This window comes from Acinetobacter sp. AG3 (genome assembly GCF_022343575.1).
Taxonomy (GTDB): Bacteria; Pseudomonadota; Gammaproteobacteria; order Pseudomonadales; family Moraxellaceae; genus Acinetobacter; species Acinetobacter guillouiae.
This window is the reverse complement of sequence record NZ_JAKQZD010000001.1, coordinates 2363408-2421078: the sequence shown is the minus strand read 5'-3', so window position 1 is coordinate 2421078 and position 57671 is coordinate 2363408. Positions and strand designations below refer to the sequence as shown.

The 57671-nt window shown below is 37.6% G+C and carries 60 protein-coding genes (2 of these 60 running past the window's edge); 36 read left to right on the top strand and 24 right to left on the bottom strand.

Features of this window, described 5'->3' with window-relative positions; translation table 11 throughout:
- The 15 genes from L3V46_RS11320 to L3V46_RS11250 all read left to right on the top strand — a co-directional run.
- Positions 1–668: the 3' portion of a TatD family hydrolase gene (locus L3V46_RS11320; protein WP_239045728.1), read on the top strand. Its footprint begins 106 nt before the window's first position; only the last 668 of its 774 coding nucleotides appear in the window; the start codon falls outside the window, past its left edge; the stop codon is at positions 666–668.
- 87 nt (positions 669–755) lie between these two features.
- The gene (locus L3V46_RS11315; RefSeq protein ID WP_004821232.1) at positions 756–1370 is read left to right on the top strand and encodes a TetR/AcrR family transcriptional regulator; all 615 of its coding nucleotides are present in this window, start codon (positions 756–758) and stop codon (positions 1368–1370) included.
- 5 nt (positions 1371–1375) lie between these two features.
- Complete coding sequence (locus tag L3V46_RS11310; RefSeq protein ID WP_004720822.1) at positions 1376–1942, top strand: prepilin-type N-terminal cleavage/methylation domain-containing protein; 567 nt, start codon at positions 1376–1378, stop codon at positions 1940–1942.
- Positions 1929–2312 (top strand): type II secretion system minor pseudopilin GspI, encoded by a 384-nt coding sequence (gene gspI, locus L3V46_RS11305; protein WP_004821236.1) that lies wholly within the window; start codon positions 1929–1931, stop codon positions 2310–2312. Before L3V46_RS11310 ends, gspI begins: the two co-directional genes overlap by 14 nt.
- Complete coding sequence (gene gspJ, locus L3V46_RS11300; RefSeq protein ID WP_239045727.1) at positions 2312–2968, top strand: type II secretion system minor pseudopilin GspJ; 657 nt, start codon at positions 2312–2314, stop codon at positions 2966–2968. Before gspI ends, gspJ begins: the two co-directional genes overlap by 1 nt.
- A gap of 47 nt (positions 2969–3015) precedes the next feature.
- The gene (gene gspK, locus L3V46_RS11295; RefSeq protein ID WP_004821240.1) at positions 3016–3972 is read left to right on the top strand and encodes a type II secretion system minor pseudopilin GspK; all 957 of its coding nucleotides are present in this window, start codon (positions 3016–3018) and stop codon (positions 3970–3972) included.
- Positions 3973–4193: 221 nt separating this feature from the next.
- Positions 4194–4790 (top strand): 6-carboxytetrahydropterin synthase, encoded by a 597-nt coding sequence (locus L3V46_RS11290; protein ID WP_004821241.1) that lies wholly within the window; start codon positions 4194–4196, stop codon positions 4788–4790.
- Between the two features lie 74 nt (positions 4791–4864).
- Positions 4865–5578: a uracil-DNA glycosylase gene (gene ung, locus L3V46_RS11285; protein WP_004821244.1), complete on the top strand. Its 714-nt coding sequence runs from the start codon at positions 4865–4867 to the stop codon at positions 5576–5578.
- Positions 5575–6696, top strand: coding sequence for an enoyl-CoA hydratase/isomerase family protein (locus tag L3V46_RS11280; RefSeq protein WP_034610216.1), 1122 nt, complete (start codon positions 5575–5577; stop codon positions 6694–6696). Before ung ends, L3V46_RS11280 begins: the two co-directional genes overlap by 4 nt.
- A 6-nt stretch (positions 6697–6702) precedes the next feature.
- Positions 6703–7227: a tRNA adenosine(34) deaminase TadA gene (gene tadA, locus L3V46_RS11275; RefSeq protein WP_239045726.1), complete on the top strand. Its 525-nt coding sequence runs from the start codon at positions 6703–6705 to the stop codon at positions 7225–7227.
- 85 nt (positions 7228–7312) lie between these two features.
- Complete coding sequence (locus tag L3V46_RS11270; protein ID WP_004821248.1) at positions 7313–7747, top strand: SRPBCC family protein; 435 nt, start codon at positions 7313–7315, stop codon at positions 7745–7747.
- A gap of 11 nt (positions 7748–7758) precedes the next feature.
- Positions 7759–8448 (top strand): (d)CMP kinase, encoded by a 690-nt coding sequence (gene cmk, locus L3V46_RS11265; RefSeq protein ID WP_004821249.1) that lies wholly within the window; start codon positions 7759–7761, stop codon positions 8446–8448.
- Between the two features lie 118 nt (positions 8449–8566).
- The gene (rpsA, locus tag L3V46_RS11260) at positions 8567–10249 is read left to right on the top strand and encodes a 30S ribosomal protein S1 (protein WP_239045725.1); all 1683 of its coding nucleotides are present in this window, start codon (positions 8567–8569) and stop codon (positions 10247–10249) included.
- A 159-nt stretch (positions 10250–10408) separates the two neighbouring features.
- Positions 10409–10711: an integration host factor subunit beta gene (locus L3V46_RS11255; protein ID WP_004720793.1), complete on the top strand. Its 303-nt coding sequence runs from the start codon at positions 10409–10411 to the stop codon at positions 10709–10711.
- A 21-nt stretch (positions 10712–10732) separates the two neighbouring features.
- Positions 10733–11098 (top strand): lipopolysaccharide assembly protein LapA domain-containing protein, encoded by a 366-nt coding sequence (locus tag L3V46_RS11250; RefSeq protein ID WP_004821255.1) that lies wholly within the window; start codon positions 10733–10735, stop codon positions 11096–11098.
- Positions 11099–11223: 125 nt separating this feature from the next.
- On the opposite strand, the gene L3V46_RS11245 is transcribed toward L3V46_RS11250, so the two are convergent.
- The 6 genes from L3V46_RS11245 to L3V46_RS11220 all read right to left on the bottom strand — a co-directional run bounded on the left by L3V46_RS11245 (position 11224) and on the right by L3V46_RS11220 (position 18246).
- The gene (locus L3V46_RS11245; protein WP_239045724.1) at positions 11224–12291 is read right to left on the bottom strand and encodes a fimbrial protein; all 1068 of its coding nucleotides are present in this window, start codon (positions 12289–12291) and stop codon (positions 11224–11226) included.
- Positions 12292–12306: 15 nt separating this feature from the next.
- Positions 12307–14811, bottom strand: coding sequence for a fimbria/pilus outer membrane usher protein (locus L3V46_RS11240; RefSeq protein ID WP_239045723.1), 2505 nt, complete (start codon positions 14809–14811; stop codon positions 12307–12309).
- A gap of 24 nt (positions 14812–14835) precedes the next feature.
- Positions 14836–15540, bottom strand: coding sequence for a molecular chaperone (locus tag L3V46_RS11235; protein ID WP_239045722.1), 705 nt, complete (start codon positions 15538–15540; stop codon positions 14836–14838).
- Positions 15541–15627: 87 nt separating this feature from the next.
- Positions 15628–16164 carry a fimbrial protein gene (locus L3V46_RS11230; RefSeq protein ID WP_004821263.1) on the bottom strand — a complete coding sequence of 179 codons (537 nt, stop codon included), beginning with the start codon at positions 16162–16164 and terminating at the stop codon, positions 15628–15630.
- 1082 nt (positions 16165–17246) lie between these two features.
- Positions 17247–17582 carry an AzlD domain-containing protein gene (locus L3V46_RS11225; RefSeq protein ID WP_034610229.1) on the bottom strand — a complete coding sequence of 112 codons (336 nt, stop codon included), beginning with the start codon at positions 17580–17582 and terminating at the stop codon, positions 17247–17249.
- A gap of 1 nt (position 17583) precedes the next feature.
- Positions 17584–18246 (bottom strand): AzlC family ABC transporter permease, encoded by a 663-nt coding sequence (locus L3V46_RS11220; RefSeq protein WP_239045721.1) that lies wholly within the window; start codon positions 18244–18246, stop codon positions 17584–17586.
- A 114-nt stretch (positions 18247–18360) separates the two neighbouring features.
- On the opposite strand from L3V46_RS11220, the gene L3V46_RS11215 reads away from it, so the two are divergent.
- Together L3V46_RS11215 and pyrF are read left to right on the top strand one after the other, a co-directional pair.
- On the top strand, positions 18361–18909 hold the full coding sequence (locus L3V46_RS11215; RefSeq protein ID WP_034610234.1) for an XRE family transcriptional regulator: 549 nt from the start codon (positions 18361–18363) through the stop codon (positions 18907–18909).
- A gap of 103 nt (positions 18910–19012) precedes the next feature.
- Entirely contained in the window at positions 19013–19708 is a 696-nt protein-coding gene (gene pyrF / locus L3V46_RS11210; protein WP_004821273.1) for an orotidine-5'-phosphate decarboxylase, read from the top strand.
- 194 nt (positions 19709–19902) lie between these two features.
- Here the strand turns inward: pyrF and L3V46_RS11205 are convergent, their stop codons facing one another.
- Together L3V46_RS11205 and L3V46_RS11200 are read right to left on the bottom strand one after the other, a co-directional pair.
- A complete protein-coding gene (locus tag L3V46_RS11205; RefSeq protein ID WP_239045720.1) occupies positions 19903–20811 on the bottom strand; it encodes a lysine exporter LysO family protein in 909 nt (302 codons plus the stop codon).
- Positions 20812–20898: 87 nt separating this feature from the next.
- A complete protein-coding gene (locus L3V46_RS11200; protein WP_239045719.1) occupies positions 20899–22422 on the bottom strand; it encodes an NAD(P)/FAD-dependent oxidoreductase in 1524 nt (507 codons plus the stop codon).
- A 154-nt stretch (positions 22423–22576) separates the two neighbouring features.
- Here L3V46_RS11200 and L3V46_RS11195 point away from each other — a divergent pair, with 154 nt between their 5' ends.
- Positions 22577–23587, top strand: coding sequence for an AraC family transcriptional regulator (locus L3V46_RS11195; protein ID WP_004720772.1), 1011 nt, complete (start codon positions 22577–22579; stop codon positions 23585–23587).
- 108 nt (positions 23588–23695) lie between these two features.
- The gene (gene zapE / locus L3V46_RS11190) at positions 23696–24844 is read left to right on the top strand and encodes a cell division protein ZapE (protein WP_004720770.1); all 1149 of its coding nucleotides are present in this window, start codon (positions 23696–23698) and stop codon (positions 24842–24844) included.
- A gap of 204 nt (positions 24845–25048) precedes the next feature.
- Here the strand turns inward: zapE and L3V46_RS11185 are convergent, their stop codons facing one another.
- Both L3V46_RS11185 and L3V46_RS11180 read right to left on the bottom strand, forming a co-directional pair.
- Positions 25049–26401 (bottom strand): potassium transporter TrkG, encoded by a 1353-nt coding sequence (locus L3V46_RS11185; RefSeq protein ID WP_004720769.1) that lies wholly within the window; start codon positions 26399–26401, stop codon positions 25049–25051.
- A gap of 8 nt (positions 26402–26409) precedes the next feature.
- Complete coding sequence (locus L3V46_RS11180) at positions 26410–27060, bottom strand: TrkA family potassium uptake protein (protein WP_004821282.1); 651 nt, start codon at positions 27058–27060, stop codon at positions 26410–26412.
- 245 nt (positions 27061–27305) lie between these two features.
- On the opposite strand from L3V46_RS11180, the gene L3V46_RS11175 reads away from it, so the two are divergent.
- Positions 27306–27851, top strand: coding sequence for a hypothetical protein (locus tag L3V46_RS11175; protein WP_004821284.1), 546 nt, complete (start codon positions 27306–27308; stop codon positions 27849–27851).
- 48 nt (positions 27852–27899) lie between these two features.
- Positions 27900–28397, top strand: a complete 498-nt coding sequence (locus tag L3V46_RS11170; protein WP_239045718.1) for a hypothetical protein — start codon at positions 27900–27902, stop codon at positions 28395–28397.
- Positions 28398–28479: 82 nt separating this feature from the next.
- On the opposite strand, the gene ilvA is transcribed toward L3V46_RS11170, so the two are convergent.
- Complete coding sequence (gene ilvA / locus L3V46_RS11165; protein WP_239045717.1) at positions 28480–30018, bottom strand: threonine ammonia-lyase, biosynthetic; 1539 nt, start codon at positions 30016–30018, stop codon at positions 28480–28482.
- Between the two features lie 115 nt (positions 30019–30133).
- Between ilvA and rpiA the strand changes: the two genes are divergently transcribed.
- The 5 genes from rpiA to L3V46_RS11140 all read left to right on the top strand — a co-directional run bounded on the left by rpiA (position 30134) and on the right by L3V46_RS11140 (position 32923).
- On the top strand, positions 30134–30805 hold the full coding sequence (gene rpiA, locus L3V46_RS11160) for a ribose-5-phosphate isomerase RpiA (protein WP_239045716.1): 672 nt from the start codon (positions 30134–30136) through the stop codon (positions 30803–30805).
- Between the two features lie 100 nt (positions 30806–30905).
- A complete protein-coding gene (locus L3V46_RS11155) occupies positions 30906–31577 on the top strand; it encodes a YgjP-like metallopeptidase domain-containing protein (protein ID WP_239045715.1) in 672 nt (223 codons plus the stop codon).
- A 52-nt stretch (positions 31578–31629) separates the two neighbouring features.
- Positions 31630–31986: a VOC family protein gene (locus tag L3V46_RS11150; protein ID WP_004821295.1), complete on the top strand. Its 357-nt coding sequence runs from the start codon at positions 31630–31632 to the stop codon at positions 31984–31986.
- Positions 31987–32014: 28 nt separating this feature from the next.
- Entirely contained in the window at positions 32015–32437 is a 423-nt protein-coding gene (locus L3V46_RS11145; protein ID WP_239045714.1) for a VOC family protein, read from the top strand.
- Positions 32438–32491: 54 nt separating this feature from the next.
- Positions 32492–32923, top strand: a complete 432-nt coding sequence (locus tag L3V46_RS11140; protein ID WP_239045713.1) for a GNAT family N-acetyltransferase — start codon at positions 32492–32494, stop codon at positions 32921–32923.
- On the opposite strand, the gene L3V46_RS11135 is transcribed toward L3V46_RS11140, so the two are convergent.
- The gene (locus L3V46_RS11135; protein WP_239045712.1) at positions 32913–33734 is read right to left on the bottom strand and encodes an alpha/beta fold hydrolase; all 822 of its coding nucleotides are present in this window, start codon (positions 33732–33734) and stop codon (positions 32913–32915) included. The two genes, L3V46_RS11140 and L3V46_RS11135, sit on opposite strands and share 11 nt — an antisense overlap.
- A gap of 3 nt (positions 33735–33737) precedes the next feature.
- The gene (locus tag L3V46_RS11130) at positions 33738–34490 is read right to left on the bottom strand and encodes an HD domain-containing protein (protein ID WP_239045711.1); all 753 of its coding nucleotides are present in this window, start codon (positions 34488–34490) and stop codon (positions 33738–33740) included.
- Between the two features lie 692 nt (positions 34491–35182).
- Between L3V46_RS11130 and L3V46_RS11125 the strand changes: the two genes are divergently transcribed.
- The 5 genes from L3V46_RS11125 to clpA all read left to right on the top strand — a co-directional run bounded on the left by L3V46_RS11125 (position 35183) and on the right by clpA (position 41012).
- The gene (locus L3V46_RS11125; RefSeq protein ID WP_034610270.1) at positions 35183–36283 is read left to right on the top strand and encodes a GGDEF domain-containing protein; all 1101 of its coding nucleotides are present in this window, start codon (positions 35183–35185) and stop codon (positions 36281–36283) included.
- A gap of 120 nt (positions 36284–36403) precedes the next feature.
- The gene (gene argC, locus L3V46_RS11120; RefSeq protein WP_034610273.1) at positions 36404–37453 is read left to right on the top strand and encodes an N-acetyl-gamma-glutamyl-phosphate reductase; all 1050 of its coding nucleotides are present in this window, start codon (positions 36404–36406) and stop codon (positions 37451–37453) included.
- 82 nt (positions 37454–37535) lie between these two features.
- Positions 37536–38279: a DUF6776 family protein gene (locus L3V46_RS11115; protein WP_239045710.1), complete on the top strand. Its 744-nt coding sequence runs from the start codon at positions 37536–37538 to the stop codon at positions 38277–38279.
- 21 nt (positions 38280–38300) lie between these two features.
- The gene (gene clpS / locus L3V46_RS11110; RefSeq protein ID WP_004720737.1) at positions 38301–38726 is read left to right on the top strand and encodes an ATP-dependent Clp protease adapter ClpS; all 426 of its coding nucleotides are present in this window, start codon (positions 38301–38303) and stop codon (positions 38724–38726) included.
- Positions 38727–38735: 9 nt separating this feature from the next.
- A complete protein-coding gene (gene clpA, locus L3V46_RS11105) occupies positions 38736–41012 on the top strand; it encodes an ATP-dependent Clp protease ATP-binding subunit ClpA (protein WP_239045709.1) in 2277 nt (758 codons plus the stop codon).
- Positions 41013–41071: 59 nt separating this feature from the next.
- Here clpA and L3V46_RS11100 read toward each other — a convergent pair whose 3' ends face one another.
- A complete protein-coding gene (locus L3V46_RS11100) occupies positions 41072–41980 on the bottom strand; it encodes an alpha/beta hydrolase (RefSeq protein ID WP_239045708.1) in 909 nt (302 codons plus the stop codon).
- Positions 41981–42200: 220 nt separating this feature from the next.
- Here L3V46_RS11100 and L3V46_RS11095 point away from each other — a divergent pair, with 220 nt between their 5' ends.
- Entirely contained in the window at positions 42201–42554 is a 354-nt protein-coding gene (locus L3V46_RS11095) for a YnfA family protein (protein WP_004720731.1), read from the top strand.
- Between the two features lie 13 nt (positions 42555–42567).
- On the opposite strand, the gene L3V46_RS11090 is transcribed toward L3V46_RS11095, so the two are convergent.
- From L3V46_RS11090 to L3V46_RS11070, 5 genes are all read right to left on the bottom strand, one after another.
- The gene (locus tag L3V46_RS11090) at positions 42568–43635 is read right to left on the bottom strand and encodes a hypothetical protein (protein WP_239045707.1); all 1068 of its coding nucleotides are present in this window, start codon (positions 43633–43635) and stop codon (positions 42568–42570) included.
- A 134-nt stretch (positions 43636–43769) separates the two neighbouring features.
- Positions 43770–44000, bottom strand: coding sequence for a hypothetical protein (locus tag L3V46_RS11085; RefSeq protein WP_004720727.1), 231 nt, complete (start codon positions 43998–44000; stop codon positions 43770–43772).
- 242 nt (positions 44001–44242) lie between these two features.
- On the bottom strand, positions 44243–45325 hold the full coding sequence (gene trmA, locus L3V46_RS11080) for a tRNA (uridine(54)-C5)-methyltransferase TrmA (protein ID WP_034610293.1): 1083 nt from the start codon (positions 45323–45325) through the stop codon (positions 44243–44245).
- Positions 45326–45487: 162 nt separating this feature from the next.
- Positions 45488–46387: a LysR family transcriptional regulator gene (locus L3V46_RS11075; RefSeq protein ID WP_004821316.1), complete on the bottom strand. Its 900-nt coding sequence runs from the start codon at positions 46385–46387 to the stop codon at positions 45488–45490.
- A gap of 88 nt (positions 46388–46475) precedes the next feature.
- A complete protein-coding gene (locus tag L3V46_RS11070; RefSeq protein WP_004720720.1) occupies positions 46476–46904 on the bottom strand; it encodes an HD domain-containing protein in 429 nt (142 codons plus the stop codon).
- 121 nt (positions 46905–47025) lie between these two features.
- Between L3V46_RS11070 and L3V46_RS11065 the strand changes: the two genes are divergently transcribed.
- Positions 47026–47361 carry a hypothetical protein gene (locus L3V46_RS11065; RefSeq protein WP_004720717.1) on the top strand — a complete coding sequence of 112 codons (336 nt, stop codon included), beginning with the start codon at positions 47026–47028 and terminating at the stop codon, positions 47359–47361.
- A gap of 211 nt (positions 47362–47572) precedes the next feature.
- Here L3V46_RS11065 and L3V46_RS11060 read toward each other — a convergent pair whose 3' ends face one another.
- Positions 47573–48526 carry a LysR substrate-binding domain-containing protein gene (locus tag L3V46_RS11060; RefSeq protein ID WP_239045706.1) on the bottom strand — a complete coding sequence of 318 codons (954 nt, stop codon included), beginning with the start codon at positions 48524–48526 and terminating at the stop codon, positions 47573–47575.
- Positions 48527–48871: 345 nt separating this feature from the next.
- Between L3V46_RS11060 and L3V46_RS11055 the strand changes: the two genes are divergently transcribed.
- The 3 genes from L3V46_RS11055 (at position 48872) to L3V46_RS11045 (ending at position 52970) form a co-directional block, all read left to right on the top strand.
- Positions 48872–50095 (top strand): acyl-CoA dehydrogenase, encoded by a 1224-nt coding sequence (locus L3V46_RS11055; RefSeq protein ID WP_004821319.1) that lies wholly within the window; start codon positions 48872–48874, stop codon positions 50093–50095.
- Between the two features lie 251 nt (positions 50096–50346).
- A complete protein-coding gene (locus tag L3V46_RS11050) occupies positions 50347–51663 on the top strand; it encodes an MFS transporter (RefSeq protein WP_034610301.1) in 1317 nt (438 codons plus the stop codon).
- A 77-nt stretch (positions 51664–51740) separates the two neighbouring features.
- Complete coding sequence (locus L3V46_RS11045; RefSeq protein ID WP_239045705.1) at positions 51741–52970, top strand: CaiB/BaiF CoA-transferase family protein; 1230 nt, start codon at positions 51741–51743, stop codon at positions 52968–52970.
- Positions 52971–53119: 149 nt separating this feature from the next.
- Here the strand turns inward: L3V46_RS11045 and ppk1 are convergent, their stop codons facing one another.
- From ppk1 to L3V46_RS11025, 4 genes are all read right to left on the bottom strand, one after another.
- The gene (gene ppk1 / locus L3V46_RS11040) at positions 53120–55225 is read right to left on the bottom strand and encodes a polyphosphate kinase 1 (protein WP_004821325.1); all 2106 of its coding nucleotides are present in this window, start codon (positions 55223–55225) and stop codon (positions 53120–53122) included.
- A gap of 207 nt (positions 55226–55432) precedes the next feature.
- The gene (locus L3V46_RS11035; protein ID WP_343212651.1) at positions 55433–55903 is read right to left on the bottom strand and encodes a hypothetical protein; all 471 of its coding nucleotides are present in this window, start codon (positions 55901–55903) and stop codon (positions 55433–55435) included.
- Between the two features lie 95 nt (positions 55904–55998).
- On the bottom strand, positions 55999–56919 hold the full coding sequence (gene argF / locus L3V46_RS11030) for an ornithine carbamoyltransferase (protein ID WP_004720705.1): 921 nt from the start codon (positions 56917–56919) through the stop codon (positions 55999–56001).
- Positions 56920–57047: 128 nt separating this feature from the next.
- Positions 57048–57671: the 3' portion of a TetR/AcrR family transcriptional regulator gene (locus L3V46_RS11025; protein ID WP_004720703.1), read on the bottom strand. It continues 30 nt past the right edge of the window; the window shows 624 of its 654 coding nt (coding positions 31–654); its start codon lies beyond the right edge, outside the window — the gene reads right to left on this strand; it ends in the stop codon at positions 57048–57050.

Genomic DNA, 57671 nt, shown 5'->3' with positions numbered 1-57671 from the left:
TTATGGGGATTTCTGTAGATTTGGATGACCATATCGCACTTGCAGAAATTGCCGCAAGACATTCAGATGTGGGCTATAGTGTCGGTGTACACCCATGTGAAGATCCAGCTGTGATGCAACGTGCAAGTGTTGAAAAACTGGTTGAACTGGCGCAAGCTGAAAAAGTTTGGGCCTTGGGTGAAACAGGCTTGGATTATTTTCATAGTACTGAATTTATTGCTGAACAAAAAGCCTGTTTTGCACGACATATTTACGCATCGCAACAGCTTAAAAAACCTGTAGTTGTGCATACCCGTTCAGCAAAGCATGAAACCGTAGATATTATTCGGGCTGAAAAATCAACACATGGTATTTTGCATTGTTTTACAGAAGATTGGGAGACTGCAAAGGCCGTTTTAGATTGTGGCTACTATATTTCCTTCTCTGGAATTGTTTCATTTAAAAATGCGCAAGATTTAAGAGATGTTGCTAAGCAAGTGCCTTTAGATCGCTTGTTGATTGAAACGGATAGTCCTTATTTGGCACCGATGCCTTATCGTGGAAAACCGAATGAACCAAAATACGTTCCTTATGTAGCCAAAGCGCTGAGTGATGTATATGATAAAACGCTTGAAGAGATTGCTTTCATTACCACACAAAATTTTGAAAATCTGCTTCAACAAAAGTGATTGAAAAGCACTGATTTAAAAAGCAATCAATAGAAGTGCGTCAATTTATTAACGGATAGAATTAACAAGAGAGTTTATCGGGTGAAGATGGATCGACAGGCTCAGTTTAGAGCAAGAGAAGCATTGATTTTTCAGGTTGCTGAACAACTGCTTTTAGAAAATGGTGAAGCAGGGATGACATTGGATGCCCTAGCTGCAGAATTAGATCTAGCCAAGGGAACACTTTATAAGCATTTTCAGAGTAAGGATGAGTTGTATATACTGCTCATCATTCGTAATGAACGTATGCTACTTGAAATGGTACGTGATACTGAAAAAGCTTTCCCTGAGCATTTGGCTTTTTTTATGTTGCACCATTTACATCATCCTGAACGTGCAGTGTTATTCCATCAGATCGAAGAGCGATTATCCACCACTGGACAAGGCATCCATCATTTATTTAGTGAACTCTATCAAGTACGTAAACAACGTTTACGTATCATTATTCGCATGACAGAAAGCTATCTAGAATCGATTCAAAGTTTGATGTCGGTACGTGATTATTTGGCTTCGATTTGGTCAATTACGCATGGTGGAGCAGCGATACTGAATTCCAGCTTCTATCAGCGTTATTTAGGTTGTCGAGATACCTTACGTGTCGCATTGATTGATCAGGCATTGGCTGTGCCAAAACATCCACAAGCCTCAGAACAGGTGGCTTAGCTGCAATGAAAAATCTACGATCATCTCAAAAAATGCGAGGTTTTACCTTAATTGAGGTGATGGTGGTGATCGTCATCATCAGTATTATTGCCTCATTGATCATTTTAAATATTGATGGCGTAGATCAGCGTAAAGCTATGCAAGCACGTGAGATGTTATTGCTCGATTTAAAGCAGATTAATCGTGAAGCCAATGATCAAGCGCGTATTTATGCACTCGATTTACACAATGCTACGGATGTTGCAGCTGCACAGTATGGTGTTATTGAATATATTCCAGTCAAAGAAGACGCTGAGCAACGTATCCGAGTGGTTGACAATAAACCATGGAAAGAAGTGACAGACTTTCCTAAAAGAGCGTTGCCAGAATACGTTTCATTTTCTATTGAAACGGAAGATCATCAATTCCAAAATGCAAATAACTCAGAACTCTTGGGGAATAATGCACCTAAATTGATTTGGTTTGGAAATGGTGAGGTCAAACCTGTCACAATTCAAATGTATTATCAGCAAAAGCCAGTGGGTGGGGTAATTCGAGTTGATTATTTGGGTAAAGTAGATGAAGAAAAATAAAGGCTTTACTTTAATTGAGGTGGTTGTGGCTTTGGCGATTTTTGCAGTCGCAGCAATGGCTTTGACCAAAGTCGCGATGCAATATACGCAGTCGACAGCCAATGCGATTTTACGAACTAAGGCTCAGTTTGTTGCACAGAATGAAATCTCAATGATGATGATTAATCGTGAATGGCTGTCAGGAACGTCATCCAAACAGGTCACCACACAAGGTGAAACTTGGCAGGTAGATAAAAAAGCAGAATCTACACTGAGCCCAAATGTACAAAAAATAGATGTGCAAGTGAGCCTTTTTAATCCTGATACGGGTAAAGTAGAAGCAGGGATTACCAATATGGTGTTCTTTAATTATCCGATCAAAGAAAAATAATGATGAATCTAATCAAGCATAAAAACAATCAAACTGTGTATGCACAGAAAAGCACAGGCTTTACCTTAATTGAACTTTTGGTGGCCATAGCAATCTTTGCTGTTTTGTCAGCATTGGGCTGGAAAATATTTGACTACCTGATTAAAGTTAAAGATCGTAATGTCATACATGAGGAAAATTTAGGTCAATTACAAGGTGCGTATCAACAGATTCAGCGTGATACCTTACAGATTGTTCCTATTTCTGCAAGAAGTGGTGAGGAAATGGAACCTGCTTTGGGTTTAGATAATCAAAAACTTTCTTTCAGTAAAACAGGTGTAACCGACCCGCTTAAACAGGGGTTGTCACCCTATGAACGAATTGAATATGTTTACAATGCGCAAGAGAAAAAACTTTATCGGTTAAAATATTCAAATTTAAATCGAAATAATTCAGAACAGCCCTTGTCGAGTGTGTTATTGGCAGATGTGGATCAGTATCGTATTGATGTTTTAAATCCAACAGAATTAGATCGTTGGCCAAATGATATGATTAAAAATGATAGGCAATTGCCGCGTGGGATTAAAATTAAAGTCACGATTCGTGATATAGAATATGAATGGATTTTTAGTTTGCTCGATTCTGACTATCTGATCAATAACGGCGCAGATAATTAAATCAGTATTGTGGTAGATGCGGATCAATAAATTTAGGTAAATCATTCATGCAATTAAAGCAGCAAAAAGGTATCGCATTAATTACGATTTTAGTGATGGTCGCTTTGGCAACCATCATTGCTGCGACGATTGCTAAACGTCAAAATTACACCAATGAAAGTACAGGGTTTTTAAAACGGCAAAGCCAAGCACTTTTTTATGCAAAGAGTGCGGAAGCATTTTATTCTGAGATATTGGTACAAGACAGCGAAAACAGCAAAGAGGCAGATTACTTACAAGAAACTTGGGCAAAACCGATGCCAGCATTTCCGGTTGAAGATGGATATGTCACAGGTGTGTTGGAAGATGAGTCAGGTAAATTCAATTTAAACAGTTTATTAACCAATGAAGGTAAGCCCAACGACGCGGCACAGAAATATTTTTCTAAGCTTTTGGTTCGTGTCGGTTTACCTGCTGATGCTGTTCAAGCAGTGATTGATTGGCAAGATCCAGACAATGAAACCATAGGTTCATACGGCGCTGAAACAAGTTATTATCAGGGTTTGCCTAAACCATATTTGGCTGCAAATCGGAAATTTTCCAGTGTTGAAGAACTTAAACAAGTACGTGGTTTTGAAGAAAAGAAGTATGATTTAATTGCACCCTATATATCGGCACTGCCTGATATTGCCACAAAAATTAATGTCAATACTGCACCTGCAATGGTTTTGGCAGCCATGGATGAGAAACTAGACGTAAATAGCGTACAAACAGCTTTAAAAGCGCGACAAGAAAAACTTGAGCATTTTGCCAATGTGGGCGAGCTAATGAAAATCGCACCATTTGACAGCTTGGAAGCTGCAAGCAAAACCGAGGCAGACAAGATTTTTGGAGTAACATCCAGTTATTTTAAAGCCAAGATCGAAGTATCTTTAAGCAATCGCAAGCGTCAATTTACTACACGCTTTATGCGTAATGATAAATCACAAGTTTATGTTTATTCGCGTAGCCTTGCACCATTTTGAAAATTTCAGTGAATTTTTTTTTAACTATATGATTTTAAATAACTATAAAAGGTAGTTAAAAGGTTGGTTGATTGAGTAAACATGATTCGATAAGCTAAATAGGCCTAAAAAAGCAGATCATCCTTTTGGCTAATTGCAATCAACGTGAAAATTAATGCTCAGGGTTCGAGTTTTGCTTTATAATCGAGATTCTTTACCGATTTGTTTATAAAATTTGGCTCATGTTAATTCGTAAGTTATTTAAGTTTGAAAATGCACATATTGTGCGGAATTGCACGTCAGATCGTTGCAAACGGTCTATACACGGGCACAGCTATAAAGTTGAATTACTACTTAAAGCTTCAAAACTTGATCATGGTCAAATGGTATATGACTTTGGCTTGCTTAAAGGTGTAATCAAAGAAATTTTCGACAGTTTTGACCATGCGATCTGTTTTTGGCAAGAAGACAACCCTGAATATATTCAGGCGTGTAAAACTTTTAGTGCTCGTTGGGTGGCTTTGCCAGTTTCTCCATCGGCTGAACAGTTTTCACGGATATTCTTTTTTCTCGCGCAACAGATTTTAAAATCAACCATTACCCAAAATGGGGAAGGGGATGTTGAAGTCTATTCTGTGATTGTGCATGAAACCGATACAGGTTATGCGCAAAGTTTTCAAGAAGATATTGAAAATGCTCAGATGGGGCTGTTGAGTCTGGATAAAATTATTTTTTCTGAGCAGGTCACATCTGAATGGTCTGACCCAGAAATGTATGAAAAATTGAAACAGGGTATTCCGTTTCAAAACCCTGAAGTGGATTTACAGGTTAAAATTTAAATGATGATTTTTGAGTGAAATCCATCTTTAGGACAAATAAATTTTTAGGAAAATGAAATTTAGGATGAAAGTTGATGCAATTATCTGAACTCGAACAAACAAAATTAAATCAAGTTCGGTTAGATCAAAGTTGGAAAGAAGGTTTAGCTGAGTTTCTTTTGAGTCAGCAAATGGATGATTTGCGTTCTTTTTTAGTTGCTGAAAAAAATGCAAATAAAACCATTTACCCACCGAGCTCACTTATTTTCAATGCATTAGACACAACGCCATTGAATCATGTAAAGGTGGTGATTTTAGGACAAGATCCTTATCACGGTCCTGATCAAGCGCATGGGTTGAGTTTTTCCGTACAAAAAGGCGTTGCATTGCCTCCGTCTTTACGTAATATCTTTCATGAATTAAATACAGATTTAGCTGTACCTGTATCCCGACATGGTGATCTCACCAAATGGGCTCAACAGGGTGTATTGCTTTTAAATAGTGTGTTGACAGTGGAAGCTGGGCAACCAACATCACATCAAAAACGCGGTTGGGAAAATTTTACAGATCATGTAATTGATGTGTTGAATGAGCATAGAGAGCACATTGTATTTATACTTTGGGGCGCATATGCTCAGAAAAAAGGACAACGTATAGACCAAACGAAGCATCTGGTATTAAAAGCTGCGCACCCATCTCCATTGGCAGCAAATCGTGGTGGCTTTTTTGGTTGTAAGGTTTTTTCAAAAACAAATAATTATCTGAAACAATATGGCATTGAGCCAATCGACTGGCAGCTGGACGCATGACAAACTCTCCCGAAATAAATAATTATCACCCAGATCTGATTATCGAAGAAGCGAAAAAGGGATGGCGAATTATTCGCTTAAATCGTCCTAAGTCGCTTCATGCACTTGATGAATCTATCGTTGCGGCATTATTGAAGCTGTTTGAGGATTTTCATCATGATGACTCAGTTAAAGCAATTTGGTTAGATTCAACCACGCCTAAAGCTTTTTGTGCAGGCGGTGACGTTCGTAAACTGCGTCAATTGGTGATCAACAATGAAGTTGAAACAGCCAATAAGTTTTTTGAAACCGAATATGCTTTAGATTTACTGTTGCATAATTATGCTAAACCTGTAGTGGTTTGGGGTGAAGGTTATGTCATGGGTGGTGGCTTAGGCTTATTCATGGCAGCGCCTTTCCGTTTAGTTACACCGTATTCGCGTCTTGCTATGCCTGAAGTGAATATCGGTCTATACCCAGATGTAGGTGCTACACGTTTCTTAGCAGATCGTGGTCCGATTGGTTTATTTACGGGTTTAACTGGATCGATCATGACTGCAGCAGGTGGTTATGGGATTGGTTGGGCAACCCATATTTGTGATGCCCAACGTGATGTGGTTTTACAGAAACTGATTGATATCGATTGGGATCATTATCCTGCTGGCGATTTCCGTGCTTTAGATGACACCTTAAATAGTTTACATCGTCCTGTTTCACCTGGACCATTGCAAAACTCTTTGGATGTGATTCATAGTGTTTGTCGTGGTGTAAACTTTGAACATGATTATGAAGCGATTATTGGTCTAAGTGATGCGCGTAGTGATTGGTTGCGTCAAGCCAGTGAGAATCTACAAAAAGGTTCACCAAGTACTGCTGCGATTACTTGGTTGTTATGGCAGTGGGGACGTCAAGTTCATCCGTGGTCTGAGGTTTTTGAGTTAGAAAAACAAATTTCTGATTGGAAAATTCGTCATCCTGATTTTGTTGAAGGTGTACGCGCACGTTTGGTGGATAAAGATTTATCACCAGAGTGGGAACAGGTTGAGTCGCGAACATTGCGTGGAATCCTTGCGAAAAACCCACCTGTAACAACAATTGACAGTTGGAATACGCTGCTAAGTCAGTACGGTATTATTTAAGGTCGTATGACTGAAGAAACTCAACACTACATAGATCAACAATGGATGCAGCTGGCTTTAGAGCAAGCTGCATTTGCTGCATCTATCGGTGAAATTCCAGTAGGAGCTGTGATTGTAAGTCAGGGGCAAGTCATCGGTGAAGGTTATAATCAACCGATTGCTCAGCATGATCCAACAGCCCATGCGGAAATTCAGGCACTGCGCAATGCGTGTCAAAAGATTGAAAATTATCGCCTACCAGAAGACGCCACTTTATATGTCACACTTGAACCTTGCACCATGTGTGTCGGTGCATTAATCCATGCAAGAATCAAACGTGTAGTTTTTGGCGCGACCGAACCTAAAGCGGGTTCACTCATCAGTAGTCGTCAACTGTTAGAGATTGGCTATTACAATCATATATTTCAGTATGAAGGTGGTTGTTTACAAACGCAGTGCTCAAGCCAACTGTCTGATTTTTTTAAAATGCGCCGTGAGCAAAAAAAACAATTAAAGTTACAACAAAAGACCTTAAATGACTCATTAAAATGATCTAGAATACACAAGATTTTAGTGACAATGAAAATTGTCAAAATAAGGGTTTAAAAATATAGTTAAAGTTTAAAAGGGTATAACAATGAATTCTATTCAAGTAAAACAAGAGTTTAATGCACCAATCGATCAGGTCTTTGACTTGTTATCAAAACATTCAACCTATAATGTGGCTTTTGCTCCCATTCAAGTTGTACGGGTAAAAGATGCTGCTGATCCTGAACGCCCAGATGGATTGGGTTCTATCCGTCGTATGGGGTTTGGTCCGATCAAGCCGATTCAAGAGCAAATTACGCATCTGGATGTCAATAAACGTATTGAATATAAGTTAATTAACAATCCATTGATTAAACATCATATTGGAATTATTGAGTTTACAGCGCTTGCTGCAAATAAAACCCGTGTTGACTATACGATCGAATTACAAGCACGTGCACCATTTGTGAGTAAATTAATACTTGCACAGCTTAAACTAGCGATTACACTTGGATTTAAGAAACTTGCTAAGTCTGTAGCTTAATTGGAAATTCAATGACAATTCAAATTATCACAATCGATGGGCCAAGTGGTTCTGGTAAAGGAACACTTGCAGCAAAGCTTGCGCATCACTATCAATTCCATTTATTAGACTCTGGTGCGCTGTATCGTTTGCTTGGATTGTCATTGCATCAAAAAGAATTGTTGGACGCATTAGACACTGAATCTGTATTGCAACAAAGTGTGACGATTGCAACAAATTTAGATATCGTATTTAAGAGTGCTGACAACGGAATCATGATTTTGTTGGATGGTGAAGATGTCTCACAAACGATTCGTACTGAACGCGTTGGTGAATTTGCTTCAAAAGTCGCAGCAATTCCTGCGCTTAGAGCGGCATTGGTAGATCGACAACATGCTTTTGCCCAGTTGCCTGGCTTGGTTGCCGATGGGCGTGATATGGGTACTTCTATTTTTCCACAAGCACAAGCGAAGATTTATCTCACTGCCTCAGCTGAGTCCCGTGCAGAGCGTCGTGTAAAACAGTTGCAGGGAATGGGGCTGGATGTTAAAATAAGCGACATTTTAGCAAATATACAAGCTCGAGATAAAAGAGATATGGAACGCACAGTCGCTCCACTCAAGCCAGCAGAAGACGCTTATATCATTGATAGCTCAGAAATGAACATCGATGAAGTGTTTAAACTGATGACTGATTATGTCGAGTTACATTTAGCTAAATAAAGAATATTTAACCAAATATTAGCCAAAGCATAGCTTGATCAGTTTATACGGACTATGTGGATGGCTTAACTAAACCGGCCTTGTCTGATCCAAGACCGTTGACTTTACTAGGTATATCATGACCGAATCTTTTGCAGCCCTCTTTGAAGAAAGCGAATCAACTCTCAATATCGACAAAGGTGCCGTTATTAAAGGTATCGTTGTTAGCATCGACTCTGACTGGGTTACTGTTGACACTGGCCTTAAATCTGAAGGTGTTGTTGCACGTTCAGAATTCTTAAACGAACAACGCGAACTTGAAGTTCAAGTTGGCGATGAAGTTGATGTTGTTGTTGAAGCGCTTGACAACGGTATGGGTCAAACAGTTTTATCACGTGAAAAAGCGAAACGTGCTGAAACTTGGACTAAACTTGAAAAAATCTTTGAAGACGGCGAAATCGTTACTGGTGTTATTTCTGGTAAGGTTAAAGGCGGTTTCACTGTTGACATCGGTCCAGTTCGTGCATTCTTACCAGGTTCATTGGTAGATACTCGCCCTATTCGTGATACAACTCACCTTGAAGGCAAAGAGTTAGAATTCAAAGTAATCAAACTTGATGCTAAACGTAACAACGTTGTTGTATCTCGTCGTGCTGTAATGGAAGCTGAATCTTCAGCTGACCGTGAAGCGCTTCTTTCTCAATTGGAAGAAGGCCAAACAGTTACTGGTACGATCAAAAATCTTACTGATTACGGTGCATTCGTTGACCTTGGCGGTATTGATGGTCTTCTACATATCACAGATATGGCTTGGAAACGCATCAAACACCCTTCAGAAGTTGTTGAAGTGGGTCAAGAAGTTACTGTTAAAGTACTTAAGTTTGACAAAGAACGTAATCGTGTATCTTTAGGTCTTAAGCAATTAGGCGAAGATCCATGGTTAGCGATCATGAACCGTTATCCTAAAGGTTCTATCGTTAAAGCACGTGTTACAAACTTAACTGACTACGGTTGTTTCGCTGAAATCGCTGAAGGCGTTGAAGGCTTAGTACACGTTTCAGAAATGGATCACACTAACAAAAACATCCACCCATCTAAAGTTGTTCAGATTGGTGATGAAGTTGATGTTATGGTTCTTGAAGTTGATGAAGAACGTCGTCGTATTTCATTGGGTATCAAGCAAACTCGTGCGAACCCATGGGAAGAGTTCTCTAAGTCACACGACAAAGGTGAAAAAGTTTCTGGTACGATCAAGTCTATCACTGACTTCGGTATCTTCATCGGTTTACCTGGCGGTATCGATGGTCTAGTTCACTTGTCTGATATTTCTTGGAACGAACAAGGCGAAGATGCTATTCGTCGTTACAAGAAAGGTGATACAGTTGAAGCAGTTATCTTGTCTGTAGATGCTGAAGGCAACCGTATCAGTCTTGGTATCAAGCAAATGAACAGCGACCCGTTCAATGACTTCTTAGCTGCTAACGAACGCGGTGCGTTGGTTAAAGGTACAGTAACTGCTGTTGACGCTAAAGGCGCAACAATTAAGTTAGCTGACGAAATTGAAGCTTCTTTGAAAGCATCTGAAATCAACCGCGATCGCGTTGAAGATGCAACTAAATTCTTAGAAGTTGGTCAAGAAGTTGAAGCTAAAATCATCAATGTAGATCGTAAATCACGTTCTATCAACTTGTCGATTAAAGCGAAAGACGAAGCTGAAGAGAAAGAAGCTGTAGCAAACTTGAAAACTACAACTGCGCCTACTGGTCAAGACAATGGTCCTAAGACAATTGGTGATTTGATCAAAGCACAGATGAACCACTAAGTGATTGTTAAGAAGTATTATTTAATGTAATTAATTAATATTTTTTATTCAAATAGTGTAAAAGGTAGCGTAGTATATGATTACTGCGCTACCTTTTTGTATTTAAAAAGGATATTATCTGGTGTATATCAATTAGCATTAAAATTAATGAGGTCTTAAATGACAACTGAAGCACTTAATAAGTCTGACTTAATAGAAAGAATTGCTCTTAAAAATCCGCATTTAGCAGAGCCATTAGTCGAAGAAGCAGTTAAGATTATGATCGATCAAATGATTGCATCATTATCTTCAGATGACCGTATTGAAATTCGTGGGTTTGGTAGTTTCGCTTTACATCACCGTGAGCCACGTGTGGGTCGTAATCCTAAAACAGGTAAATCAGTAGAAGTTGCAGCAAAAGCTGTACCTCACTTTAAACCTGGTAAAGCACTCCGTGATGCAGTAAACGAATCTGCTAATTAATAAAATTCGAATGAGGTGAGTATGCGCTATTTCTTAGTTGCATTACTACTGGTAGTCTTTGGTTATGCTTTAGCATTAGTCTTGCAGAATCCAGCTGAACTACCTGTAGATTTATTGTTTACTCAAGTACCAGCAATGCGTTTAGGGTTATTGCTACTATTAACTTTAGTGCTTGGGATTGTTCTTGGATTGTTGCTTGGTGTACAGGTTTTCCGTGTATTCCAAAACGCATGGGAAGTTAAGCGTCTTCGTAAAGATATTGATCATCTCCGAAAAGAACAAATACAGACAGCACAATTGGCCGCTGCTGAAGCTGCCGCAAGTGCTCGTCATGAAAAGACAGTATTAGATATTCAACCAGAAAATAAGAATATCAATACGCTTTAATCATTATGATAAAAAAGCGCTTTACCATCAGTGTAAAGCGCTTTTTTGTTGGGTGTCGACTATTCAACATCAAAAACTTTGGTCAATATCATCAAACAAATAAAAGAATATAAATTCGCTATTTTTTAATCATATACGATATTTAAATAAGCTTGAGATCTGACCAGACCAGGTGTCACCGTATTTGCTGTTCTTACGTAATTGGCTTTAATCACATGTTGAATCAGCTGAGCAGTGCTTAAATTACCAAAGGTCCATTTGTTGGTGCTCTTTGATTGGTTTGGATCTAGACTAATTATCGCATTATTTTTATCACGTAAACGAATACCTACACCGGTCGCATAACCTGCACCGACTTGATTCTCTAATATATTTGTTGCATTGGATTGATTTAAGGCATCAGTGGTATAAGCCTTTATTTCACGACCTGCGCCATCATTTAAATTTGCACAATTTATACTGAGGGTTGCTGTATTGCTTGAGCTTAATGCGGTCTCATTTCCGACTAAACCCAAGTTTCGTACACTAACATCAGGCAGTGCAATGGTGTAGCTACTTTGACTCAGTGAGCATGTGGATTCAGAGATATTGACTGTTGCATTTAAATATACGGGAATTTGTGTATTTGCAGGAATAAGAACATTATCACTAACACGTCTTAAACTGATGGTTGCTATTCGTAGATTCGAAACATTGATCGTTGTGGGGTATGAGGTCATTGCTGATGTTCTAGGTAAAACATATAATGTCACCCTCATTTTTACACCATGCGTATCACCACTATAACTATAAATTGCTAATTCAGTGGTATTTAGTGTTTTTAATGTACCACTCGCCGGTGCATCGCCCATTTCAACTTTAATCCCTAAAGCTGGGTAAGCATTTAAACGCGAAATATTGGCATCATAGGTCGTCACATTGGTGGCAAAAACATTCCCAAAAATGGTTCTATTTGTGCCAACAGTACATCCGGTGTAGACACGGAAAATATCAAAATTTGCTGAAGCAACTTCACGGGAATATACATTGGACTGTACTGATGACCCTTCATATTTATTGATATTCATGGTACTGGCATTCATCGTCGGCATGCTATAGCCGCTGGTGAAATTGCTGCCTACACTGCAATCTGCAAATACTGCAAAACTTGCAGGGAGTGTAGATAACATAAATAACAATTTATATTTCAGCATAAAATTACTCCGTGCTTATTTGCAATTTAGGCTAAAGCTTGCAAAAGGGATTTGAGTTTTACTTTGTTGCAATATTTCTTTTGAAATATCGAATTGACAAGAATCAGTATTACTCCAAGAGACGCTATAGCGTCCAGGATTTATATTTTGCATAAAAATTTGCTGACCTTGTCCTACTGTAGTCACTGCATTACCCAAAGCATCTTTCACTTGAGCACCCATTGGAATGAGCACTTCATTTGCGTGTTTAAGTTCAATTAAGGCTTTTGTGGTCTTTAACGCTTTAAAATCCACTAAAATACTTGCGTTCGATTTAGGTACAACTTGTAATTGGGTTGCATCAACATCGGTATTTAATGGAATTGTATTTGGGTTTAAGTTGATACTATTGTATTGGTAAGGATTTAGATAGGGAATAATCGCATTACCCCAGCGATCAATTTTAATATTATTTCCATTGGAGAGGCTGGTTCCCTCTAAACCTTTGGCATGAATAATTGCAAAAGTATCATTTAAATCATTGGCTAAGGTAATGCCGTGTTGATGTGCAACAATTGCACCTTGTGCTTGTAAAGAGTATTGACGTTGTTGGTCAAAGTCGGTTGCATAAGTCGATGCTAAGTAAACCGGATTGGTTCGATAACTCAAAGAACTGCTGAAGATATCTTTATCTTTACTATTTGAATAATTGAAGTTATAGCCGAACTGCTGATTTTCACCTAAATTTCCAAATATGCCGACTTGATTGGTATTGAGTGCATTATTATCTGGATAGACTTCACTACTTAGGCGTAAATTACTATTTTTCTTTTTAAACGATAGAGGAATATTCACATTCACAAAGTATTGAGTGTCTTTATCTAATTTGTATTGATCATTTTGAGTATGTTGCATACCCACATAGTAACTGATGCCTTTATAACTATTGCTATAGCTAATTTGATAAAATTTTTGTGTATTGATTTGATGCCAGAATTCATACTGTGAAAAACTGGCTGAAACAGCACCAAACTGATGACCTAGGTTCTGGCTGAGTTGAATATAGTTTGATGACTTGGGCCGACCATTAAGTACTAATGCAGAACTGTTGTTTTGAATATAACGATTCTGCATGGCTTCATCGAAGGAATAATATTGATCATTTCCATAAACAGTACTGTTTAAACTGATATTTGTTTTTGCACCGTTTAGAGCAAGGTTATAGCGCAGCGTAAGCAAAGAACTGTCTAAATTTTGGTTGGATTGGTTAATATCTGCTTTAACAAAATTACTTTCTAAAGCGATACCACCGAGTTTGGTATTTAACGCGGTTCCTAGAATATAGGATTGATAATGATCACTGACCAGCGCTGAACTGCTCACTGAGATAAAATCATTTAATCCATAATCAAAAGATGCATTGATTAACTTCTCATCATAGGATTTGCTATTTTGACGAAAAGTACCTGCTGCAATTTGATAACGATACTGCTTTGCGCGGATAGATTGAATAAAATTATTATAAGGCAAATCAAAACTGCGGATTTCACCATTTGCTTCAATAATATCTACATTTAATGTACCACCCGTCCCAGGTGTTTGGAGATCTGTAATATTAAATGCGCCGGCAGGAACAGTGCGTTCCATAATAATTTGTTGATTTTGGCGAACGCGTATTAAAGCATTACTTTTTGCATAACCTGAAATTGTGGGTGCGTAACTTTGCAATGAAACCGGAAGCATTCTGTCATCGCTGGCAAGTTGTACCCCACGAATGGCGATACTCGAATTACTATTGATGGTTTTGGTATTGGTATAGAAATCACCAAGAGTAAGCTGAGTTTTTAAACTAGGCAATACTCGCATAAGCTTGTTTTCATAACTGGTATATTGGCCTGAATGATTGCTGTCTCCCATACTAGTACTACCAGAATGACGGAATTGCCAATCATCAATATTGATACCAGAATTAATATTCAGAAAGCTAGAATCTTGTTTGTTGTCCTGACCATAATCTGAATTATAGTAATTGTAGTAATATTTGAGAAAAGCACTATTTCCACCAGTTTCCCAAAGTGATGGATCTATATAGCCAAATGGTCGTTCATTTAACATCGATTGAGGGCTTGAAACATCCACGCGTTGTTCCGCTATATTCAGCTTCCAGAACACGACATGATTCATTAAGCGTGTATCGATACAGTCACCAGTGACTTTATCTAAATCGATAAGTTTATGATTGAAATCAAGCTGCTTAACAGTACTGCGTGGAATACAATAACGTTGCTTTTCAGGTGATTCAGGATCATCTGAAATATGCACAATAGAGCGGGTGATATAACGATCATTTAGGTAAATATCGAGGATGTAATCATTTGGCGCGACTTTATCGCTTGAAACAAACTTTTCAAGATCAATTGTTTTAGAATTTTGGCCGTATAAAAAACTATTATCGAATTGTGGTGCTTGCGCTATAACATTTTGATTGCATAGATATAGACTTAGCGCCAAAACACTATACCTAAGTGTGAAATGTTTCAAGCACAATTCTCCCAATAATTTAGATTAAAACTGTTTCTCTATTGTCGATAAACTGCCGTAGTCATTGATTAAATAAAGCTGTACGGACTTAGCGTCTGATAAATTTTCGACCTCAATTTGTTGTTTTGAAAACGGTTCTATAAAACTTAGATTTTTAATTTCGCTTGGCGTACCATTTTTTAAAACCAGATTCGATTTACCAAAATTTAAGTAATAAGGTGTTGGATTATTGATTTGTAGTTGGCTGTTTACACGCTGTACTTCAACTTTTTGAAACGCTTGTTGCTGTTCCATTTTGATGCCAGTTGGTCGGTAAAACAGTTTTAAGCGATTACGTATCGCAAATTGTAAATAATTTGCTTCAGCTGTTGGCTTGGCAGGGATATCAAGCACGTTAAGCCAAAATAATGTTTCTCGATCAGTAGCAAGCTTTTGTTTTTGATTGAAAATGACACGTAAAGATTGTCCTTTCGCTGCTTCAATCGTCGTTATCGGAGGGGTAACAATAAATGGGGCTTGGGTTGTGGTTGGATCTGCAATAATGTCTTTACTGTCCACCCATGATTGTACTAATGCAATTTGATCACCTACATTGGTTAATTGCACAGATACAAATTCTTTATCACTTGGGTAAATTACACGGGTACCTGTAATCACAATACCAGCATGCGCGGATGTGATCAAAGTACTGAGCATTAACAAGCTAGAAATAAAAAATGGTTTTTTCATTGAAAGACCCTTGGGGAGATGCAAGTCTGGCTAAGATGTGACAATTAACCAGACCTGTTTAAAAAACTTACAGACCCAAATGTTTAATTATTGATATACAACATAGTAAGTTGCAGTCGTGCTTACATCACCAGCAGTTGTTGCACCTGTTGCATAGTAACGTGCATAAAAATCAAGGTTTGCAGAACCGTTTGCAGTTGCAACATTTGAAGTCACAATGTTTTGACCTGTACGATCTTTAGTTAGGTCAATCACTGCTTTTGCAGAGTTTAATAATTGAATATTTACGTTTGTTGCACCGCCAGTGGTTACGGTGTTGTTTAGACGACCTGCAGTATTAATATTTGCATTGGTGTTGTCATAATAAACACCCACATTACCTACAGGGCATGCTGTTAAATTAATCGTAAATTTAGTGTCGCCATTTGTTGTCGCCGCTGTCGCTAAAGTTGATTTACCTACAGTCGGTAAAACAACAGTGTAGTTACCAGCAGTACCACCAACTGTACAGGTTTGATCAACGATTTTACCTGTAACTGTTACTGTACCATCAGCAGCCGCAAAAACTGTTGAAGATGCTAAACCTAAGCCAATGATCGCTAAACCCAATTGAATATTTTTCATAGAATTTCTCTCAATACTGCGTTGATTTGCCCTTTACTGGTACTTTCCTAATAAAGGGGAAGTGTTTAGGAGCTAAACAATAAGGGCTACTATAAATTTTTCCTAAATAAAAACAATGAAAAAAAGAGACAAATATCACATTATTTTTATCTTATAAGCACAATATAATGTTATTTGTTTTAGATTTGTTTTTTATTATTTAAATACAAGAGTATATTTATAATTAACATGTTTATTTAATTAAAGGAAAATTTGGTTCTGTTTACCAAAAAGTGACAAAAAATGTCACTTTTTGTGAATAACGTCATATTATAGCAAATTATTTTGATCTGCTTATATTAAGCGTGAGTATGTTTTTAAGATTTTCTAAAATAATTTATTATCATGGTTAATTAAATATTGGGTTTTATTTTAATACGCTGCACTGTAATTGATCATTTTCATCAAAAAATTTTATAATATTGAATTTAAAGGATTTTCTTTAATATTTATTTAGCTTATTTGTAAATTATTTTTAAATGCTTAAATCAACATAAAATCGCGTTCATCCTAGATTGCTTTTAAAAACAGAAGGTTTTTTTAATGCGACTTTGCTTCACTTAATATGATTACTTTTTTGATTTATCAAAGAGATTGATTGTTTAGTTATAATGTAATGTTTGTTTAGTTATAAAGAATATATTGAGAAATAGCGCAGATAGATTTATTAAAATATAAATTCTAGAGCAAACATGGATGCAATGAATGAGAAAAATATAATTTTAATTTAATATTGTTTTAAGTTTTTATAGGTTTTTAAATATATGAAAAAGAATTTATCTGTTGTAAGCATAAAGAACGATAAATAGAAGACTGTGTTTTGATTTTTTTATTTGTTGGAGTGAATGACGTGCTTCACATTGATCAAATATAAAATGAATTTTAAGCGCTTTAAGATTGATTGATTAAGTATCCATAAAAATAAGCATAGAGATTAAAACAGTATATTCAATCAATAATTAAGCATGCGTAGTCACTTGCATTATGCTGTTAAAAAAAGCGCTTTGATTGTTGTAAAACGCTTTTTGTAAGCTTTAACAATTCTATTGGGCTAACCAGAAAAATTCAGCAAAGCGGAATATTGTGGTGACCAGCATTGCTATTACAATCGTCGTGATAAGTGAGTGGTTTTTCCAAATCAGAAATAAGCCTACCAATACCCCCATGATTTTGCCTAAGTCTGCCCAATCCGCACCTTCAAAAAAAGTGCTGAGAATCGCAATAGAAAACAGTAAAGTTGTTGCGGCATCATTAAAAAGTTGCTCACGTTGTTGAGTGATCGTAAAATATTGGCCGAGTGAAAGTCCCGCATATCGGATCAGATAAGTCCCCATCGCCAGCAGCATGATCCCGATCAAAATGATAAATTGCTGATGCATGTTATTTTCTTCCTACAAGCAAGCCAAATAATGACATAAGTATCGGAATCCCTAAGGGTAGAAATGGAAAAGTAGCGAGGCTGATGACTGCACCAGTCATTGCCGATTTTCGAGCAGATTTTCTTTTTAATGCTTTAAAGGTAAGTGCAAACAGTACGACAGGAAAAATCGTATCGATACCCAGTAATTTTGCATAAGCTAAATGACTTCCCAATATATAACCGCTTAAAACGCCTATGGGCCAAGCAAATAAAATTCCGACACCGCACAGCCAATAAGCACTCAGTTTTAGTTCATTTGAAGATTGGCCTAAACCAAATAAAACACTTTCATCATTCATAATATGTGTAGCAAAATATTTTAATTTATTTTTTTCTATAAAATGGGTAATCGCTAAACCAAAAGGCAGATGTCGTAAATTAATCAGTAATCCGACAATCGCAGCTGTAATCGGACTGCTTCCAGCAGCAATCATGCCAATGAAAGTAAACTCGGCAGCACCAGCCAAGACACAGATTGAAAGTAGTAAAGGTATCCAGATCGGCAGTTGATAATTGACTGCAAGCGTACCTAATGAAATCCCGATCAGTGCGGTTGCGATGCAGAGAATCACGATTGATTTTATCAGGGGCTTGGGTAAATTTTTTATTTCTTTATACTTCATTGAGATGAGCCTTGCTTAGGGTAATAAGATCGTTCGATAAAATGAACGATCATTTTTTATAATAGTTTTATTATTATTGTTCGTCAAATCGAACGATCGTATTTTGGAAGGATAATGTCTATACCAATTGAAATCATTGCAAATAATCTGCAAAAAGAAAGAAAAAGTGCTGCATTATCTTTGGGAGAAGTTGCTCGACGTGCAGGCATTGCGAAATCCACACTTTCACAACTTGAATCTGGACAGGGCAATCCGAGTCTAGAAACTTTATGGGCACTTTGTGTGGCTTTAAATATTCCTTTTGCCAAACTTATGGAAGCACAAGCTCAAGCCACACAAGTAATTCGTTATGGCGAAGGTGCTTCAGTTGTTTCTGAAATATCAAATTATCAGGCTGTTTTGTTGGCGACATGCCCACCCAATGCACGACGAGACGTGTATATCCTTACAACTCAACCGGGTGAGCCGCGTTGCAGTAAACCGCATCCTATTGGCAGTGTGGAGCATATTATTATTATGCAGGGCTCTGCCAAAGTCGGTTTATTAGACAGTGCTGAGTTACTTCAAGCAGGGGACTATATTTCCTATCCAGCAGATCAAGCGCATATTTTTGAAGCACTGGAGCAAGACACACGTGCAATTTTGATCTCAGAGCAGAGATAAATCATAAGCAAGATCTAAGAATAGTTGATTGTTTTGTGCTGAAGTCGATTTTCTGGCTTTGTACATGGCGTGAATCACTTTATAATGAGCGCAAATTTATGTGATGGAACTGAGATTCGTGAGTATTATTGTTGCCTTAGATGCAAAAAGCCAATATGACGCCCTAGCAATTGCTGATCAGCTTGACCCATCACTATGTCGTTTAAAAGTCGGTAAAGAATTATTTACCCATGAAGGCCCTCTGGTTGTGAAAGCACTACATGATAAGGGCTTTGAAGTATTCCTCGATTTAAAATTTCATGATATTCCGAACACAACTGCGCAGGCAGTTTGTGCTGCGGCTGATTTGGGCGTATGGATGGTCAATGTCCATGCTTCAGGTGGGCGTAGAATGATGGAAACTTGCGTAGAACGCTTAAAAGCAGGTAACTATAAAACTCAATTGATTGCGGTTACTGTACTTACTTCAATGGAACGTGAAGACTTGCGTGATATTGGTTTAGACATAGAGCCATTTGAACAAGTGAAACGTCTGGCTAAATTGACGCAACAGAGTGGTTTGGATGGCGTGGTATGCTCGGCTCAGGAAGCCAAAATGTTACGTCAGGATTTGGGTGCTGAATTTGCTTTGGTAACACCAGGGATTCGTCCAGCTGGTGCAAATGCAGATGATCAAAAGCGTATTGTAACGCCTAAGCAGGCCATGCTTGACGGTTCTACTCATTTAGTGATTGGTCGTCCAATTACTCAGTCTGAACATCCAAGTAAAACCCTGCAAGATATTTTAGCGACTCTATAAAAATAAACCCTCTTTTTCAGTTGATCAAGAGGGTGATTTCTTTGATTTATATAATAAAAATTGCTGTGTATACACTGTAGTGTATCTGCGTTACTAGGTCTTTTTTCAGAAGTTTAAAAAACTTTTTATTCCAGTGATTCTATTGATCAGTATTACTATCTCGTCAGATAAAGTACGATATTCTGCGCTTAATTTTAAAGTGCAGCCAGAACACTTACCGCAATTGGCGCCAATACCGACAGAACAAAACCACTGACCATTGCATGTGGAATATAATCATTGCCGCAAGCTTGTTTCACCATAGGTAAGATGACATCCATTGCGGTTGCACCAGCAGAAGAAATTGCTGAACGTGGATAACGCCATCCAATCATATACATAAATAAAATGGCAAAAATCTCCCTAAATAAATCGTTCATTAACGCAATACTTCCCAGATGGGCATTCTTTAATTCAGTCACCACAATCCCTGTCATCGAATAGAAGCCGTAACCTTGCGATAGCATGATTAAATCTTTCATACTGATGTCTTGAATCAAGAAAAATGCCGCAACAGCACCCAATAGTGAGCCAATCACGCAGGCAATCGGTACCAGCATAATTTTCCAGTTTAACCAAGAACGATCCAGTGGCGAGTAAGCCAGATCCAAGCCGATCAGTAACATGTAAACTAAAAGTAAATTCCATGTGCTGACATGCAGTGCAACATGGAAAAGGTGGGCCAACTCTGCTAAGCCATAACCTACAGCCAGTGCAATAAATGCATAGCTGATGTTGAGTAATGAACCCATCAATAATTCAGCAGAAACTTTACCTTGTGATGGTTTGTAGCCAATCGCTGTAAATACCAGATAACAACAAAAAAATGCACCCATTGATGTGGTGAATGCAATTGTGATTGAACTGGTGAGAATCTGTGCAGGGCTGGCAATATTATGAATTGTTTGAGAAAACTCCATTGCAATCGCAATTAAAAGAATATAGGTAAAATAAGGCAGTATTTTAAAAGCTATTTTTTCAATGGATTGTGGAATTCTGCGGGCTAAAATAAACCCTAAACATAAACAAAATAAAAGTTGGAAAATAAGCCAAAGTGATTGCATGAAAAATAGATAGGCAATGGATACCTATCTATTATAGTCGAAGCGCAGAAAAGCGGTTGAAAATTTATAGAAGAATATCAAGCAAGTTTATGCAGCTTTTGACTTTTGCTTTGCACTTTGCGCACGGCCTAATAAGCGAAAATCTGCTGGGTTTACTTTGCGGGTGTTGAGCCAAAATTTCCAGGTATAGGTTGGCCATAATGCAAAATTTTTACCGCCATCTTGTTGGTACCAACTGACACAGCCTGATTGCCATACCGTGCCTGCAAGCTGTTGCTGTACATTTTCATTAAATTGATCTTGTACTTCAGCTTTTACCGTCACTGCTTGCGTCTGTGTTTTTGCAACCATTTGAATCAATTGCAAAATATAATTCACTTGAGATTCAATCATGAAAATTACAGAGTTATGACCCAGTACGGTATTCGGACCAAGCAATTGAAATAGATTAGGAAAACCTTTAGTACTGATCCCATAAAAACTTTCTGCACCATCTTTCCATGCGGTTTTTAATTCAACACCGTGTTCACCATAGCAATCGAATGATTTTAAATAGATGCGTGGGTCTGTAATAAAACCAGTACCATAAATTAAACAATCAATTTGACGTTCTTTGCCATCCTTAGTGATGATGCTATTTTCTGTAATTTCCTGAATTCCATCGGTGATTAATTCAACATTTTTACGATTAAATGTTGGAAAGTATTTGTTGGAAATCAGGATGCGTTTACAGCCCATAATATAGTCAGGGGTCAGTTTTTTGGCGATTTCTTTGTCTTTGACTTGGAATTTTATATAAGCTTCAGCAAGTTTCTGACCATATTTCATGATTTGTGGTTTTACAATGGGGACGACACGTGATTCATTTGACCAGTACAAACGAGCACGGTGTAATTTTCTAAACCATTCAAAGCGACTAAATAGTTTTTTATCAAGTGCATTATACGCACGTTCATCACGAGGAATCACCCAAGCAGGGGTTCTTTGAAATACATAAAGATTTTGAACTTTTGCAGCAATTTCAGGAATATATTGAATTGCACTACCCCCAGTACCAATGGATGCTACATTTTTTTGATTTAAATTATAGTCATGCTTCCAGTGTGATGAATGGAAAACTTCACCTTTGAATTTTTCAACCCCTTTAATTTTAGGAATCTGTGGTACATGCAATGGCCCTGATGCAAAAATAACAAATTGAGCCTCAATTTTTTGTCCACTTTTTAGTGTTAAATGCCAATTGAAATTGTGCTCATCATAACGTGTAGACACCACTTCTTGATTAAATTGGATGTATTTCTTTAAATTGAATTGCTGAATTAAATCTTGAATATAGTCAAAAATCTCAGGCGCTTCGGCATAACGTTTTGACCAATCTGTTTTTGGTGCAAAGGAAAGCGAGTACATATGTGATTGAACATCACAAGCCGCACCTGGGTACTGGTTCTCACGCCATGTACCACCAACATTATCTGCTTTTTCTAAAATGATAAAATCATGAATATTGGCTTGCAATAGGCGGATTGCCATGGCTAAACCACCAAATCCAGATCCAATAATTGCAACTTGCGTTGATTGGGTTTTTGCTTCAGTCGTAGGGGCTGTACTCATTTTTGTTCGCTCTGACTTTTCCAGTTTTGCATAGAATATCGGAAATGCAACGCTTGAAATATGATTGCACTGACACAAAAATTGATATATTCGGCAATTTGCAAAAAACCATCTTTGTAGTACAAAGTTTGGGTAGAAATCAAATGATGATCCAATGAAACGCTCGATTCTCGGTTTAATGTATTTAATTCATGGTATGCGTAATGCTGGAATCGATGTAGATTCACGACTTGCTAGTATTGGGATCAAAGCAGATGCACTTGATCCCAGTTCAATCATTCATCCCAGCTTAGAGTGGGATATACAAAAAGTGATTGGGCAGGGTGTACAGCCAGAAACAGGCTTGTTTATCGGCCAGCATTATTCTTTAGCGGGCTATGGCCCGTTGCTTATGCTCTTGGTGACATGTAGTAATGTTGGTGATGCGATTCAAAATGGTGTGCATTATCAGGGTTTAACCTATTTATATGGTGTCTTAGGGCTTGAGAAAGGCGATCATCAAGTCGCATTAACCTATAAGCCTGTAGATTTAGAAACAGAAATGGGTTTGTTGAGAGCGCAATGTGAAATCTCTGGAACTTATAAATTTCTGGATGATATTTATAAAATGATGGGACTTACAGCGCCCAGCGTGAGAATCGAGTTACCCTTTCAGCAGCCTCAGGATTTAAGTGTATTAAAGCAATATCATGATTATTACGGTTCAGATTTACATTTTAATTGTGAAAAAGCCGCTTTTTGGATCAATGAAGATGTGATGCAACTGCCGATTCCATCCGCAGATCCAATTACACATCGGGTTTACGAAGCCAAGTGTATTGCTGAAATCGAGCGATTGAATGCCGAAGAACAGAAAATTGCACCGTTGATTCAACGGGTAAATGATTATTTGGAATTACAGCAAGGGATTATTCCTTCGATGGCCGAAGTGGCTCAGGCGTTGAATGTGCCTGAAAGAACCTTACGCCATCAGTTGCAGCAATTAAATACCAGCTATAAACAAATTCGGGAACAGCTGATTAAGCACAAAGCTTTGCGCTTGATTGAATATAAGGAATATTCAATTGAGGTGATTGCGGAATTACTCGGCTACTCAGAACCCGCTGCATTTAATCATGCTTTTAAACGTTGGTTTGGGCAAAGCCCGCGTCAATATGGTAAATAAACAGGTAGTGCTGATATGAGATATAGAGTTAGAATTATCCCAAAGTTTTATTTATCAAAAATGAATATTCGATATACTTCCTTTAGCCTTTAAAAGTAACAAAATGATATGTTAGATCAGAATACAACTTCAACAGCATTTACTCCCGTATCACCCGCTGAGCGTTATGCAAAAGCATTGTCATCTGGACAGTTTTTACCAGATGATGCTCAGGCTCAAGCAGTACATGAGTTGGAGCGGGTATGGCAAGAATTGATCAATCGTTATAAAGCATCGAAAAAAGCTTTTCGTCGTTTCCGCCGTCAAACTGCACCGAGAGGTGTATATATGTGGGGCGGTGTAGGGCGTGGAAAGACATGGCTCATGGATCAATTTTACGATTCGATTCCTTTTCGCCGTAAAACCCGTATGCATTTCCATCACTTTATGCAATTTGTGCATAAAGAGTTAAACAAGCTTTCTGGACAGCGTAATCCTTTAGATATCGTTGCAGATCAAATTTATAAAGAAGCTGTGGTGATTTGTTTTGATGAGTTCTTTGTATCGAATGTAACCGATGCAATGATTCTCAGTGATTTATTCCAAAAATTATTTACCCGTGGCATTACCTTGATTGCCACATCCAATATTGCCCCAGATGGTTTATATAAAAATGGAATCCATCGTGATCGTTTTATTCCAACGATTGAAATGGTAAAAAAACATTGTGTGGTATTGAATGTTGATGCGGGTGTTGACTATCGTTTACGGGTATTAAAACAAGCGCAATTGTTTAAATCGCCACTGACAGATGACAATAAAGTCTGGATGGCAAAGCGTTTTAATGCATTAACCACATCGCAGACAGTGTCAGAAGAACCAATTACGATTAATAACCGTGTTGTTGAAACTTTAGGCCATACAGAAGATGTATTGTGGTGTGAGTTTAGAGAACTCTGTATGAAACCGCGTAGCCCATCGGACTTTATTGAAATTGCCAATATCTATAATACCGTTTTGGTGAGTAATGTTCCGCACTTAACTGATTTGCTGTCAGAAGGTACACGTCGTTTTATTTATTTAGTAGATGAGTTTTATGACCGTGGCGTAAAACTGCTACTAACATCTCAAGACTCGATTATTGAGATTTATGACGGAGAGAAGCTGGCTTTCGAAATTGAACGTACACGCTCTCGTTTACTCGAAATGCAATCAGATGAATATTTGCAGTCAGAGCATCGTTTGATTAAAGGCAATAGTGAGTTAGAAGTAGAATAATCATCCTTAGAAAGATGTAAAAAAGCGATCTTATCATTGATAAGATCGCTTTTTTTATGGGGGATACTGTCATCAGGATGCATTTTGCAAGGATTGTCTGAGCAATCTATTTAAGGAGTCTCAACCTATATTAGATATATGCGATAAGATTAAAATGATCCCACAAAGCTATTTAAGTTGTATTCGTCTGATGACTAAAAACAATTAACCCACCTGAATTTCAGTATTTGGGTGACGAACACGACTTTTATTTGGTGTCGCAATCAAATAAGCCAGTGTTAGTGGTCCTAAGCGTCCAGCAAACATTAAACAAATTAAAGCGATTTGGCTGCCAGCATGTAAATTTTCAGTGATTCCGCGTGATAAGCCGACAGTACAAGCCGCAGAAACGGCTTCAAATAATAAGTCTAAAAACTTTTTATCAGGCTCAAGGATCAGTAGGGTAAAAAAGCCAATCAGGATCAGCAGTGAAGTAATTGAAATGACCGCCATTGCTTTAAAGGTCGCCTGATGAGAAACAGAATGCCCAAAAATGGTAATTTCATCTGAACGTTTTAAAAAAGTAATGACACTTAAAATCATAATAATAAATGTGCCGACTTTAATTCCACCAGCGGTACTTAAAGAACCACCACCAATAAACATCAATACCATGGTAATTAAGGTTGATGCATTGGTCATGCTGCTGACTTCCAAGCTGTTAAAACCTGATGAACGAGGTACAGTGGCATGGAACCACGCGTTTAAAGCTTGATCACCAACAGACATTGGAGCCAGTGTTAAAGGATTGGATGCTTCGATTGCCCAAATAACAATAAAGGCAAAAAGGTTTAAGCCCGCAATCGTAGACAGAATTAACTTACTATTGGTAGAGAGTTTCTTCCAACGCTTGGCTCTTTTAATATCCATCAACACAACAAAACCAATCCCACCGATGATATACAGCATACTGATGGTAAATGTCACCATATACTGGTCAGAGAAACTCATTAAGCTATTGGGAAATAATGAAAATCCACCATTGTTAAACGCAGAAATACTATAAAACAGTGCGTAGAAAAATGCATGTTCAAGGTCGTAGTGATGTGACCAAGCCATGGTTAGAATCCCTGTACCAATCGCTTCAAAGAACAATGAGTAAAGAAAAACCCCTTTTACTGTAAAGGTCGCTTTGGCCAAACTGGTTTGACCAATGGTTTCCTGTGCCATAACTTGCTGTCGAATACCAACTTTTGAGGAAAGACTCAAAGCAGCTAAGATTGCAAACGTCATAAAACCTAAGCCGCCGCATTGGATCAGGATCATCACCACAACTTGACCGAAGGTGGTTAAGGAGTCGCCAATATTGACGACAGACAGCCCAGTAATAGTTACAGCAGACGTGGCAGTAAACAGGGCCTCTAGCCATGTCAAATTGCCTTGATTAGCAAAAGGAAGTTTAAGAAGCAATGTTCCGATGATAATAAAGCTTAAAAAACCTAAAGCAAGTAAGCTCGGTGGACTGAGATTAATACTATTGTGTTTTTTGTTGATTAGTTCTTTTTTAGATAAACGCATAGTTATAACTATAAGAAACGAATCGAAAATTGTCTTAACATTTCTACAGGACCTTCAAGAATTAAAATATCCTTTTCCTGTAAAATCGTCCCCGGTGCAATATCATACAGTACATGTGAACCGCGTTGTAATAACAAGGTTGTAATTTCGGGGGTATTTTCCATGACCGTTTGAAATTGCGCGCCTTGTAAATTTGCACCTATTTCAATTTTGACGATATAGCGATCATTATTTAATGCCATATAACGTCTCACCATTGGATAACTGAGTGATTGCGCAACACGAATCCCCATGTCTTCTTCAGGGTGAATGATTTTTGTAATGCCTAAATGAGACAAAATCATATGATGTGATTTAGATTTGGCCTTTACAAAGATTTTTTCGATACCCAAATTTTTTAAATGCAGTACGCATAGAATACTGGCTTCAATATCTTCACCAATGGCAACCACAACGGCATCACAATTTTTGATATTCAGTTCATCTAACACATGTTCATCGGTAGCATCTGCAATAACTGCGTGACTGATTTTATCGGCAATGTTTTCTACATTTTTTTTTAATGTATCAATACCTATTACATCGTGATTTAAGTTGGTGAGTTCTAGTGCAACTGCTTCACCAAAACTGCCTAAACCGATGACAGCGAATTGCGCCATTCTACAAAGTCCTTATCCCGACACTGATTTTGTGTTGGTATGATCATATTCAATTTTTATATATTTTATCTTTAAAGTATTGCAACGCCAATCTACAAACTGAGAATAAAAAGCGATAAATGTAAATAAAACCAGATTTATGTCATAAAAACTTAAAATTGATCCGATATCATTGCTTTGAAATTTAAAAATGCAAAGCCAAGATTGAGCTTTCGATCCAAGAATAAAAAATGGATGATAAAAAAATGGATGATAAGAAAATTTTTAAAATTCTCCAACATTGGTTCCCAGCGTTGGAGCAAAGAGATATTCCCAAAAAGAAACATCGTAAACGTTTTGTCGAGTTCCTCAATTGGATCGAAGCTGAAAAGTTTGGTGGGCGATTTCGTGGATATTTAATGAAAATTGACCGTATGCAATTTCATGAAAATGAGATTGAGCGTTGTGCGATTTTTCATGAATATGCAGTCGATAGCTTGGGAATTCAAACTCAAATTCGGGAAAGAGTGAAGCCTTTATTTGATCATTATGAAGTACACAAAGATGTTATTGGGCGCTATTATAATGTTCAAGATCAGGTTTATGATGTTGTATTCGAGGAAATATTAAAACAAGCCAGACAACATGATCATGAACTGTTGCTGATTTATGCTGAAGATTATTATTGGTTGATCGTACCAAATCATGAATATAAAATTGAAAAGTTCTGCAAGTGTTTTAACAAACAATTTCATGATGAAGATGTCAGTATAGAACATTACGCATTATTTGATTGTTCAAGATCGACTTAGTTTTTTGCGATTAATTCAACATATTGATAATAAAATAGAGAGATATCCATGTCACAGAAAATATATTCATTACTTCAACATTTAATTCCCGAGCTAAATGCACAACAAATTCCTCAAGACACTGAATTTTATAGTTTTAGTGAATGGATCAATCAACAGCATGATTTCTTGCATTATATTGAATTAAAAGAATATTATGACAATGGAATTGAAAACGATTTCTACTTTAACCAGCACAATATTGATGCTGAGCAATTGCAAAATGAAATCGAAGTCGCAATAGCTGAAGTATTTGATCAATACGATGAAGATGATGATGTTTCATTAGGTGATCAAATGGACGCAATGCAACAAACAGAAGAAATCATTTTTGATCAAATTAAACTGGTTGCAAATCAGTATCAGCTTTCTTTATTGATTATATATCGTGAAAATCCGTATTGGATGCTTGTGCCCACACAAGATGAGCAACAATTAAATCAGATTGTGGATGCTTTTAATGACGCATTTAATGATGATGGTGATTTAAATATGGCGGTTTATTAAGTTAACTTTTTCGAATTGTTCTGATTTTATAAAAAATAGCCCATAAAAAAATTTATAGGCTATTTCTATTTTGAAGCTATTTCTATTTTAAGAAACGTTGATAACCTAAGTTATTGGTAATTTCTTGATATGGGTAATTGATATTTTCCAACGTCTCAATCAGTCCATCTGGATTCTGTACCGCATCTTCTGCATCCAAGCCAACCAAAACACGTCCTTCTGCTGCACCGTGATTACGATAATGGAATAGGCTAATGTTATGGGTTGGACCAAGACGCTCTAAGAATGTTAATAAAGCACCTGGGCGTTCTGGAAACTCAACACGGAACAAACGTTCATTGGCAATATCGGCATGACCACCAATCAAATAACGGATATGCAATTTTGCAACTTCATCATCCGATAAATCATCGACATCATAATGTAATTTCATTGCTTCATAGATGTCATGGCGTTCTTTTTCACCAGCCTTTAAGCTAATACCGACAAAGACTTGAGCAGCAGATGCATCACTGGCACGGTAGTTAAATTCCGTAATATTACGCCCTTGCAAAGCACGACAGAAATTCAGGAAAGAACCTTTTTCTTCTGGAATGGTCACTGCAAAAATGGCTTCTTTACGTTCACCAAGTTCGGTACGCTCAGCAATATAACGTAAACGATCAAAATTCATGTTGGCGCCGCAAACAATCGACACCATATTTTTGCCTTCAAGACCATGTGCCGCAACGTATTTTTTGATACCTGCGAGCGCCATAGCACCTGATGGTTCAACAATACTACGACATTCATCATAAGTGTCTTTAATTGCCGTACAGATTTCATCTGTATTGACCAGTACCACATCACGTTCAACAATTGGACCTGAGTTATCAGATTTTTGTAGTTGAATGACTTCAAATGGCTTTTCACCGATTTGAGCAACGGCTGTACCATCTGCAAATAAGCCTACAGAAGGGAGTACTACACGTTGATTGGCTTCAAATGCTGCTTTTAAACATGCAGATTCATCATATTCGACAGGAATAACTTTGACATGCGGGGCAACATCACCAAGATATGCTGCTACACCAGCAATTAAACCACCACCGCCCACAGCAACAAATACATATTCAACATCACGCCATTGACGCAATATTTCATTGGCAATTGTACCTTGGCCGGCCATAACCAGTTCATCGTCATAAGGCGGAATAAAGGTTAAACCTTCGACATTTGCACGTTGAATGGCATATTTGTTAGCAACATCAAATGAGTCGCCGTGAAGCACAACATCACCACCCAAACGCTTTACTGCTTGAACTTTAATGTCAGGGGTGGTTTTCGGCATCACAATAATGGCGCGAATACCTAACTTTTGACCAGATAAAGCCACGCCCTGAGCATGGTTACCTGCTGAAGCAGTAATAACGCCACGTTCCAACTGAGATTTCGGTAATTGACTAATACGGTTATACGCACCGCGTAGTTTGAAGGAAAAGACAGGTTGTAAATCTTCGCGTTTAAAGCGAATGTTATTGTTTAGTTTTTCACTAATTCGTGGCGCTGCTTCGAGTGGGGTTTCGATTGCAACGTCATACACCGTTGCCTGTAATATTTGTCGAACCAAACGAGACAGCATGTTAATTTTCCATCTAACAGTTTAAAATGAGCGCTCATTGTAACAAACCGTTGTACCTTTGCGTTTTAAAATTATGCAAAATGTGCAGGAAATTGAAATTTTATTGAGAGATGTCATGAGCCTTTATGCAACCCAGGACGAGAAAAAACAAGCTGCAGCCCAAGCCGCTTTAAAACACTTACCAAGAGGGGGCATTTTGGGAGTCGGTACTGGTAGTACAGTGAACTTCTTAATTGAATTATTACATCAGTTACAACTTGAAGCAGCCGTAGCCAGTTCAGAAGCAACAGCTCAACGTCTTAAGAAATTAGGCATTGAAGTGGTTGATATGAACCATGTTGGTGGTTTAGATGCTTATGTAGATGGTGCTGATGAAATTGATCGTCATTTACATATGATTAAAGGCGGTGGTGCAGCACTCACGCGTGAAAAAATCGTGGCATCTATTGCGAAAAAATTTGTATGTATTGTCGATGACTCGAAATGGGTCGATCAATTAGGCCGTGAATTTCCATTGCCTATCGAAGTGATTCCTATGGCACGTTCAGCAGTTGCGCGTAAAATCGTATCTTTAGGCGGTGACCCAGTTTATCGTGAAGGTGTAGTAACGGATAATGGTAATGTCATTCTAGATGTGTATAACTTAAATATTCTGAATGCATTAGAAGTCGAAAAAACCATTAACGATATTCCTGGTGTGGTGTGTAATGGTATTTTTGCGATCAATAAAGCTGATGTCGCTGTAGTCGCCACCAATCATGGTATTGAAGAGCGTACCGCAGGATAAGAAAAAATTTCCCCTAACTTCTGCTTGAGTAAAGATGAGGTTTACTACCTACCTTTTTTAAGTAAGCGTTGGGGGAGATTCTAAAAATAAGCGTATTAAGATGGCAAATCTTCCTGAAATAAAAATCACACATCATGCACGTGCAACACGCTTGCGTTTACGTGTTGAACCCACGCAGATTCGCCTAACTGTGCCCAAATATTGTACCCAACGTCAGATTCAGCATTTTTTACACGAGTCTGAACAATGGATGATTGATACCTGGCATAAACAGCAGGAAAAAATACAGCAAGTTGATCAGATATTACCGACAAGCTTGCAACTGTTTAATTTAAAACAGCCCTTAGAAATTATTTATAAAACTCAAAAAAATAGCTATATTTTAGATGAGCAAAAGCATCAGTTATTTATCAGCGAGCGTCAGCCTGAAAGCTATTTAAAAGCTTTTGTGATTGCTTATGCAAAGCATTATTTACCAATCTATTTAAAGCAAGTCAGTGATGAAACCTGTTTAAAGTTTGGACAGTGTGCTGTTCGGCACCCGAAAACGCGTTGGGGAAGTTGTACAGCCCATCATGATATTATGCTCAATAGTGCCTTGGTTTTATGTGATCAACAAATTACCCGTTATGTCTGTGTACATGAATTGGCACATACCAAACATTTTGATCATAGCGCTGCTTTTTGGTCTGAAGTTGAAAAGCATGATCAACACTATCAGCAGCATCGTAAATTTTTAAAAAATAGTGTAATGCCTTGGTGGTGGGCCTAATAAAATAAGTAAATTTCTAGATTGCATTAAAACAAAAAATGAGGAAAAGCGTATGAGTGTAAAAAGAATCATAAGTAATATTAAAGCTTTAGATTTAGCCAGTGCCCAAGCTTTTTATGGTGATTTTTTAGCGATGGATTTGGTGATGGATCATGGCTGGATCAAAACATTTGCCAGTCAGGAAATCATGCATCCACAAATCAGTATTGCTTCGGAAGGGGGAAATAAAACAGATGTACCCGATTTTTCAATCGAAGTCGACAATGTGGATGAACTTTATGAAAAAGCCAAAAAATTAGATTTAGACATTCTCTATCCCTTAACCAATGAAGACTGGGGTGTTAGGCGATTCTATGTCAAAGATCCATTTGGAAAGGTTGTAAATATTTTACAACATATTGAATATTAAAAATTAATGAATTAAGTAGGATTTTTAAATGCAGTGGAATAAATTGGTTCCAGAACTGATCGTCACCGATTTGGATAAAAGTTATCATTTTTGGGTGGAAATATTGGGTTTTTCTGTAATGTATCAACGGACTGAAGAAAAATTTATCTATGTGGAACTTGATGGTGTTCAGTTTATGTTAGAGCAACAGCAACAAGGGCAATGGTTAACAGGAGTATTGGCCTACCCATTGGGAAGAGGGATTAACTTTCAGTTTGAAGTCGACCAACTCGACAGTATTTTAAATCGTTTGGATGTCGCACAATGGCCGCTGTTTGAAGCGTTAGAAGAACGTTGGTACCGTGCAGAAAATATAGAGCATGGACAAAGGCAATTTTTAGTTCAAGATCCAGATGGTTATTTATTACGGATTGTTGAGGTGATTGGAGAAAGGGCAATAACGTTAGATTAAATAAGATTGGCTTAAATAAGCTAAGGTTATAGGGACTTTAATTGAGGTACAGCGATGCACATCAGATCTTTTCAAAATCATGACCGAGCACCATTGAGTGAACTTTTTTTAAATACCAGAAAATTAAGTTGGCCGTGGTTAGATTCTTCAAAATGGGGGCTGAGTGATTTTGAAAAATATACCGAAAATGAAATGATTTTAGTGGCTGAAAAAGACCAAGAATATTTGGGATTTGCATCTATTTTTCTACAAGAGAACTTTTTACATCATCTATTTATTGCCCCAAATGCTCAAAATCAGGGTATAGGGACAGCATTGCTACACGCAGCAGAACAACTGTTTACGGATACAGGCTATCTCAAATGTTTATCTGAAAATAAACAAGCTCTGTCTTTTTATTTAGGTCATGGCTGGGAAGCAATCAGCACTGGAGAAAGTGAAGAAGGTGGATATATATTGATGTCAAAAGCAAAACTTATTCAGTAAAACTATTGATCCATTCTATAATTATTTCGACGACTTGATCAGGCTGTTTAATCCATGCACTATGTTGATTGCCTTGGGTTTTATGGGTTAAATCCAGCGTGTTTATTTGTGGGTTTTTAAAATAACCACTGAGGCCAAGCATTGAAGACATTGGTGCAAAATCATCGCCATTTAAATAGATAAATAAGGCAGCGTTATTCACCACGTTTTCTTGCCCAATAATATGTGCATAATTTCCTGTAAAGATAACTTTAGACCAATCACGCATTAAGGATTTTGTCTCTTTATTCCCAAAAGCAATTTTATAGCCTGCAAAATAACCATCTTTTAAAATCATGGCGTTGATCACTGTGACTGCTTTTAAAATATTGATTTTACCTTTTAAGTCCCAATTTTTTAAACCGATATTGCCTGTGGCAACACCAATGACTTTGTTTGCATAATTTTGTGCATAAAGTGTTGCTAAATGTCCACCTAAACTATGTCCAAATAAGATTGGAACTTGTTGGTTTAGTTCTAAGGCCAGCTTTTCCAGTTGAGGAATAAAGTCATTGAGTAAATCAGCATAACCATAATCAATCTTTGCTGAAACAGGCGGAGTATTACGCCCACAATGTGGATAATCAGCCACAATAACATTTAAGCCACTTTGGCTTAAAGCGGTAATGAGCACCTCGTATTTACTGATTGCTATGCCTAGCGCAGCCAGCAAAATAACACTATGGCTGTTTTCAGGGTTTGAATAAATATCGACTACAATTGGATATTGACCAAAATTAATATTCTTTTGGGTAAAAGAGGTATTTTTCATGATTTAGTCCTTAAAAATATTCATTTGAATCATGTTTGAAAGTCCGAGTTTGTGCATTAAAGCAGTCCGTGATTGAGGGTTTCCTTTTGCTTCAATTGAGATAAGTTTACGCATTTCTGAATTAAAATGTACCCGTGGATATTGGTTTAAAATTTGGTTTTTAAAACTGTTTGAAAATAAGTAGAGATCAGTCCCAATTACATCACAGGAAGTGGCTTTTTGTAGTAATAGCACTTCTTTAGAAAGACTGTGATCACTTTCATCTAAACTGCCATTCATATGTAAACAAATCGCATTTGAAATATTAACCATTTTGTCTTCGGGATAATTGTGTTTGCTACAGAGTGTTTCAGCTCTTAAGGCGCTTTCAAAGCTAAAACATTGACATGCATATTGATCCAAATGATTAACCAGTCCTAAATCATGCATCAAACATGAAATAACAAGACTCTCTTGATCAAATTGCCATTGTTTGGTGTGGGCGATAGCAACAGCCCAAAAATAGCTCCGCCAAGAATGATTGATGATCGCTTGAGAGGCTGTTTGCTCTAATTCGTCCATCGCTTCTTTGACAATTGCTGTGTCAGGAATCTGAAAATTATCCAGTGTAAATGAAGTTGAATCATGATGTGCTTTGAGAAATGTTTTGCCATAGTTTAATGTGACAGGGATTAGAACTTGTTTTATAAGCTGAGTTTTTTCTTTAAAGCTAAGTTTTCCATTACTTGTATTCATCCACGCTCGTGATCCAATCATGACCAATGCGTCCTTTTGTTGATTTTAGAGTAATTACTCTAAATTATTATGCATAAATCATTTAGTAAGACAAGACCGTTTTCTTTGAATTTATTTGAATAGTCTTTTATGCCAAAAACAAGAATTAAAATGAAAAGGTTTGTCTCTTTACTATTTTCTTAGATATAGCCAATCTGTCAAAAAACTCAGACATAAAAATATAATTTTTCTCAATTAATATTTTTATTTAAATCAATTGCATAGAAAAATAATCTATATGGTTATAAAAAGACTTGCAATGCCACACCTTACATTTAAAGTTTAAATACCCCCGCCCAACGGCGACATCCATGTCGCCCCGCGGTAGAATAACCATCTATGATTCAAAAACACAAAAAACGAATTAATAATTAGGTGGGTTGACTATATTTGGATTGATAGATTTATAGACAATGTCATTGAATAGTCTGCGTGTGTATATTGATCATCATAAATTTTAAGTAAGGGTATAATGCCTTAAAAGTATTTCTTAATAAAAGCAGTTAAATTACAAAATAGTCTGATTATTTTAAGCATAAGTTGGGAGCGAATAAAAAAATACTCTAAACTTGGCGACTTGCCAATATTTCCTATTTCTTATCATAAAGATATCAGACGTGAATTTTGCAGATACTCATTACTTTATTTTGATTGTACCGATCTGCCTGATATTAATGGGCAGTTTACTTTTGATCTGCCATTATTTTTTTAAAGCACCTACTTATTTATTTTGGTTGGGTCTTGGATATATCGTGCCGTCTTTTGCTTTAGCTGCACAAAGTTTTATGTCTAACCAACAATTAACATTCTCTGCCCCTGTTGTTGGTGGTTTATACCTATTTGGTGCATGGGCAAGCGCCTATACTATGGCATTGAGAAAGAAAGCCAGTGCGCACACTTTAGTGGCTTTCATTTTGATCCTTATCACAATATGTCTGCTGGTCTATTATTCTTTTGTTGATGAACAGCTATGGATGCGAATGCTAATTTTAAACCTGAGCATTGCCACAGTTGAATCCTTAGTTTTAGTATCTATTTTTAAAGATGATAAGCAAAGTGATTGGTTAAATAAGCTGGTCGATTATTCTTACCTTTTTATTGTTTTATATACTTTTGTCCGTGTCATTATTATTTTCTTTTTTTTGAAAAATATTGAAGCCAGTATGCTTGTAAATTCAGTATGGTGGTTAATGATGCTTGCTGCCAGTATTATCCTGAGCATGTGGTTTGCGATCGTACTTTTAGGCACATTAGTACGAGACATTATTTTGAAATTAAATGATGAACGTTCTAGAGATCCATTAACGCATTTACTCAATCGCCGTGGCTTTTATGATGCAGCTAAAATCAATTTAATCGATTTGCCAGAAAAACAATATTTTTTGCTGATGTGTGATGTTGATCATTTTAAGAAAATTAATGATACCCATGGGCATCTGGTCGGTGATCAGATTTTGCAAAGCGTAGGTCGTCTTGTCAGTCAGCATGTCGGTGAAAAGGGCTTAGTGGGGCGTTTTGGTGGTGAAGAGTTTATTGTTTTATTACAAGTTGAAGATCTCGATTATGCCTATAAAATTGCTGAGCGTATGCGGACTGCTATTGAAACTGAGCAATTTTTAACTCAATCCATCTTATTGACAGCCAGCTTTGGCTTAACACAAGTGAGACATCGTAATTTAGCGAGTGGTATAGAAGCTGCTGACAAACTTTTGTATGTTGCCAAACGTAGAGGGCGCAACTGTATTGCGCAAGATTCATCAATCGAACTTATGTGAATTTAACTTTGTCATAATGCTAAAATATCATAAAAACCCAGTAAAATAGTTTAGAAAGCATCAACTTCCTGTCATACTACAGCACTACAAAATGGATACTTTTAAATCGAGGTAAAAAACGTGATTTCAGTGGGTATTGTCGGTGGAACAGGTTATACAGGCGTTGAATTGTTGCGTCTTTTACTACGACATCCAAATGTTCAAGTGAATGTACTGACATCACGTACCGAAGATGGTCGCCGTGTAGATGATATGTTTCCAAGCTTACGTGGGCACACCGAGCTTAAGTATTCAGATTTAAACATTGATGAATTAAAAAAATGTGATGTTGTGTTTTTTGCGACCCCGCATGGGGTGGCAATGCAGCATGCACAACAACTTTTGGCAGCAAATAGCAAAGTTATCGATTTAGCCGCTGATTTTCGCTTGCAGAATTTAGCACAGTTTGAAAAATGGTATGGGATGCAGCATGCCTGCCCAGAGATACTGAAAGACTCTGTTTATGGTTTATCTGAACTTAATCGTGAACAAATTAAAAATGCCAATGTTGTCGGTAACCCGGGTTGTTACCCAACAACTGTTCAGTTGGGATTAGCGCCACTTTTTAAGCAAGCTGAAACATTGGTTAAACCAGAAAGTATTATCATTGATGCGAAATCGGGTGTATCAGGTGCAGGGCGTAAAGCTAGTCTAGGCATGATTTATTCTGAAAATGCAGATAATTTTAAAGCCTATGGCGTTGCTGGACATCGTCATCATCCTGAAATTGTAGAAGCATTAGAAAATATTTCGGGTCAAAAAAATGTATTTGATCAGATTCTTTTTGTGCCGCATTTGGTTCCGATGATTCGTGGTATGTTTAGTACAATCTATGTTGATTTGACAGAGCAAGGTGCAGCAGCAGATTTACAAAGTCTTTATGAAAAATTTTATGCAAATGAAATATTTGTAGACGTAATGCCTGCAAATAGTTCACCAGAAACACGTTCTGTACGTGGTGCAAACCAACTCAGAATTGCACTGTATAAACCGCATCCGAACAAATTAATTGTTTTGTCTGTTCAAGACAATTTAGTCAAAGGTGCGGCAGGACAGGCTGTACAAAATATGAACTTAATGTTTGGTTTTGCTGAAGATGCTGGTTTACAAGGTATCGGATTATTACCATAAAAAACGCTTTATGGCTTCACACACATATAACTTTGCGGTTAAATGTGTGTTTTGATTCTATCAATAATACTTAGAGATGATGATGCAGAACACAGAAACAAATACCGCGTCACAACCAGCTCAAGCACCGAAAAAGCCTTTTTTAAAAGGGAATATGCCTTTGGTGATCGGTGGGGTTGTATTATGTGCTGGCAGTGTACTTTTAGGTTATACGGTTGGACATCGCCAAGGGCTAACGGTAGTCGGTTTTGATGCAGATGCAGAACAGTTGGTAGAAGTTGTGAAGCAACAAAAAACAACGCTGGCTAATTTAAATAAAAGCCTAAATGCTGCTGTACAGGAACGAGACGTGGCTGTTTCGAATTCTAACGATTTGTTAGAGTCATTGAACAAAGCCAATGCTGAAAAATCACAAGTTGATGTGATGAGTGCGATTTATCGTGAAGTGTTAAAACAACGTGGCGGTTTGAGTTTAACCATTCAAAACTTGGCCGTTAAGCCATTACCAGAAAATGCTTATGAATATCAGCTTGATCTTATTCAAGTCAGTCCAAGACGTGCGACGGGTTCTGTTGAAATTCGTTTGATTAGTGGTACTGAGGTGTTAACAGTGCCAATGGCAGATGCGAATTATAATTTTACTGATTATGAGCGCTTAACTGGTCGTTGGACCATGCCTAAGGGCTTTAATCCACAATTTATCGAAATCCGCCTAAATGGTGCCACGCCAGTGGTTAAACGCTTTAGTTGGTCACGTGGGCAAGCTGTAGACAGTGCAGCAGTGTTTGCTGCAGAGGTTCCTCAAGCTGCGGCTAATTCTCAATAAATCATAAGTATTTTGAAAAATATGCGAACTAATAAACGTCAAATGAGTTTAAATGAAGTGAAATCATCATTCCGTGATTCAGGATTTATAGATTGGCACTTGAGTATTCGTATAAGTAATTCAGAAGATCCAAACCATCCAGACCATGATCAAGCAGATGTTGCAGTACAAACTGCACCACCTGAAGTGAAGCGACCACCGATGTATTCTGTCGTTTTATTGAACGATGATTACACTCCGATGGACTTTGTTATTGAAATTTTACAACAATACTTTGCTTTGAATCTTGACCAAGCCACTCAAGTAATGTTAACAGTACATTATGAAGGAAAAGGTGAAGCTGGTGTTTATCCAAGAGACATTGCGGAGACTAAAGCCAACCAAGTTAATAACTACGCTCGATCTCAAGGTCATCCATTGCTTTGTCAGATTGAGCCAAAAGAATAAGGGGGTTTCATGCTCAGTCGTCAATTAGAAGTTTCACTCCGTTTGGCTGTTAGCATGGCTCGTCAAAAGAGACATGAGTTTCTTACAGTTGAACATTTATTATTGGCTTTACTTGATAACGATTCAGCGGTAAATGCCTTAAAAGCATGCGGTGCTGAAATTATCAGTTTGCGCAAAGAGTTAGAGGAGTATGTAGAACAACATACCCCTAAACTAGGAGAAAACAACGACCAAGCCCCTCATCCAACTGAAAGTTTTGACCGTATCTTACAACGTGCAATTTTCCACGTTCAGTCAAGTGGCGGTGATCGCACAGTAGAGGGTGCAGATGTACTGGTTGCGATGTACTCTGAGCGAGATTCTTTTGCCGTTTATTTGCTAAAACGACATCAAATCAATCGTTTGACTTTAACCCAATATTTGTCACACGGTGCGCGTAAAGAAGAAATTCAAGTTGAAGAAGAATCTGATGATTTAGAAGGTGAATCAAATGCTTCAGCAAATGCTGGACCACTTGAACTTTATACTTTGAATTTGAATATTGAAGCGCAAAAAGGCAAAACTGATCCTTTAATCGGGCGTGAAAAAGAAATTGAACGAACTGCTCAAATTCTTTGCCGTCGCCGTAAAAACAACCCATTGCTTGTAGGTGATCCTGGTGTGGGTAAAACATCGATTGCTGAAGGTCTGGCATGGTTGATTGTGAATGGTAAAGCGCCTAAGCCACTTGCGACTGCTGAAGTGTTTAGTTTGGACATCGGTGCATTGGTTGCGGGTACAAAATACCGTGGTGACTTTGAAAAACGCTTGAAACAGCTTCTCAATGCTCTGAAAAAGAAACCAGAAGCAATTTTATTTATCGATGAAATTCATATGATCATTGGTGCTGGCTCAAGTATGGGCAGTACCATGGATGCATCGAATTTAATCAAACCTGCGTTGGCGAATGGTAGTTTACGTTGTATTGGTTCAACCACTTTCCAAGAATATCGTCAAGTGTTTGAAAAAGATCATGCACTATCACGTCGTTTCCAAAAAATTGATGTGAATGAGCCTTCTATTTCAGAGACAATTGATATTTTGCGTGGTTTGAAAAGCAAGTTTGAAGATTTCCATCATGTTAAATATGAAGATACTGCGCTAGTTTCAGCGGTTGAGTTGTCTGCTAAATTTATTAATGATCGTTTCTTGCCAGACAAGGCGATTGATGTGATTGATGAAGCTGGTGCACAACGTCGTTTAAAAGCTGAACAAGATGATACTTTGATTACAGTTGAAAATATCGAAGATATTATTTCGAAGATTGCACGTATCCCGCCAAAAACAGTATCTAAAGATGATAAATCGGTACTTGAATATCTAGAGCGTGATCTTAAACGTGTGGTATTTGGTCAAGATGAAGCGATTACAGCTTTGGCTTCTGCGATTAAACTGTCACGTGCAGGCTTGAAAGCGCCAGATAAACCAGTGGGTAGTTTTGTTTTTGCAGGGCCTACAGGTGTTGGTAAAACTGAAGTGACCAAACAATTGGCAAAATTGCTGGGTGTAGAGCTTGTTCGTTTCGATATGTCTGAATATATGGAGCGTCATGCGGTTTCTCGTTTGATTGGTGCGCCTCCAGGTTATGTTGGTTATGATCAGGGTGGTTTACTGACTGACGCGATTCATAAGAATCCGCACTGTGTCTTGTTATTAGATGAAATCGAAAAAGCACATCCAGATGTCTTTAACTTGTTATTACAAGTCATGGATCATGGTGCTTTAACCGACAACAATGGGCGTAAGTCTGATTTCCGTAATGTGATTATTGTATTGACCACCAATATCGGTGCTGAAAGTATTTCTCGTAACAGTATTGGTTTTACTGAGCAAGACAATAGTAATGACAATCAGGAAGCGATGAAACGTGCATTTGCACCAGAGTTCCGCAATCGTTTAGATGGTGTAATTCAGTTTAAAGCATTGCCTACCACAGTGATTGAGTCTGTTGTTGATAAATTCTTAACCGAACTCCAAGCGCAGTTAGATGATAAAAAAGTGGTACTGGAAGTTGATCAATCTGCTCGCGATTGGATGGCTGAGAATGGTTATGATCGTTTAATGGGTGCTCGCCCAATGCAACGTTTGATTCAAGAACATTTGAAGAAACCACTTGCTGAGATGATTCTATTTGGTGAGCTTGCAGATCATGGTGGTAACGTTGCTGTCTCTGTGAAGAAAGAAAATGGTAAGGCGATAGGGCTTACATTAGAAGTCTTTGAAGATCAGACTGCTGAACCAGCATAGTTGTGAATGAGCTTTAAAATAACCCGCATTGATTGCGGGTTATTTTTTGAATTAGACGCTTATAAAATATCAATTTTCTTTAACCAAGCTAGGAATAATGCTGGCCATTGTGTTGTTTCAGTATTGGCTTTGCCTAAGCCCCAACCATGTCCACCATTTTTGAAAAGATGTAATTCATAAGCGATCTTGTGTTGCTGCAAAGCGGTTTGCATATTGAGACTATTCTGAATAGGTGAAATCGGATCATCAATGGCGTGGGCTAAAAAGGTTGGAGCTGTATTCTGTTTGACTTGTAAATCTACTGAAAACAAGATTTGTTTGGCTAAATCATGTTTTGATCCAAATAAGCTTTTATAAGCATGGGTATGATCTAGCGGCGCTTGCATACTAATGATTGGATAGAGTAGCGCCACAAAATTAGGCCGAGCGGAAATTTGATCAATCGAATCATTTAAACTCGAAAATTGTTGTTGCCATTGTGTCGCAATGATTCCAGCTAAATGCCCACCTGCGGAGAAACCCAGTACACCAATTTTGTCTGGATCAATGTTGAATTGATGTGCATGATAACGAATGATACGCAGGGCTCTTTGGCCATCTTGAAAGGGCGCAAGCAGATTATTGCCATCCTGATTAGGTAAGCGGTAGATTAATTCAAATACGGTAAATCCCTGTTCTTGTAAAAACTGTGCAGTTGGCGTGCTTTCTTTGGCCAATTCCTCTCTGGCATAACCCCCACCACTAATGACTAAAATAGCGATGTGATTGCTCTGTTTGGGGGAATATACCCGCAGTTGAGGAGAGGTGATATGCTCAATAGCACCATGCTTATTTATCGTATATTGTTCACTGGATGGTGCCAGTGTTGCACTATTGGGCCACAGAGGAAGACTCAGTGTTGCTGCATCTACATTTTGGCTAAGCCAGAGGAAAATGAAGCAATTAAACACGAAATGATTTATTTTCATCCATAAAAAACCAAAAAATGTAGATGCTGATATTTTATCCTATTTTAAACAAGGCACATTCATCAACATATTTTAAAAATGTATGCTTTTGTGGATGAGGCAGACAACAACTACAATTTATAGATAAAAGCTTAGTTGTTTTAGTCTGCTCAAAATTTTATTGCTTAGCTCGCGTGAAAATCACATATACTCTAACTTCATGATTATTCTTTGAGTATCAATGGACATTGCATTTACTAAAATTTTAACTACGATTTTATTATTTCTTGTCACAGCTGTTGCAGAAATTTTAGGTTGTTATTTTCCTTATTTGATTCTGAATCAAAATAAAAGCCATTGGTTATGGATACCTACCGTTTTAAGTTTGGCGGTATTTGTCTGGCTATTAACCTTGCACCCGGCTGCTTCAGGGCGTATTTATGCCGCATATGGCGGTATCTATATCTTTAGTGCACTGATGTGGCTGAAATTTGTCGATCAAGTCAGCTTAACTCGCTGGGATTTGTTTGGTGGATGTATTGTAATCATTGGGGCTTTGGTGATTATTCTGCAACCGCAAGGTTTGATTCGTTAAGTCTCCAACAGCATTATTGTAAAGTATCTTGTGTTGTTTCAAGTTGATTGATCTTACATACTTTGGGAATTGCTTTACGATATGCAGCATAATCCTGTTTATATTGTTTAAACCATTTCTGATATTCAGGATTTAGCCTTAAATTGGCAAGATTGGGTTCATTTTCAAATGAGGATGGTTCTGTACTGTTCTCATCAGAAAATTCTAATTGTTTTAAGTAGGACAATGCTCGATCCGTTTGACCAAGCAGCGCATAGAATTCAGCGAGGAATTCTTTTTCTCGTTGAGTTTGCTTACGATTCTTATTCACCACAGCTTCAATTTTAGCCTGATTATCACGTAACCATTTTTCAGCAAGTTTCGGATCTTCACGATTGAGATATTTAAAATACTGTTGCGCTAAAATAATAAAATTTCCTGCATCGAAAGCTTGATCGGGACCAGATAAATAGTGAAATAAAGGCTTTTTAAGTATAGTGATGAGGCGTTTTTGCTCATTCTCATCACGATGATATTTCTGTAACAGCATCAGCTTGTCACTGAGTACAGCATAATAATTTTTCTCATACTCCTCATTGTCTGGTTGCAACTTCATTAAGGTCTCAAATAGTTGTTCAGCCTTTAGCAAATAGTTTAGACGTGGCGTTGGGTCTATGTTTTTCCGATAATACACCGACATTTGCGCGTAGAATAACCCTAAATTATTGATTGCGATTGTATCGTTAGGATCACGTTTTTTTAACGCAAAATACGCTTGCTCAGTAAGTTCTTGAAAAGGTTGAGAGAGCGTGGTGCAGTGTTGTTCAAGTAAATATTCAGCATATCCAGAAGTCAGAATCGCATAGTTGTGTAAATAGACAGAATCGTTATATTCAATGTCTTTGGCTTTTAACAGTTTTTGCACATTGGGTTGGGCTTTCTGGATTTGAGCCTTAATCTGTGGTTCAAGTTTGGCAAGATTTTTGGTTGCTAATACTTGATCACTTAAATCTTCTATGGCTTGAATCTCATCATCGTTGATATCTGCATAGCTAATTGAAGCGTTGAGTGATAATAAAAAAATAACAATTTTAATTTTCATTGTTGATTCTGCGTTTATCTATTCTTTGAAATAATTGTATACAAGCCAAGGAAAAACATCAAAAGTTGTTCTATTGGAATTAAAAAAGCATCCAGTAAACTGAATGCTTTTTCTTTCTTAGCGGTCATCCATGACTATTGAATAGGTGGATGCTGTAATTGGTTTAACTCTTTTTTACTGAAACCTCTAGAGATAAGTACCTTTTTAATCCCAGTAATTACATCCTGATCTGTCGCTTTCATCAACGCTGATAAAAGTTGATCATTGGATTTACAAGAGCAATCATTTTCAACACATGCAATTTGATTTTTATGTTCATTTTGCAATGTATCTTCAGCCGTAAACAGCTTTTGCCAAAAACTCATAGAGCCTTCATACACAACCTAACATAGTTCGAAATATAGCCGTTTTTTAATAAAATACAAGATCTGAGCGAAATAGATGGTCGAGTTATAGGCTGATTTTTTCGATGATTTGATATGTTTTAAACGGTTTGTTAAAAGGCCATGTTTTAAATGATTTATAACTTAATGATATATCAATAAATAATTTAAAGAAGTAGCTGCCATGCTAATTTACATGGCAGTCTAATCTTGTAATAAATTGTTTAAATTTTTTCGAGAAGAACTCCAGATTCTACATGATGGGTGTAGGGGAATTGATCAAACATCGCAAATTTCACAATTTTATGGGTTTTAAGCAAGGTTTTTAAATTGTCGTGTAATGTATCTGGATTGCATGAAATATAAAGAATACGTTGAAAACCTTGCAATAGCATTAAGGTATCGTCATCAATCCCTGCTCGTGGTGGATCAACAAAAACTGTATCAAACTCATAGCCCTGAATGTCTATTTCTGCTTCTTGTAAACGACGGAATTCACGTTCGCCGTTATAGGCCTGAGTAAACTCTTCTGCTGAAAGGCGTGCAACTTGAATATTGTCGATCTGATTCTGTTGAATATTCCACTGTGCCGCATAGACCGAAGATTTCGCTAATTCAGTTGCCAAAACACGGTTAAAACTCAAGGATAAGGGAAGGGTAAAGTTACCATTACCACAGTACAATTCGAGTAGGTCTTTATTTTCTCCCTCTACTGACTGACAAGCCCATTGCAACATTTTTTGGCAAACTTGTGCATTGGGTTGAGTAAAGCTACTTTCAATTTGCTTATATTGAAATTTACGCTCAAAAACTTGTAATTCTTCTACAACAAATTCATCGGTTAAGACAACTTTTTGTCCGCGACTGCGACCAATGATTTTAACATTCAGCTTTTCAGCCAATTGTTTTGCTAAAACTTCCCATTCTTCACTCAGTGGCGCACGGTAAATCAATGAAACCAGCATTTCGCCCTTGAGCGTTGCTAGAAAATGCACTTCAAAAAGCCGTTTTGATAAGATTGAATTGGCTTTTAGCTCAGCCAATAAAACTGGCATAAGCTGATTTATACTTTGATCTGCGATCGGAAATTCATCGATACGAGCAACAGTTTTTTGTTGATTTTCATCTCGTTCAAACATGGCATAGAACATATCATCTTCAGTATGCCAAATTCGGAATTCTGCACGCATACGGAAGTTTTGTTCAGGTGAAGCAAATACTTCTAACGAAGGTGGATTAAATTCTGCGAATTGAGTTTGGATTCGTTCAATTTTGGCATCAAGCTGTTGTTGATAAGATGAAGTCATATAAATCAGAAAAACATTGGAATTAAGCAGTAGCGATGGTATCAAAAATAGCACCAGATGGACACCAGATTGCAGTCCATCTTTGTCAATTTATTTAGATCGGCTTGTCTATTGAAATAATCCTAGGATTCTTTAATCAAAGTGACGATGAAGATAAGTTACTCAACACTTACTTAAGTGTTTAACTAAATAGTCAATAAAGACTCTTACCGCAGGGAGTAAGCCTCGGCGAGAAGGGTAAACAGCGTGAAAGATCCCGTGCGGTGCTTTCCATTCAGGTAAGACACGAACCAATTCGCCTGTGGCGACAAAATCATTAGCAATCGTATCTGGAAGTAAGGCAATACCACAATTTTGGCTGGCTAATTTTGCCAGCATCATTAAATCCGACCCCATGAGTATCGGGTTAACTTTAATTTTTTTCTGTTGATTTTCACTATCATGTAATACCATTTGTTGATCTAAGTGCTCATCAACCATACTTAAAATTCGGTGTTCAGATAAATCTTCTGGTTTTTTGAGCATACCAAATTCATTTAAATAGGCTTGGCTTGCAAGAAGGTGCTGTTCAATATGTCCAAACTTTCTCAGCACTAAGCTCGGGTCATCGTCCAGATTTGCGCGCACACGCAAGGCAACATCAAAACCTTCATTGATGATATCTACTCGACGATTACTGACTAAAAGTTGTACTCTGATTTCAGGATAAGTTTTTAAAAAGTCAGGAAGGATTTTGGACAATTCACTTTGCGCAACGGTCACAGGTACACTGACTTTAATCACACCACGTGGTTGTTCACTGAGATGATCGACCAGATCATGCGCAGATTGTGCTGCATTCATCATCACTTGGGCATGGCGGTAAATATTCATGCCAATGTCTGTAACTGCGAAATGACGTGAACTTCGTTGAATTAAACGAACCCCTAATTTTTCTTCTAAATTATATACACGGCGACTGAGCTTGGATTTAGGAATATCCGTTGCACGTTCAGCCGCACTAAATCCCCCATGCTCTACAACCAAACCAAAGCAGTAAAAGTCATCCAAATCAGTGAGCATAAATACATTCCATAATTGCAACAATGACGCACTATTAAACTTAATTGTTGCATCAAGTCAACTTGTTAATTGTGAAAATTTTCTAAGATTAGGCATTGCCTGTCATGAGAATATTTTGAACTTGCTTATATTCTTCTAATCTTAAAAGGTCTTTAGTGGTCGGATGTGGAATACGGGTGATATCCATGTTATCAGCAACATCTGCCAGTTTTACCACACGTGCAATTGGATTTTTTACTGCACGGTAGGCGGCTTCGATTCTAGATTCACCTTCTTTTTTGGTCAAGGCAACAACGGCATCGACAATTTCTTGACTAAAGCCAAGTGAGATTAAATCGACCACAGTGGTGTCGGTATCTTCCAAGATGTCGTGTAATACAGCAACAATCTGTTGATTGGGTGTTTTAACTTTGAACATCAACCTCAGAGGGTGAAAAATATAAGGCTGTTGCGCTTTATCTTTTTGGCCTGCGTGTTTACGAGCTGCTAAAGCAATCGCTTTTTCAATCGTTGACATAATATCCTTAGCTTTGTTTCGTGTATTTATAAAATATGAAAAGCAATTTTAGATTTATCTAAAACGAGTGTTTAATTTCCCTAACTCGTTTAAAATACAATTTTATTCTGTTCCAAAGCGTATGCCATTTCAACTGATCACTTTAGAAAATTCTCAAGAAAATGTTACATGCCCACATTGCCAACATGCGGTCATTGATTGGAATGAAGAACAATATCTACAACCGTGTATACATACCTTGTTTATTGCGATGGATTTGGGCTTTGAATATATTTCAGATGAATTTGAAGCGACCATGCCCCGTAGCGTCGATGAAATCCATGCTCATGATGATCAGGGATTGAATATTTTCAATGAATTATCTGAGAGTAATTATCCTGATTACCTGATTTATAAAACAAGCTTAGGTGTTGTAGGGGATCAAGATTTTTATCGTTATATTGGGTTTAGCGCTTAAATTTTAAGATCGGTAGTCATTCATTTGTTTCTTTTAGCCTACTCTTATTAAAAATGCTGAATAGGTATTAAAAATAGCGGAGTAGGCTTGTATTCTCTATTGTAGGCGCTGTTCTTTTCATCTCCTACAAGCTGAGTTTTTTCATCACAATATAGAAGCTAAACTGCATTCTATAAATCTTGAACAAACTATTGTTTAACTTGAAATCGCGTTATTTTAAAAAAGTACTTTGTGATTGTTCAACTTCTGTCAATAACCATTCAACAAATTTAGCAATGAGGGGTGTTTGCTGTTGTTCTGCATAGACAAAATAATAGGCACGTGAACCTTTTAGCTTAATTTCTGAGGCGATAATTAAATCACCTGAGCGCAGTTCTTTTTCCAGTAGTTTTTGTGGAATAAGCGCAACCCCCATATGATGTATGGCTGCCACCGCAAGCATCGAAAATAATTCATGCCGTTGTCCTTCTAATGCAAAAGGATGCTCATAACCAGAAACTTCAAACCACTCTTTCCAAATATAGGGGCGTGTGGTTTGTTGGAGTAAGGGCAGCGTGGCAATCTCTTCCGCCGTTAAGCTTCGACGTAAATCTCCAGAAGGTCCTCTTAGCTCTGGAAAATGCTTAAAAATTAACTCAGCAGAACACACAGGAACAACATCTTCATTCATTAGATAGTGGACTTTTGCACCTGGCCAATTTTCAATTTGTGCAGGTGTACCAGTATATATTGCAGCATCAAAAATATGCTCACTGAATAAAAAGGGTTTGGTACTAGTCTCTAAATGAATCGTAATTTCAGGGTATATTTCATTGAACTTATACAGTCGGGGTAACAGCCAACGTGTTGCAAATGTCGGTACAACCCCCAATTTTAGCGTACCGCCTAAACCTTTATGGCTCACTAAATCGAGAGTGCTTTGCTCAATACCCAATAAATGAGCTTTGATGTTTTTATAATAATGTTCACCCGCTTGTGTTAATTCAACGCCATGCCGTGTTCTGTTAAATAGATTGAGTCCTAAAAAATCTTCGAGTTGTTGTACTTGGCGAGATATCGCACTTTGAGTAAGATGCAGCTCTTGTGCAGCAAAGGTATAGCTTAGATGCTTGGCAGCCGCTTCAAAACATATCAATGATTGTAATGAGGGAATCATTCTACGCATATTCATTCCTTGAATATCAAAGTTTAATTAAGACTAAATTTAATCTATTCATATCTAGCAAAAAGAACTTAAAGCAAAGCAGATGTATGTAATTAATCTTCCATCAAACCATTTGGTTTTACCTCAAATGAAAATTTATAAGAGGATGTAAAGATGATAAAAATCTGTTAAAAAGCCTCGTTTAATACCCGCATAATTGAACCGTAGTCATTGAGCGAGCCATGTTATAAAAACACAAGATATGCGTAAATGGAATATCTGAGTGAGAATTAATCGTTTGAAAGTATGAATTTTCACACCTAACATCACTACTAAGACAACAAGATATGTTCAGCAAAGGATGCTATGAATCAAATGGTTAATTCTACAAAAACGGCACGTGTTCAATTTAACTGGCAAGATCCATTTTTATTGGAACAGCAACTCAGTTCTGAAGAACGCATGATTCGTGATGCTGCTTATGCCTATTCACAAGACAAACTGATGCCAAGAGTTTTGGAACAATTCCGCCATGAAAAAACAGATGCTTCTATTTTTCGTGAAATGGGTGAGCTAGGTTTGCTGGGGCCGACAATCCCTGAAGAATACGGTGGTGCAGGTCTAAACTATGTCAGTTACGGTCTTATTGCCCGTGAAATTGAACGCGTAGATTCGGGTTATCGTTCAATGGCAAGTGTACAAAGCTCATTGGTGATGGTGCCTATCAATGAATTTGGTTCTGAAGAGCAAAAACAAAAGTACTTACCTAAATTAGCTACTGGCGAGTTTATTGGATGTTTCGGTTTAACAGAACCTGATCATGGTTCAGATCCAGGCAGTATGATTACCCGTGCTAAAAAGGTCGAAGGTGGTTATCGTCTGACTGGCGCAAAAATGTGGATTACCAATAGTCCAATCGCTGATGTATTTGTGGTCTGGGCCAAAGAAGTTTCTGCTGAAGGCAATGTCGGTGAAATTCGTGGCTTTATCCTAGAAAAAGGTTGGGAAGGACTTTCTGCGCCTGCGATTCATGGCAAAGTCGGTTTGCGTGCATCGATTACCGGTGAAATTGTGATGGACAATGTTTTTGTTCCTGAAGAAAATGCATTTCCTGAAATTCGTGGTTTGCGTGGACCATTTACTTGTTTAAATAGTGCACGTTACGGTATTGCATGGGGCGCGATGGGGGCGGCAGAGTTTTGCTGGCACACTGCACACCAATATACGATGGATCGTAAACAATTTGGACGCCCATTGGCTGCGAATCAATTGGTGCAAAAGAAACTTGCAGATATGCAAACTGAAATTGCTTTAGGGCTGCAGATCGCATTACGTTTTGGTCGTATGAAAGATGAAGGTATCGCTTCTGTTGAAGGCACTTCACTGATTAAACGCAACAATTGTGGTAAAGCTTTAGATATTGCGCGTGTTGCTCGAGACATGATGGGTGGCAATGGTATCAGTGATGAATTCGGTGTCGCTCGTCATTTAGTCAATCTGGAAGTAGTCAACACCTATGAAGGTACCCATGATGTACATGCCTTAATTCTCGGGCGTGCACAAACTGGTATTGCTGCCTTTAGTAACTAAAATCCACTGTTTTAAAACAGGGATGCTTAAATCTAGCTAGCATCCCTTGTAGGATTTTTTGCCTTAAATTTTATAAAAACTAAGGTAAAAATAAATCAATGATAAAAGGATTCATCGTGAAAAATATCTGATTATTCTTTTAACTCTCATACTTAACTCTAGATTGATGCAATAAAAATAACAAAGAAATAAGTAGAGAGAAAGATAAAAAGTGACCGATGACTCATTTGGGAAAATGAGGTAGAGGAAAAATGAACAATGATGTTCGATCAGTTACAACTTCAACAAAATTATCCATGCCATCCAATATTGGAACCTTTGAAAAAATAGGCCCAAATACTTGGAAATGGGCACTTTTATTCGCCTATTTCGCTATGGTCGTCGATGGCGTGGATATCATGTTGTTGTCCTATAGCTTAACCAGTTTAAAAGGTGAGTTTGCATTATCTACTTTTCAGGCTGGCGCCTTAGGCAGTGCCTCTCTGGCAGGTATGGGGATTGGTGGAATTTTAGGGGGATGGGCATGTGATAAGTTTGGCCGCGTACGTACCATTGCTAATTCTGTATCGTTTTTCTCAGTTGCAACATGTTTGTTAGGCTTTACCCAAAGTTTTGAACAATTTATGGCATTACGATTTATTGGTGCACTAGGGATTGGGGCGCTTTATATGGCATGCAATACCCTTATGGCTGAATATGTTCCTACAACGTATCGGACTACGGTATTGGGTACATTACAAACCGGGCAAACCGTTGGATATATTGTTGCTACATTATTAGCAGGTGCGATTATTCCTGATCATGGTTGGCGAGTCTTGTTTTTTATCACGGTTATTCCAGCATTTATCAATATTTTCTTGCAACGCTTTGTACCTGAACCAAAGTCTTGGCAGCTCAACAAAATCAATCAGCTTCAAGGCAAGAAACCAGTTGAAGCTACAGTTCCCGAGAAACCGAAAAGTGGCAGTATTTATAAACAAATTTTTGCCAACTTTAAGCACCGTAAAATGTTTTTATTGTGGATGACTACGGCCTTTTTCTTACAATTTGGTTACTACGGAATCAACAATTGGATGCCGAGTTATCTAGAAACAGAAGTGCATATGAACTTTAAAAACATGACCAGCTATATGGTGGGTTCATATACAGCAATGATTTTAGGCAAGATCTTAGCGGGATATTTGGCAGATAAATTTAATCGTCGTGCAGTATTTGTGTTCGGTACTATAGCCAGCGCTGTCTTCTTACCTGTGATTATTATCTTTAATACACCAGACAATATTTTGTACTTATTGATCACTTTTGGTTTCTTATATGGCATCCCTTATGGTGTAAATGCGACCTATATGGCGGAATCATTTTCTACCGATGTTCGAGGTACAGCAATTGGTGGTGCATATAACATTGGGCGAGTAGGTGCAGCTATTGCCCCAGCAACCATTGGTTTCCTTGCTTCGGGCGGAACATTTATGACGGCATTTATCGTGATGGGCGCAGCTTACTTTGTTGCAGGGGTACTGCCTGGCTTATTTATTAAAGATCGTCAATATGACCCACAACAACAATAGTCAACGCTTGTTTAAACAGATTCAGTAAATCGTAAAATTGAGGAGTATTCACTTACTCCTGACATAGAGGTAAACATATGGGTGCATTACAAGGAATTCGAGTTTTAGATCTAAGTCGAGTACTTGCCGGTCCGTGGTGTGGGCAAGTTCTCGCAGATTTAGGCGCCGAAGTGATCAAGATTGAACGCCCTAAAGTTGGTGATGATACCCGTATGTGGGGCCCGCCTTGGATGCTTGATCAACAGGGTCAAGCGACACGAGAATCTGGATACTATCAATCTGCGAATCGCAATAAATCCTCAGTGGCAATTGATATGGCAACGCAGGATGGGCAGCGATTACTACAACACATGGTGAAAACCGCAGATATTGTGATTGAAAACTTTAAAGCAGGTTCATTGAAAAAATATGGATTGGATTATGAAACCCTCAAACATATTAATCCAAAATTGATTTATTGCTCTATCACTGGTTTTGGTCAAGATGGGCCGCGTGCAGAAGAACCGGGTTATGACTTTATCATTCAAGGTATGTCTGGCTTGATGAGTATTACTGGCGAGAAAGAAGGAGAGTTAGGGGCAAGTTCACAAAAAGTTGGTGTGGCGGTGGTTGATATTCAGACTGGGCTATATGCAACAATTGCGATTCAGGCAGCACTGATTTCTCGTCAGCAAACAGGTGTTGGGCAGTATATTGATATGTCGTTGTTAGATGTACAGGTTGCTGGACTCGCCAACCAAGGTATGAACTATTTAAGTTCAGGTATCGCACCTCAACGAATGGGCAATCATCATCCCAATATTGTGCCTTATCAGACTTTTAAAGCGCAAGATAAGGAGTTTATTCTGGCCTGTGGCAATGATAAACAATTTAAAGATTTATGTATTGCCATTGGAAAACCTGAATTGTTAGATCAACCAAACTATCTCCGTAATCAAGATCGGGTGAAATATCGTCAAGAATTGGTTGCTTTGTTGTCTGAATATTTTTTATCAAATACCGCGAAGCATTGGGTCGATGCAATTCATGCAGTGAAAGTACCTGTTGGCGTGATTAATTCTGTTGCAGATGCTTTAGATGAACCCCAAATTCAATATCGTAAAATGGTGGTCAATATTCCACATACAGATAATCCTGATTTTAATGTGATTGGTTCACCGATTAAAATGACAGGAACACCTGTTGAATATCGTAATGCACCGCCACGCTTAGGAGAACATACCAAAGCGATTTTAGAAGAATTTTGTTCAGATGATGAATTGTTACAGTTAAAGCAACAAGGTGTTATTGAGGGTATTGGCTTATAGTCGGCTAATTTTAAAGAATATTGAAATCAACGTATAGGACCAATCAACGTGATAGCTTGATTGGGGTGCTGCAATGCCGCATTAATCATTCAAACCCTCCTTTTTAAGGAGGGCTGTTCTGAATTAATGATAATAACAATATGGAAGAATTACGCTGTAGTGGGAATAATCCGTTGTTGCATCAACACCTGTTGGGCAATATAAGGTTTTTCATCATCTTTAGGTTGAACTGCATGCCATTGATCATTGGCATCGAGTTCCCAAGCACGAATATTGTCCTTTAAATAACTGAGTAGCCCATATTCAATAATCTGTTTTTTAAGCTTTTTATCTTCAATTGGAAAGCAAGTTTCGACCCGAGAAAATAAGTTTCGACCCATCCAGTCAGCACTTGCGCAGTATAAGTCCTCATTGGCATCATTATAAAAATAATAAACACGAGTATGTTCTAGGAAGCGCCCGACAATAGAACGAACTTTAATATTTTCCGAAAGTCCTTCAATTTGTGGTCTTAAACAACAAATGGAACGAATAATCAGCTCTATTTTAACCCCAGCTTGAGATGCTTTATACAAAGCTGTAATCAGCTTAGGTTCAGTCAATGCATTGACTTTAATGATGATACGGGCTTTTTTACCCGCTTTTGCATGTGCTGTTTCTTGCTCAATCAAATGTAACAGCTGAGAGTGTAAGGTGAAGGGGGCATGAAAGAGTTTTTTTAACTTTAACAATTTACCCATACCTGTCAGCTCTTGGAAGATCTTATGTACATCTTCACAAATTTCATCATTTGTAGTCAGTAAACCATAGTCGGTATACATCCGTGCATTTCCAGCATGGTAGTTGCCTGTGCCAAGGTGTACATAACGTTTAAGTTTGTCGATTTCACGTCGCACAATTAAAATCATTTTGGCATGGGTTTTATAACCGACAATACCATACACCACAACTGCGCCAGCTTCTTGTAGAAGATTTGCGACGATAATATTGGATTCTTCATCAAAACGCGCACGTAATTCGATAATCGCTGTAACTTCTTTCCCATTGCGAGCAGCTTCTGCCAGCACTTGTACAATTTCTGAGTCTGGACCACTACGATATAAAGTTTGTTTAATTGCTAAAACATTGGGGTCTTTTGCCGCTTCTTTGAGTAGATTGATAACGGGCTGGAAAGAATCAAATGGATGATGTAATAGCAAATCCTGCTTGCTTAGTATTTCAAATATTTTATTTGAATTTCTTAAGGCTTTGGGAATAACGGCTTGATACGGCTTAAACCTTAATTCTGGAATATCAAAATCAGTAATCAGACGTGTTAAATTGACAGGACCATTCACTTGATAAAGATGTTGTGGATCTAAATCAAATTGTTCTAGTAAATAATTATTAATTGAATTTGGGCAATTATCTGCGATTTCTAAACGAACTGCACGACCAAAACGACGTGAAGATAATTCATCTTTCAATGCCACTGCCAAATCATCGACATCTTCTGCCAACGTTAAGTCAGCATTACGGGTAACACGGAATTGATAGCATCCCGTTGCCGTCATGCCGGGGAATAAATCACTGATATGCTGTTGGATAATGGCTGACAATAAAATGTAATGTTCTGCACCGTCTGTGAGCTCGTTTGGTAAGCGTACAACACGCGGTAAGGAACGAGGTGCGGGTACAATGGCCAGTTCAATCTGACGACCAAAAGCATCTTTTCCTTCTAAGGTGACAATAAAGTTTAAGCTTTTATTGACCAAACGCGGGAAAGGGTGAGCAGGATCTAAGCTAATTGGTGTTACAACAGGTTGTACTTGTTTAAAAAAGTAATTTTTAATCCATTCCGCGTGTTTTTCTAAAATATCATTATATTGGATGAATTTGACGCCATAGTTTTCTAACTCAGGCAATAACACATGGTTTAAGGTGTCGTATTGCTCTTGAATCGCAAGATGTGCGTTATGTGAAATTTGCTCAAGAATGACTTCGTTTGGAATACCATCTGGCGCTGTGGTAATGGTTTTGAAGTCCAGTTGTTTCATTAATCCAGCGACACGAATTTCAAAAAACTCATCTAAATTACGTGAAAAAATAATGAGAAAATTCAATCGTTCAAGCAGAGGATGAGTTTCATCTTTTGCTTGGGCTAACACACGTTTATGAAATTCCAGTAAGGAAATTTCACGATTAATATAGCTGCTAGAGCTATGTTGAAATTCAGGCGTGGTTAAACTTTTTGAAGCGGGCATGATCTGCGTCATTTGAAACTGTCTTAACGACCTTGAAGGGCATAGTAAGTATTCTACATGACAAAATTGTTACAGATAGTTAAAATTTTAAAAATTGTCTTAATCTTAAACGATTAAAAAATATTAATTTTTTAATCGTTAGATCAACTTGAAAAAAAACCGAATCTGCTTAGACAAAATGTGAACTGATACAATGCACCAAGACAATATTATTACAAATTAAAATTTGCATTGCTCATTTTTGAGTTTTAGCTCATAGGCTTTATGTTCAGACATCAGTTTTATTTTTACATAATAAGGATTTTGACGTTGGAATTCATTTTCAAAAAGTAAATGACAATTTTCAAGCATTCCTTCCATCAAAAGTTGCTGAGTTTTTTCTTTACCCATGCTATTTGAAAACTGATTAAAATCTTTAGATGTAATTAAACCTTGCAAATCAACATGATCATGATACATATGAATTTTCTCAATCACTGTGTTTTGGTCGACTTGTACAGGCAGCACGCGAGAGTCTTCTTCACTTAACGCAGTTAAAACATCATCTAAATTTTGTTGATCTATAATTTTATAACCCTGTCCAATCAAATTCTTTTGAATCAAATAATCATCTAATTCAGTTGCATAACTACTTTGAGAAATGAGCATGTACATTGACATTGCGAATAAAGGAATTATTTTAAATTTCATTTGAATTATACACATATTAAAAATATGGATTTTATTATACTGAAACAAAAAATAAGCACCATAGTTGGTGCTTATTTATCTTAAAACAAAACAAATTAGTCTTTGTTTAAATTTTCATTGATTAAAAATTCAACCAAGGCTTTTTGTGCGTGTAGGCGATTTTCTGCTTCATCCCAAACCACAGCGTTTTTGTGATCCAGCATATTTTCAGAAACTTCTTCACCGCGATGTGCAGGTAGGCAATGCATAAATAGACAATCTGGATGTGCTAAATCCATTAATTTTTCATTCACTTGATACGCAGCAAACGCTTTTTCACGAATTTTTTGTTCTTCTTCTTGGCCCATACTTGCCCAAACATCCGTCACGATCAGATCTGCATTGACCGCTGCGTCTTCTGCTGATTCAAAAAGTTCTACGCAATGTGCAAATTCTGAAAGAAATTCAGGTTTTGGTTCATAACCTTTCGGAGACGCGATTTTTAACTTAAAGCCCCACATATGCGCAGCTTCAATATATGAATTACACATATTATTGCCATCGCCAATCCAAGCCACAGTTTTGCCATTGATCGAACCACGATGTTCAACAAATGTTTGTACATCCGCAAGTAGCTGGCAAGGGTGGTGGTCATCAGTTAATGCATTGATAACCGGGACTGTTGAATATTCAGCAAAACGTTCAACAATATCATGACCAAATGTACGAATCATCACGATATCAAGCATGCTCGAGATCACACGTGCAGAATCTTCAATTGGCTCACCACGACCCAATTGAGTGTCGCGTGATGAAAGAAAAATTGCACTGCCTCCAAATTGGCTCATACCAGCTTCGAAAGATACACGAGTACGGGTACTCGACTTTTCAAAAATCATCCCCATGACTTTTCCAACAAAGGGTTGAAATACTTCGTTGTTGTGTTGTTTTCGCTTTAACTCTTGAGCACGTTCAATGATACGGTTAAGTTCAGCAGTGGATAAATCACGTAAAGTAAGAAAATGTCGTAGAGCCATGGTTACTCCACAATAATTGTTTAGTCAAAACCAATAGGGAAATTGACCAACAATTCATTGTTGGTGGTTGATGAAAATAAAAAGGAGAATCAGCTAATATACTATATGAATATGAAAACGCAAAAAAATTAGACCTTTTGATGGCCCTCTAAGAAGCGATCTACACAATAACTTACGCAATTGAATATTTCTTGATCAGATTCTTTGATTTCAATCCCCATTAAAATTCGCCATTCCAAATTTCTAAGAATTCCAAAATAAAATTGTGCTGAAAATAAAGGATTTGCACAGGTTAATATTTGATTTTCTACACAACGTTCCAAGGCACATGCAATAGAGTGTTGTACTTGCTTTGGTCCTTTTTCATGAATATAGACGGCCAATTGAGGGTCTTTTTGTGAACGTTCAAGGACCAAGCGTATAAAAGCAATATTTTCAGGAATGATCATATGCTTATAAAAGTTAATCAAGGTATTGATCAAATATGCTCTGAGCTCATTCAATGCGGGGTTAAATGGAATGCAGATATCTTTAAAGAATAAATCACGACGATAGTCACAGATCGCTGTAAATAGACCTTCTTTACTACCAAAATATTTGTAAATCGAGGCTTTTGACCCGCCTGCATGATTCACGATGTCATCTAAAGATACCGCATCATAACCATGCTCTAAAAAAAGATCGTTTGCACTAATCAGTAATGCCAAGCGACGCTCATGCCCACGTTTAGTTTGTGGAAAATCACATCCTGT

What these genes read in the sequence shown, in the direction of transcription:
- L3V46_RS11315 (WP_004821232.1), top strand. Translation starts at nt 756, where the DNA reads ATGGATCGACAGGCTCAGTTTAGAGCAAGAGAAGCATTGATTTTTCAG.
- L3V46_RS11310 (WP_004720822.1), top strand. Translation starts at nt 1,376, where the DNA reads ATGAAAAATCTACGATCATCTCAAAAAATGCGAGGTTTTACCTTAATT.
- gspI (WP_004821236.1), top strand. Translation starts at nt 1,929, where the DNA reads ATGAAGAAAAATAAAGGCTTTACTTTAATTGAGGTGGTTGTGGCTTTG.
- gspJ (WP_239045727.1), top strand. Translation starts at nt 2,312, where the DNA reads ATGATGAATCTAATCAAGCATAAAAACAATCAAACTGTGTATGCACAG.
- gspK (WP_004821240.1), top strand. Translation starts at nt 3,016, where the DNA reads ATGCAATTAAAGCAGCAAAAAGGTATCGCATTAATTACGATTTTAGTG.
- L3V46_RS11290 (WP_004821241.1), top strand. Translation starts at nt 4,194, where the DNA reads ATGTTAATTCGTAAGTTATTTAAGTTTGAAAATGCACATATTGTGCGG.
- ung (WP_004821244.1), top strand. Translation starts at nt 4,865, where the DNA reads ATGCAATTATCTGAACTCGAACAAACAAAATTAAATCAAGTTCGGTTA.
- L3V46_RS11280 (WP_034610216.1), top strand. Translation starts at nt 5,575, where the DNA reads ATGACAAACTCTCCCGAAATAAATAATTATCACCCAGATCTGATTATC.
- tadA (WP_239045726.1), top strand. Translation starts at nt 6,703, where the DNA reads ATGACTGAAGAAACTCAACACTACATAGATCAACAATGGATGCAGCTG.
- L3V46_RS11270 (WP_004821248.1), top strand. Translation starts at nt 7,313, where the DNA reads ATGAATTCTATTCAAGTAAAACAAGAGTTTAATGCACCAATCGATCAG.
- cmk (WP_004821249.1), top strand. Translation starts at nt 7,759, where the DNA reads ATGACAATTCAAATTATCACAATCGATGGGCCAAGTGGTTCTGGTAAA.
- rpsA (WP_239045725.1), top strand. Translation starts at nt 8,567, where the DNA reads ATGACCGAATCTTTTGCAGCCCTCTTTGAAGAAAGCGAATCAACTCTC.
- L3V46_RS11255 (WP_004720793.1), top strand. Translation starts at nt 10,409, where the DNA reads ATGACAACTGAAGCACTTAATAAGTCTGACTTAATAGAAAGAATTGCT.
- L3V46_RS11250 (WP_004821255.1), top strand. Translation starts at nt 10,733, where the DNA reads ATGCGCTATTTCTTAGTTGCATTACTACTGGTAGTCTTTGGTTATGCT.
- L3V46_RS11245 (WP_239045724.1), bottom strand. Translation starts at nt 12,291, where the DNA reads ATGCTGAAATATAAATTGTTATTTATGTTATCTACACTCCCTGCAAGT.
- L3V46_RS11235 (WP_239045722.1), bottom strand. Translation starts at nt 15,540, where the DNA reads ATGAAAAAACCATTTTTTATTTCTAGCTTGTTAATGCTCAGTACTTTG.
- L3V46_RS11230 (WP_004821263.1), bottom strand. Translation starts at nt 16,164, where the DNA reads ATGAAAAATATTCAATTGGGTTTAGCGATCATTGGCTTAGGTTTAGCA.
- L3V46_RS11225 (WP_034610229.1), bottom strand. Translation starts at nt 17,582, where the DNA reads ATGCATCAGCAATTTATCATTTTGATCGGGATCATGCTGCTGGCGATG.
- L3V46_RS11220 (WP_239045721.1), bottom strand. Translation starts at nt 18,246, where the DNA reads ATGAAGTATAAAGAAATAAAAAATTTACCCAAGCCCCTGATAAAATCA.
- L3V46_RS11215 (WP_034610234.1), top strand. Translation starts at nt 18,361, where the DNA reads ATGTCTATACCAATTGAAATCATTGCAAATAATCTGCAAAAAGAAAGA.
- pyrF (WP_004821273.1), top strand. Translation starts at nt 19,013, where the DNA reads ATGGAACTGAGATTCGTGAGTATTATTGTTGCCTTAGATGCAAAAAGC.
- L3V46_RS11205 (WP_239045720.1), bottom strand. Translation starts at nt 20,811, where the DNA reads ATGCAATCACTTTGGCTTATTTTCCAACTTTTATTTTGTTTATGTTTA.
- L3V46_RS11200 (WP_239045719.1), bottom strand. Translation starts at nt 22,422, where the DNA reads ATGAGTACAGCCCCTACGACTGAAGCAAAAACCCAATCAACGCAAGTT.
- L3V46_RS11195 (WP_004720772.1), top strand. Translation starts at nt 22,577, where the DNA reads ATGAAACGCTCGATTCTCGGTTTAATGTATTTAATTCATGGTATGCGT.
- zapE (WP_004720770.1), top strand. Translation starts at nt 23,696, where the DNA reads ATGTTAGATCAGAATACAACTTCAACAGCATTTACTCCCGTATCACCC.
- L3V46_RS11185 (WP_004720769.1), bottom strand. Translation starts at nt 26,401, where the DNA reads ATGCGTTTATCTAAAAAAGAACTAATCAACAAAAAACACAATAGTATT.
- L3V46_RS11180 (WP_004821282.1), bottom strand. Translation starts at nt 27,060, where the DNA reads ATGGCGCAATTCGCTGTCATCGGTTTAGGCAGTTTTGGTGAAGCAGTT.
- L3V46_RS11175 (WP_004821284.1), top strand. Translation starts at nt 27,306, where the DNA reads ATGGATGATAAGAAAATTTTTAAAATTCTCCAACATTGGTTCCCAGCG.
- L3V46_RS11170 (WP_239045718.1), top strand. Translation starts at nt 27,900, where the DNA reads ATGTCACAGAAAATATATTCATTACTTCAACATTTAATTCCCGAGCTA.
- ilvA (WP_239045717.1), bottom strand. Translation starts at nt 30,018, where the DNA reads ATGCTGTCTCGTTTGGTTCGACAAATATTACAGGCAACGGTGTATGAC.
- rpiA (WP_239045716.1), top strand. Translation starts at nt 30,134, where the DNA reads ATGAGCCTTTATGCAACCCAGGACGAGAAAAAACAAGCTGCAGCCCAA.
- L3V46_RS11155 (WP_239045715.1), top strand. Translation starts at nt 30,906, where the DNA reads ATGGCAAATCTTCCTGAAATAAAAATCACACATCATGCACGTGCAACA.
- L3V46_RS11150 (WP_004821295.1), top strand. Translation starts at nt 31,630, where the DNA reads ATGAGTGTAAAAAGAATCATAAGTAATATTAAAGCTTTAGATTTAGCC.
- L3V46_RS11145 (WP_239045714.1), top strand. Translation starts at nt 32,015, where the DNA reads ATGCAGTGGAATAAATTGGTTCCAGAACTGATCGTCACCGATTTGGAT.
- L3V46_RS11140 (WP_239045713.1), top strand. Translation starts at nt 32,492, where the DNA reads ATGCACATCAGATCTTTTCAAAATCATGACCGAGCACCATTGAGTGAA.
- L3V46_RS11135 (WP_239045712.1), bottom strand. Translation starts at nt 33,734, where the DNA reads ATGAAAAATACCTCTTTTACCCAAAAGAATATTAATTTTGGTCAATAT.
- L3V46_RS11130 (WP_239045711.1), bottom strand. Translation starts at nt 34,490, where the DNA reads ATGATTGGATCACGAGCGTGGATGAATACAAGTAATGGAAAACTTAGC.
- L3V46_RS11125 (WP_034610270.1), top strand. Translation starts at nt 35,183, where the DNA reads ATGGGCAGTTTACTTTTGATCTGCCATTATTTTTTTAAAGCACCTACT.
- L3V46_RS11115 (WP_239045710.1), top strand. Translation starts at nt 37,536, where the DNA reads ATGCAGAACACAGAAACAAATACCGCGTCACAACCAGCTCAAGCACCG.
- clpS (WP_004720737.1), top strand. Translation starts at nt 38,301, where the DNA reads ATGCGAACTAATAAACGTCAAATGAGTTTAAATGAAGTGAAATCATCA.
- clpA (WP_239045709.1), top strand. Translation starts at nt 38,736, where the DNA reads ATGCTCAGTCGTCAATTAGAAGTTTCACTCCGTTTGGCTGTTAGCATG.
- L3V46_RS11100 (WP_239045708.1), bottom strand. Translation starts at nt 41,980, where the DNA reads ATGAAAATAAATCATTTCGTGTTTAATTGCTTCATTTTCCTCTGGCTT.
- L3V46_RS11095 (WP_004720731.1), top strand. Translation starts at nt 42,201, where the DNA reads ATGGACATTGCATTTACTAAAATTTTAACTACGATTTTATTATTTCTT.
- L3V46_RS11090 (WP_239045707.1), bottom strand. Translation starts at nt 43,635, where the DNA reads ATGAAAATTAAAATTGTTATTTTTTTATTATCACTCAACGCTTCAATT.
- L3V46_RS11085 (WP_004720727.1), bottom strand. Translation starts at nt 44,000, where the DNA reads ATGAGTTTTTGGCAAAAGCTGTTTACGGCTGAAGATACATTGCAAAAT.
- trmA (WP_034610293.1), bottom strand. Translation starts at nt 45,325, where the DNA reads ATGACTTCATCTTATCAACAACAGCTTGATGCCAAAATTGAACGAATC.
- L3V46_RS11075 (WP_004821316.1), bottom strand. Translation starts at nt 46,387, where the DNA reads ATGCTCACTGATTTGGATGACTTTTACTGCTTTGGTTTGGTTGTAGAG.
- L3V46_RS11070 (WP_004720720.1), bottom strand. Translation starts at nt 46,904, where the DNA reads ATGTCAACGATTGAAAAAGCGATTGCTTTAGCAGCTCGTAAACACGCA.
- L3V46_RS11065 (WP_004720717.1), top strand. Translation starts at nt 47,026, where the DNA reads ATGCCATTTCAACTGATCACTTTAGAAAATTCTCAAGAAAATGTTACA.
- L3V46_RS11060 (WP_239045706.1), bottom strand. Translation starts at nt 48,526, where the DNA reads ATGCGTAGAATGATTCCCTCATTACAATCATTGATATGTTTTGAAGCG.
- L3V46_RS11055 (WP_004821319.1), top strand. Translation starts at nt 48,872, where the DNA reads ATGAATCAAATGGTTAATTCTACAAAAACGGCACGTGTTCAATTTAAC.
- L3V46_RS11050 (WP_034610301.1), top strand. Translation starts at nt 50,347, where the DNA reads ATGAACAATGATGTTCGATCAGTTACAACTTCAACAAAATTATCCATG.
- L3V46_RS11045 (WP_239045705.1), top strand. Translation starts at nt 51,741, where the DNA reads ATGGGTGCATTACAAGGAATTCGAGTTTTAGATCTAAGTCGAGTACTT.
- ppk1 (WP_004821325.1), bottom strand. Translation starts at nt 55,225, where the DNA reads ATGACGCAGATCATGCCCGCTTCAAAAAGTTTAACCACGCCTGAATTT.
- L3V46_RS11035 (WP_343212651.1), bottom strand. Translation starts at nt 55,903, where the DNA reads ATGAAATTTAAAATAATTCCTTTATTCGCAATGTCAATGTACATGCTC.
- argF (WP_004720705.1), bottom strand. Translation starts at nt 56,919, where the DNA reads ATGGCTCTACGACATTTTCTTACTTTACGTGATTTATCCACTGCTGAA.